This is a genomic window from Anaerosacchariphilus polymeriproducens, from assembly GCF_003363435.1.
Taxonomy (GTDB): domain Bacteria; phylum Bacillota; class Clostridia; order Lachnospirales; family Lachnospiraceae; genus Anaerosacchariphilus; species Anaerosacchariphilus polymeriproducens.
This window is the reverse complement of sequence record NZ_QRCT01000023.1, coordinates 1-51557: the sequence shown is the minus strand read 5'-3', so window position 1 is coordinate 51557 and position 51557 is coordinate 1. Positions and strand designations below refer to the sequence as shown.

46 protein-coding genes and 3 tRNA genes are annotated in these 51557 nt (G+C 29.6%); 16 read left to right on the top strand and 33 right to left on the bottom strand.

Going from position 1 to position 51557, the window contains the following annotated elements:
- The 13 genes from DWV06_RS09080 to DWV06_RS09020 form a co-directional block, all read right to left on the bottom strand.
- Positions 1-1786: hypothetical protein (locus DWV06_RS09080; RefSeq protein WP_147289846.1), on the bottom strand; the 1786-nt coding region annotated here is incomplete at its 3' end.
- Between the two features lie 156 nt (positions 1787-1942).
- Positions 1943-4045, bottom strand: a complete 2103-nt coding sequence (locus DWV06_RS09075) for an Ig-like domain-containing protein (protein WP_115481865.1) — start codon at positions 4043-4045, stop codon at positions 1943-1945.
- A 658-nt stretch (positions 4046-4703) separates the two neighbouring features.
- Positions 4704-5078 carry a GntR family transcriptional regulator gene (locus DWV06_RS09070; protein ID WP_115481864.1) on the bottom strand — a complete coding sequence of 125 codons (375 nt, stop codon included), beginning with the start codon at positions 5076-5078 and terminating at the stop codon, positions 4704-4706.
- Between the two features lie 82 nt (positions 5079-5160).
- A complete protein-coding gene (locus DWV06_RS09065; protein WP_115481863.1) occupies positions 5161-5997 on the bottom strand; it encodes a hypothetical protein in 837 nt (278 codons plus the stop codon).
- 3 nt (positions 5998-6000) lie between these two features.
- The gene (locus DWV06_RS09060; RefSeq protein WP_115481862.1) at positions 6001-6747 is read right to left on the bottom strand and encodes an ATP-binding cassette domain-containing protein; all 747 of its coding nucleotides are present in this window, start codon (positions 6745-6747) and stop codon (positions 6001-6003) included.
- Positions 6748-6843: 96 nt separating this feature from the next.
- Positions 6844-8259: an aminotransferase class I/II-fold pyridoxal phosphate-dependent enzyme gene (locus DWV06_RS09055; protein WP_115481861.1), complete on the bottom strand. Its 1416-nt coding sequence runs from the start codon at positions 8257-8259 to the stop codon at positions 6844-6846.
- Between the two features lie 290 nt (positions 8260-8549).
- On the bottom strand, positions 8550-9698 hold the full coding sequence (locus DWV06_RS09050; protein ID WP_115481860.1) for a substrate-binding domain-containing protein: 1149 nt from the start codon (positions 9696-9698) through the stop codon (positions 8550-8552).
- A gap of 18 nt (positions 9699-9716) precedes the next feature.
- Positions 9717-10709 (bottom strand): ABC transporter permease, encoded by a 993-nt coding sequence (locus DWV06_RS09045; protein WP_235828928.1) that lies wholly within the window; start codon positions 10707-10709, stop codon positions 9717-9719.
- A gap of 15 nt (positions 10710-10724) precedes the next feature.
- Positions 10725-12221, bottom strand: coding sequence for a sugar ABC transporter ATP-binding protein (locus tag DWV06_RS09040; protein ID WP_235828927.1), 1497 nt, complete (start codon positions 12219-12221; stop codon positions 10725-10727).
- A gap of 133 nt (positions 12222-12354) precedes the next feature.
- The gene (locus DWV06_RS09035; protein WP_115481859.1) at positions 12355-13704 is read right to left on the bottom strand and encodes an ABC transporter substrate-binding protein; all 1350 of its coding nucleotides are present in this window, start codon (positions 13702-13704) and stop codon (positions 12355-12357) included.
- Complete coding sequence (locus DWV06_RS09030; protein WP_115481858.1) at positions 13701-14375, bottom strand: response regulator transcription factor; 675 nt, start codon at positions 14373-14375, stop codon at positions 13701-13703. The genes DWV06_RS09035 and DWV06_RS09030 overlap by 4 nt, the downstream gene beginning before the upstream one ends.
- Complete coding sequence (locus tag DWV06_RS09025) at positions 14375-15691, bottom strand: sensor histidine kinase (RefSeq protein WP_115481857.1); 1317 nt, start codon at positions 15689-15691, stop codon at positions 14375-14377. Before DWV06_RS09025 ends, DWV06_RS09030 begins: the two co-directional genes overlap by 1 nt.
- Positions 15692-15717: 26 nt before the next feature.
- Positions 15718-16683 (bottom strand): substrate-binding domain-containing protein, encoded by a 966-nt coding sequence (locus DWV06_RS09020; protein WP_115481856.1) that lies wholly within the window; start codon positions 16681-16683, stop codon positions 15718-15720.
- A gap of 342 nt (positions 16684-17025) precedes the next feature.
- Here DWV06_RS09020 and DWV06_RS09015 point away from each other — a divergent pair, with 342 nt between their 5' ends.
- Both DWV06_RS09015 and DWV06_RS09010 read left to right on the top strand, forming a co-directional pair.
- Positions 17026-17385, top strand: coding sequence for an acylphosphatase (locus tag DWV06_RS09015; protein ID WP_235828926.1), 360 nt, complete (start codon positions 17026-17028; stop codon positions 17383-17385).
- Between the two features lie 17 nt (positions 17386-17402).
- The gene (locus DWV06_RS09010) at positions 17403-18152 is read left to right on the top strand and encodes an alpha/beta fold hydrolase (protein ID WP_115481855.1); all 750 of its coding nucleotides are present in this window, start codon (positions 17403-17405) and stop codon (positions 18150-18152) included.
- Between the two features lie 61 nt (positions 18153-18213).
- Here the strand turns inward: DWV06_RS09010 and DWV06_RS09005 are convergent.
- Positions 18214-18286 (bottom strand) — tRNA-Lys (locus DWV06_RS09005).
- 330 nt (positions 18287-18616) lie between these two features.
- The gene (trmB, locus tag DWV06_RS08995; RefSeq protein WP_115481853.1) at positions 18617-19255 is read right to left on the bottom strand and encodes a tRNA (guanosine(46)-N7)-methyltransferase TrmB; all 639 of its coding nucleotides are present in this window, start codon (positions 19253-19255) and stop codon (positions 18617-18619) included.
- 166 nt (positions 19256-19421) lie between these two features.
- Here trmB and DWV06_RS08990 point away from each other — a divergent pair, with 166 nt between their 5' ends.
- Positions 19422-20768 (top strand): D-alanyl-D-alanine carboxypeptidase family protein, encoded by a 1347-nt coding sequence (locus DWV06_RS08990; RefSeq protein WP_115481852.1) that lies wholly within the window; start codon positions 19422-19424, stop codon positions 20766-20768.
- 23 nt (positions 20769-20791) lie between these two features.
- Here the strand turns inward: DWV06_RS08990 and DWV06_RS08985 are convergent, their stop codons facing one another.
- From DWV06_RS08985 to DWV06_RS08940, 10 genes are all read right to left on the bottom strand, one after another.
- The gene (locus tag DWV06_RS08985; protein ID WP_115481851.1) at positions 20792-22036 is read right to left on the bottom strand and encodes a hypothetical protein; all 1245 of its coding nucleotides are present in this window, start codon (positions 22034-22036) and stop codon (positions 20792-20794) included.
- 172 nt (positions 22037-22208) lie between these two features.
- Positions 22209-22280, bottom strand: a tRNA-Arg gene (locus tag DWV06_RS08980).
- Positions 22281-22349: 69 nt separating this feature from the next.
- Positions 22350-23234 (bottom strand): DUF3881 family protein, encoded by an 885-nt coding sequence (locus tag DWV06_RS08975; RefSeq protein ID WP_115481850.1) that lies wholly within the window; start codon positions 23232-23234, stop codon positions 22350-22352.
- A gap of 79 nt (positions 23235-23313) precedes the next feature.
- A complete protein-coding gene (gene serS / locus DWV06_RS08970) occupies positions 23314-24591 on the bottom strand; it encodes a serine--tRNA ligase (RefSeq protein ID WP_115481849.1) in 1278 nt (425 codons plus the stop codon).
- A 98-nt stretch (positions 24592-24689) separates the two neighbouring features.
- A complete protein-coding gene (locus DWV06_RS08965) occupies positions 24690-25547 on the bottom strand; it encodes an HD-GYP domain-containing protein (protein ID WP_115481848.1) in 858 nt (285 codons plus the stop codon).
- 33 nt (positions 25548-25580) lie between these two features.
- Positions 25581-26096: a DUF4446 family protein gene (locus tag DWV06_RS08960; protein ID WP_115481847.1), complete on the bottom strand. Its 516-nt coding sequence runs from the start codon at positions 26094-26096 to the stop codon at positions 25581-25583.
- A gap of 24 nt (positions 26097-26120) precedes the next feature.
- The gene (locus DWV06_RS08955) at positions 26121-27020 is read right to left on the bottom strand and encodes a ParB/RepB/Spo0J family partition protein (RefSeq protein WP_115481846.1); all 900 of its coding nucleotides are present in this window, start codon (positions 27018-27020) and stop codon (positions 26121-26123) included.
- Positions 27021-27024: 4 nt separating this feature from the next.
- Entirely contained in the window at positions 27025-27795 is a 771-nt protein-coding gene (locus DWV06_RS08950; protein ID WP_115481845.1) for a ParA family protein, read from the bottom strand.
- Positions 27796-28033: 238 nt separating this feature from the next.
- Positions 28034-28678 carry a response regulator gene (locus DWV06_RS08945; RefSeq protein ID WP_115481844.1) on the bottom strand — a complete coding sequence of 215 codons (645 nt, stop codon included), beginning with the start codon at positions 28676-28678 and terminating at the stop codon, positions 28034-28036.
- A 12-nt stretch (positions 28679-28690) separates the two neighbouring features.
- Entirely contained in the window at positions 28691-29689 is a 999-nt protein-coding gene (locus DWV06_RS08940) for a sensor histidine kinase (protein WP_115481843.1), read from the bottom strand.
- A gap of 176 nt (positions 29690-29865) precedes the next feature.
- Here DWV06_RS08940 and DWV06_RS08935 point away from each other — a divergent pair, with 176 nt between their 5' ends.
- Complete coding sequence (locus tag DWV06_RS08935; RefSeq protein ID WP_115481842.1) at positions 29866-30813, top strand: alpha/beta hydrolase; 948 nt, start codon at positions 29866-29868, stop codon at positions 30811-30813.
- On the opposite strand, the gene rsmG is transcribed toward DWV06_RS08935, so the two are convergent.
- From rsmG to rpmH, 8 genes are all read right to left on the bottom strand, one after another.
- On the bottom strand, positions 30806-31528 hold the full coding sequence (gene rsmG / locus DWV06_RS08930; RefSeq protein ID WP_115481841.1) for a 16S rRNA (guanine(527)-N(7))-methyltransferase RsmG: 723 nt from the start codon (positions 31526-31528) through the stop codon (positions 30806-30808). The genes DWV06_RS08935 and rsmG overlap by 8 nt on opposite strands.
- On the bottom strand, positions 31515-33419 hold the full coding sequence (mnmG, locus tag DWV06_RS08925) for a tRNA uridine-5-carboxymethylaminomethyl(34) synthesis enzyme MnmG (RefSeq protein WP_115481840.1): 1905 nt from the start codon (positions 33417-33419) through the stop codon (positions 31515-31517). Before mnmG ends, rsmG begins: the two co-directional genes overlap by 14 nt.
- A 51-nt stretch (positions 33420-33470) precedes the next feature.
- A complete protein-coding gene (gene mnmE, locus DWV06_RS08920) occupies positions 33471-34847 on the bottom strand; it encodes a tRNA uridine-5-carboxymethylaminomethyl(34) synthesis GTPase MnmE (protein WP_115481839.1) in 1377 nt (458 codons plus the stop codon).
- Positions 34848-34948: 101 nt separating this feature from the next.
- Positions 34949-35572 carry an RNA-binding cell elongation regulator Jag/EloR gene (gene jag / locus DWV06_RS08915; RefSeq protein WP_115481838.1) on the bottom strand — a complete coding sequence of 208 codons (624 nt, stop codon included), beginning with the start codon at positions 35570-35572 and terminating at the stop codon, positions 34949-34951.
- A gap of 11 nt (positions 35573-35583) precedes the next feature.
- Complete coding sequence (locus tag DWV06_RS08910) at positions 35584-36843, bottom strand: YidC/Oxa1 family membrane protein insertase (RefSeq protein WP_115481837.1); 1260 nt, start codon at positions 36841-36843, stop codon at positions 35584-35586.
- Between the two features lie 14 nt (positions 36844-36857).
- Complete coding sequence (gene yidD / locus DWV06_RS08905) at positions 36858-37067, bottom strand: membrane protein insertion efficiency factor YidD (RefSeq protein WP_115481836.1); 210 nt, start codon at positions 37065-37067, stop codon at positions 36858-36860.
- 27 nt (positions 37068-37094) lie between these two features.
- Positions 37095-37430: a ribonuclease P protein component gene (gene rnpA / locus DWV06_RS08900; protein ID WP_115481835.1), complete on the bottom strand. Its 336-nt coding sequence runs from the start codon at positions 37428-37430 to the stop codon at positions 37095-37097.
- A gap of 116 nt (positions 37431-37546) precedes the next feature.
- Complete coding sequence (rpmH, locus tag DWV06_RS08895; RefSeq protein ID WP_005952426.1) at positions 37547-37681, bottom strand: 50S ribosomal protein L34; 135 nt, start codon at positions 37679-37681, stop codon at positions 37547-37549.
- A gap of 546 nt (positions 37682-38227) precedes the next feature.
- On the opposite strand from rpmH, the gene dnaA reads away from it, so the two are divergent.
- The 12 genes from dnaA (at position 38228) to DWV06_RS08835 (ending at position 51108) form a co-directional block, all read left to right on the top strand.
- Positions 38228-39586, top strand: coding sequence for a chromosomal replication initiator protein DnaA (gene dnaA, locus DWV06_RS08890; protein WP_115481834.1), 1359 nt, complete (start codon positions 38228-38230; stop codon positions 39584-39586).
- A gap of 273 nt (positions 39587-39859) precedes the next feature.
- Positions 39860-40966 (top strand): DNA polymerase III subunit beta, encoded by a 1107-nt coding sequence (dnaN, locus tag DWV06_RS08885; RefSeq protein ID WP_115481833.1) that lies wholly within the window; start codon positions 39860-39862, stop codon positions 40964-40966.
- Between the two features lie 23 nt (positions 40967-40989).
- Positions 40990-41196: an RNA-binding S4 domain-containing protein gene (locus DWV06_RS08880; RefSeq protein WP_115481832.1), complete on the top strand. Its 207-nt coding sequence runs from the start codon at positions 40990-40992 to the stop codon at positions 41194-41196.
- Positions 41193-42284: a DNA replication/repair protein RecF gene (gene recF, locus DWV06_RS08875; RefSeq protein ID WP_115481831.1), complete on the top strand. Its 1092-nt coding sequence runs from the start codon at positions 41193-41195 to the stop codon at positions 42282-42284. The genes DWV06_RS08880 and recF overlap by 4 nt, the downstream gene beginning before the upstream one ends.
- 26 nt (positions 42285-42310) lie before the next feature.
- On the top strand, positions 42311-44227 hold the full coding sequence (gene gyrB / locus DWV06_RS08870) for a DNA topoisomerase (ATP-hydrolyzing) subunit B (protein WP_115481830.1): 1917 nt from the start codon (positions 42311-42313) through the stop codon (positions 44225-44227).
- Between the two features lie 60 nt (positions 44228-44287).
- Positions 44288-46789, top strand: coding sequence for a DNA gyrase subunit A (gyrA, locus tag DWV06_RS08865; RefSeq protein ID WP_115481829.1), 2502 nt, complete (start codon positions 44288-44290; stop codon positions 46787-46789).
- Between the two features lie 107 nt (positions 46790-46896).
- On the top strand, positions 46897-47730 hold the full coding sequence (locus DWV06_RS08860) for a putative ABC transporter permease (RefSeq protein ID WP_115481828.1): 834 nt from the start codon (positions 46897-46899) through the stop codon (positions 47728-47730).
- A 12-nt stretch (positions 47731-47742) separates the two neighbouring features.
- Positions 47743-48711 carry a carbohydrate kinase family protein gene (locus DWV06_RS08855; RefSeq protein WP_115481827.1) on the top strand — a complete coding sequence of 323 codons (969 nt, stop codon included), beginning with the start codon at positions 47743-47745 and terminating at the stop codon, positions 48709-48711.
- The gene (locus DWV06_RS08850) at positions 48692-49534 is read left to right on the top strand and encodes a fumarate hydratase (RefSeq protein WP_115481826.1); all 843 of its coding nucleotides are present in this window, start codon (positions 48692-48694) and stop codon (positions 49532-49534) included. The genes DWV06_RS08855 and DWV06_RS08850 overlap by 20 nt, the downstream gene beginning before the upstream one ends.
- 70 nt (positions 49535-49604) lie before the next feature.
- Entirely contained in the window at positions 49605-50162 is a 558-nt protein-coding gene (locus tag DWV06_RS08845) for a Fe-S-containing hydro-lyase (protein ID WP_328587640.1), read from the top strand.
- A 56-nt stretch (positions 50163-50218) separates the two neighbouring features.
- Positions 50219-50929 carry a lysophospholipid acyltransferase family protein gene (locus tag DWV06_RS08840; protein ID WP_115481824.1) on the top strand — a complete coding sequence of 237 codons (711 nt, stop codon included), beginning with the start codon at positions 50219-50221 and terminating at the stop codon, positions 50927-50929.
- A 91-nt stretch (positions 50930-51020) separates the two neighbouring features.
- Positions 51021-51108 (top strand) — tRNA-Ser (locus DWV06_RS08835).
- Positions 51109-51557: the final 449 nt, after the last annotated feature.

Sequence of the window (51557 nt, the reverse complement as noted above, 5' to 3'; positions counted from 1 at the left end):
CCGTCTTGTTGTCCTTGCTCTCCTTCTCCGTCAAAATGGTCTGCTGGTTGCTGTCCTTCTTGATGGGCTGTCCATTGATCATCACCTCTACGGACTGCAGTCCCGAATCCACATCGGAAATGGAAAGGTCAAAGCTCGCTTCTCCATGATAATAAATATCTCCAGTCCCTACTTCTTTGTAGGCGCCTGTTTTCTTCTTTTCGATCTGAATCGTTGGGCTGGTCTTCTCCACCACGATCTCATCGCCCTTTTCTTCATCGATGTCACTTGGCTTGGTCACAGAAGATTCATTCCCTGCGACGTCCTTTGCTTTCGCAGAAAGGACTTTCCGATAGACCTCGCCTTCTTTTCCCGCAATGTCAAACGAGGCCTTCACGGTTCCGTTCTTTTGTTTCACGAGGCTGTCTCCGGTAGCTTCGCCGATTACAGACACGCCGCTTTGTCCTTTGTCATCTCCATAAAGGGTGATGGACTTCATCCCAGAGCTTACCACGTCATCGTTGTCCTGGTCTTCATCCGTCGCCGTTACCGTCACCTTGACCCCTTCCTTACAGAAGATCCCGCCGGTCAGCCAGCGGATGAACTTGGACGCAAGATTGTCGTGGAGGGGAGAGAACTCATACGATACGATTTCCGGAGTGTGGCTATCGATTTGGATCTTGTAGGGGATAGGGACTTTTGTAATGCAATCAATTGCATTTTCTGCCCAAATGTAATAGGTCTCATCCACACCCTCCTTACCTGCCGGTACTTCAAATGTAAACTGTCCATTAACAGGATTTTTAATTACTTGTGCCGATTTAAAATCTTCCGATTTACCATAATAAATCTTAGTTACGATATGGCTTCTATTAGAATCAATTTTAGGGTCTAAATTTGCATCAATCGTAACCGTTACCTTATCCTTACCCCAGCCTATGGTCTGTTTGCTCCCTCCATTTATCCAACTGCCTCCGACTATATCTGTGATCTTGTTGATAATGGGCGGTGTCTTATCTACGTTTATATATACTTTCTGTGCAGTTTCACACTTATTACCAGCATGATCATAAGCCCATACATAAACATATCCTTTTAAGGATTCAGACCAAACAAAAGAATAATTTCCATTTTCATCTGCGTCTATCTTATGTACCCCTTCTACTTCTGAATCAAAAACATCCTGCTCAAATGCATTTGCATCTTTGCTATATCGTACCTCTTTAACTTCAGAACCTCCTGTATCAGACACCTTTCCACTGATCGTCACATCCTTTCCCGTTGGATTATTCACATCCGTAACAGGATTACTAGTCGGTACATCAACTGTTGGTACGTTTTTGTCAACTTTCACCTTAATGGAATACAGTTCGGATTTTTCTTTTTTTCCATCATAAGCCCAGATGTAATAAGTTGACAGGGTATTATTAGTTTCCTTAATATTAATCGTTTGGTCACCCGTATCTTGCATTCTAATTTCTAAGTTACTATTATCCCCATAGTTATCATGTTCATAATAATCGTAATATTTCTTTTTATTTGTGGTGTACTTATATCGGTAGGAATTCTCTTGTGAAGAAATTCCTCCTTTTATCTTTCCTATAATGGTAACATCCTGATTGCTCCACTCGATATTCGGCATTTTGGTTAACTCCTCAATCCGGATTTTACCTTGATCCTCATCTTCTGTCTGCTCCTCATCCTTCGTCTGATCCGCGTAAACTTCCAGAGAATACATAGGGACACTTTGAAACAGCACCAGTATCACAACTGCAAACGATAGCAGTCTCTTATATAACTTTCTCATAATGACTCATATCTCCTTTGTAGGTATTTTATACTTTAAAAATAAAATATCGTTATCTTAGATTAAAAATTTATTTAAAATGTAAATATTTATAAAGATTACATTTGAAGCTAAACATTATTCATAACCTTCCACAAATATTTTCAACGCTTACAGCTATTTCACCATCTTTACCCAGCTATAAGCACCATATATCCTTTTCCCTGCGGAATCTTTTTTATATGCTCTCACGCGGATATAGTATGTGTTTCCCTGCTTATACACTTTTAAAGTTTTCGTAAGTTTTGTGGTAGAAATATTTTTAACCTGTACCGTAAATGACGCATTGGCGGCATAAGAAATTTGATAACCATCGGTGTTCTTTTGTTTCTTTAAAGTCACTTCGATTCTGTCTCCTGTGACCTTCACAACTCTTGTAACCCTCGGAGCAGCCGGTTTTCTGACCTTCCTCCACTTCGCATATAGCGTATAGTTCTTTTTGCTTCTTTTAGAAATTCCTGTTATCTTCTTCGTCATCCTCCTATTGCTATACCACCCTTTGAACAGATAGCCCCTTCTGGTCGGATTCTTTAGTGTTATCTTTTTCTTATAATAGGTCGAAGGATTGAATTTTGAGTTTCTTCCTCCATTTAATTTGTAATTAATCTTATATCCGACCGATATCCTACAAGTCGCTTTCTTTCTGCTTCCATCTTTTGACATAGCCGTAATCGTTGTTGTACCATAGCGTCTTGCTATAATCACACCTCTTTGGCTGACCGTTGCCACTTTTTGATTGGAACTTTTAAAAGTCACTCCTTTATTGTCCGCATTGCTAGGACGGATCGAAGTCCGTAAGGTAAAACACTTTCCTTTTCGAAGCGTCGCTTTTGTTTTATTCAGTTTGATTTTGGTTACCTTTACTGTATCCTTGACTTTTGCTGCCACAACGACATCATAATCCGGCATGGTAAATGTTTTTTTGGTTAAATTAATATATGATTTCTTACTTGGCTCCTTTGCTTTATAGTAATATAGAGTTGACAGCTTTTTTCCTTTCGCACAACGGACACTTACCTTGACCGTTTCGCCTTTGATTCCCGTAATGGAATCGACTGGACCACTTCCATACTTAGGAGTCAAATTCATCAACTTAATGGCGATTTTTTTTTGACTGGTACTAACCGATGCCCTCCATTTGGGTAAAATAGCAATCGCATACTTATTGCTATATCCCATACCTATCTCCTCGGTTTCCATAGATAAATGTTTCACACGAGTCAGACTATTAAAATTTTTTCCTTCAAAGTACGCCATTTGTCTACCTGGATTTAGATTACCAAAATACACAAATTTATTCTCTTCATTTTTAGCAGAACGAAAAGCCGTAGAAGCTGGTGCATACGCTCTTACTTCACCACCATTAAAATAAATTCTTCCATTTAAGGAATACAAACTTTCTTGCCAAAACCCTGTACTCTTTGCTGTCACATGGCATCCCTCATTAAAATATAAATCTCCTGTGTAGGCTTCAATGGCATGGTTAACTGAATTTACCGTTAATATCCCACCATTGGCTTCAAACCGAGAGTTTTCTCCAGCCATATATACACCCGCACTATATGCTCCTTTTCCTGTTATGGTCACGTTTCCTCCATTTTGAATAAACTGATTCACAATAACAGCGTGAAAATTATATGCTACTATATTTAAAGCACCACTATTTATGTAAGCTTTTCCTTTAGAATGAAGACCTCCTCCATCACAATGAATCGTAACATTTGCGTTTAATACTAACTTGCCACCTTGATCATTTGTATAATATTTAGTATTAAAGTCAATACCATAGAACAAAGAATGTATGGTTAATTTCCCTTTTCCTTTTATTGTTATCGTATAGATTCCATCTGCTTCATAGTAAATCCCAAAACCCGTGGAATTTGTATTATTTGTTACCACGTTATTACCAACCAATACAATATCAAAATCTCCAGGAGCGTAGCTATAATTAATCTCCTTTCCATGATAGTTATTTAAGGTCAGCGTAGCATTCTTGATCCCATTTGCCGGAGCAAAGCTCCAAGTTCCACCGGAACTTCCTTTCCCACTGGAGGAAACGTACGGATTTACACTAGTTCCATCAATAGTCAAAGTAGCTGCCTCTGCAAAGGCTGTTTTTTTTATCCCAGCCAGCATCAACATTGCAACTACCAGCATCAGTAAATTTCGTATGTATTTTTGTCGTCTTTGTCTTACTATCATTACGCTTTCTTTCTGCATTCCTATTTATCCTCTCCTTTAAACCACTTTTTTTAAGAAATTAATTTACAAACTGAAATCTTCTCAATAAAAAATGCATCCCTGTTAGGAACAGTTATGCAAGGTTTTCATCATCATTTATTTAAGCATTAAATTACTCGGAAGTTTCAATTAATTTGACACTCCCCTTGTCCCTCATTCCCTCGTTTATATTATAACAAACTTGTTATCTACTTCCAAGACAAATTATTCCAATCAAATAGCTAAATTTTTCTAATAACTTAGCCATTTCCCTATCTGTTTTCTCTTTATTTTATTCCTAAAAAAATCTAAATCCTCTTAAGGAACACATTTGCAAATGCACGCAAAACCTAGAAATTGTAGCATATTCGACCTTATAAAACATAATTAATAATATCTATTCTATTTTAAAATTATTAATAGTTCTTACAGATTATATATATTACAACATTCGCTCCAAACAAAACGAAGCCACAACCTTCCGTAAATATTCCCATAAAATATTTTGTGCAAACACTTATGCCATGGAAATGAGACTTAAAACGAATAGAAGGTTCTCCTGATATTCGTTTTGCTTAAGGCTCATTGTAATGTCCGGCATAACCGTTTGCACAAAACATTTTATGGGAATATATCCAAGAAAAAAAACGAATAAACTTCACTCATCACCAAAGACAGAATTCAAAATATCCAAAACTTCATCTTTCAGAATACCTGCCTCCTGCGCATAATTTTTTATATCCATAATCTGTTCTTTTATCAGTTTCAGATGATTTTTTTTTACAAATTCATAATCTAAATCTGCCACAAAATAACCTTTGCCCGCTTTACTTACTAAAATTCCTTCCATACTTAAATCTTCATATGCCCGTTTCGTAGTAATTACCCCGACCTTTAACTCACGTGCCAGTGCCCTTATAGAAGGAAGCTGTGATTTCGATTCTAATTTCCCAGAAAGGACTTGTTCCCTTATTTGGTTTTTTATTTGTTCATATATAGGAAGATTTGATACCACTGATATATTTATCTTCATTTTTTACCCTCTCCGCAAAATTATTAATCTATCATGAATTTCATCTTTTTCATTATTACAAAATAGAACGAAAATTAATAAATCACTTTTTATAGATAATAATTACTAAAAACAATACTAACATTATTATAACCCACTTAATAATATTTTTCTTTTTTTCTATTGCCTGTATTTCTTCCTTTGTCTTTATGCAAAATGTCCTTTTCTTTTTAGAATAGTCTACCGGCTGAATAAAATAAAAGACAGACTTCATACTTATGTATAAACAAATCAATAAGTATATCATTAAAAAAAACAATATAACTAACTTATTAGAAAATTTAATTTTGTCGAAACAATCCAATACACCAAACCATTTTTCATGAATGTTTCTTTGTTTGACAATGTATAATTTTATAAACGTATTCGGTATAAGCCACACACAAGAAGAAATAAAAAGATATATCGTCCATAAATTTTTTTTCCTAATAAAAATTAAAGGAAAATACAAAATATAGATCAAGATAATCAATAAAATATTATAAATAGTAGATAACTTACAAATATTCTTTTCAGAAAAAAATGAAGTAATATTTAAAAACTCTCCTGCTACTAGAAAAGAAGCAAATTGAAAAATTAAAATTACAAATAAATTAATTACAAAAAAACATAATAAAATAATACTATAAAATAATAATGCATAATAAACCTGTCTTTTATAATCAATACTTAGATTATGGGATAAATCTTCCTTACTATTAAAGACCCTCCCAACAATACCAAATGCTAAAAACGTAGAAACCAGACTTTGTGTAGACCCTATAATAAAGGACATTAATACACATATAAAAAAATTGATAATAAAAATTCTCAAAAAAGGAACTTTCCCAGATACACCATCAAAGAAAAATAATCTCATAAAAGCAAAATGTCTTTTCATATACTATTCTCCTTTCAAAGATTCTCTACACATTATTTCTTCAATAGATGGCAAATTGACTCCAGAAGAAAACTGTTTCTTAAGACTTTCTTTTTCATCAGAAAATAAAATCTTACCGTCCTGAATCATAGTTACATAATCTGCAATTTTATCTAGATCACTTGTAATATGAGTCGAAAATAATACCGTATGGTTTTCATCTTCCATAAATTCTTGAATCATATCTAACATCTCCACTCGAGAAACCGGGTCCACCTCACTGGTCGGCTCATCCAATATCAAGATCTCCGGTCTTCGGCTAAGAGCTAATATTAACATGAACTTTTTCAGCATACCATTGGAATATTTTCTTAATTTCATTTTATCATCAAGTTTCAATTGAAACATTTTCTCGCTAAAATACTCGTAGCTAAACCAAGGTTCAATAATATCTAATGCACATGCAATATTCTTTGGCGTAGCATTCAAATTAATATTGGGCTTACTATACACGATTGAAATTTTCTTTTTCACTAACACTTCGTGCCCATTATATACCATACCATCATAATAAATCATACCCTGTTCCCGGTCTATACTATTTCCAATCATTTTAATTAATGTAGTTTTTCCTGCACCATTCCTTCCAATAAGTCCTGTAATATAACCTTTTTTTAACTCAAAATCTAAATTTTCAATTGCAAAGTATCCATGCTGAAGACATAGTCCTTTACACAAAATAGCTGCTTCATCGATATCTTCACGATCCATTTAACTATCCTCCTACTATAAACTTTAATTAATACTGTTATTACTGTAACTATATAATAGATACAGTTAAAAAGCAACCATTTTGTAGAAATAAGATTATCTCACTACTTCAATCACCTTCAAATCCTTATCGAATGTCCCTTGAACATTTAACTCCTGCTTCTGATACTCCCGAACTTTTTTTATTAATTGTTCATCCAGAATTTCACCGGGAACAATGAAAGGGATTCCAGGTGGATATAAAAAGATATACTCTTTTATGATACATCCTGCTGCCTTATCAAAGTCCACTTTTTTACCCTCTGTCCTTAACGCATCACTGATACTCATTACCGATTTAACTGATACGTTATAAAGCGTTCTATTCAGCTTTTCAGTTCTGACTACTCTATGATCAACTTCTTTCAACGCATAAACCAATCTTCTAAAACCCTCTATTGTATCCATACAAGAAGTCATAGCTAATCCAAAATTACCTGCTGCCATTTCTAACTGCAAACCATATTCATTTCTTAAACGTTGATATAATTGATTTCCATTTATAGTTGTATCAGAAACATCAAGTACTAATTTGGAATAGTCTAACTCAAAAATATCATGTTTTCCTATGTTCTCATTACCAAACAACCTTATATTTTTTAATCTGCTAATTCTCAATCTACAATTTACCAAGTGTTCTACAAACTGCTCGAACAACTCCTGCCTATTTTCAATCATCAATTCCGTAACATAATCCATACTTCCCACTAATAAATAAGATGGACTGCTCGTTTGGTAGATTGATAAGTATTCTTTTACTTTTTTATATTCTTTTCTATCTTTATCTATATTAAAATGAAGCAATGCAGACTGTGTTAACGCAGGCATGGTTTTATGAAGACTTTGAATAACGATATCAGCCCCCAGCATAATTGCTGATTTAGGAAAGTATGGATGAAATCCAAAATGTGCACCATGTGCTTCATCTACTATCAGCAATTTTTTATACTTATGAACTACTTGAGCAATACTTTCAATGTCAGAAACAACACCCTCATAAGTTGGACTGGTTATTACAACAACACTAATTCTATCGTCTTTATTTATAAGGGTTTCCACCTTTTTCGAAGATATTCCACCTGCAATATTTATTCCGGAAATCGTTTCCGGATAGAGATATTCAACCTCTAAGTCATTTAAATAAACAGCATTATATACTGATTTATGGCAATTCCTAGCCATTAATATTTTATCACCTTTTTGCGTACAACCGCTAATTGCACTCAATAAACCTGCTGTGCTTCCGTTTACCAAAAAATGTACTTCTTTGGAACCATACAATTTTGCTGTCCTGTTTTGTGCTTCTTCTAAAATCCCTTCCGTATGATGAAGATTATCAAACCCATCTATTTCTGTTATATCCATCTGAAAAAAATTTCCGAAGTTCTTCATATTACGTTTGTGTCCTGGCATATGAAACGGATAAATATTCGATTCATGATGCTTTTTTAATTTATTAAATAAATGATCCATATCTTTTCACTCCTCGCTAATAGATTACCACATATATTTATATTTGTAATCTGAAAAAACGCTCTATTGCTAACAAAAGTTAACAACAGAACGTTCTTAATAATTTAAGGAAAAGGTTTTAATTACTTGTGGTTTATTTAAATTTATCTGTGATTGAGGAGGCAGCAGTATTTGAAATCATTAATACTCTCATATAAGTCTCCTATATAAAACTTTATCTTTATATTATTAAATATTATTACTTTTCGCTCTTGCCCAACGTAAGTAATATGAGGGGTATTTATTATCATTTAATCATATAATAAGATAGAAATACTTTCTTCTTCAATATTATCCTTATAATACCATTTTGAACCAGTATCAACGTTTTTTACTTCCTTACCGCTAGAAGCATTTACTGCCAACTGGATTGCCTGATATCCCATTTGGTAAGGATCTTGAGTTACTGAACCCAGAAATTGTTCATGGATAATTGCATCTTTCTGGGCTTTACCTGCATCAAATCCAACTACAAAAATATCTTTGTACTTTCCTGTTTTTTTATCCAAATCTGTCGCGTCATTCGTTGCACTAATCACACCATTTACAGCATCTTGATTTGCTGCAAATACACCTACAAGATGATCTGTTGAAAAAATTGTATTTGCTGCGGACTGTATATCAGCCTGGCTTGTTGAAGGAGGAACTGTAATTACAATTTTAACTTTTGCTTTATTTTTAGAAGGTATCGTCCACTTTTTTTGTCCTGTCACTTCTACACAACCTTCAAGTCCTTCTAGTTTCTCTAACTGTGCTACCATCTCTTTTATAAAACCATCTACACGATGAACTATGGAACCCGAAGTTGCATCTTGTGCCAATACACCAATAATAGTTGGTGATTCTTCTGTTCCTGATGCAATTGCTGTTTGAAAATCATCTACTGCGGCTAAATTTTCTGCAACATTTGCACCTGCTTTATTATTGTCTGTAGCTGCAGTTGCCACTACTGCACCTGTTTTATCACCGGGTACACCGGAATCAAAACCAATTACTGGTATTCCTTTTTCTTTTGCCTTAATCAATGTTTCTTCCAATGCATTTGGGTCACAGGCTGCTAATACGATAGCATCTGGTTTCTGATTAATCGCTGCTGCCACTTGCTCAACCTGTTGAGATACATTGCTTTCTGCATCCGGTCCGTTTGTAATAACTGTAACACCCAAATCTGCTGCCGCATCATCTGCTCCTTGAAAAGCAGCTTGATAAAACTGATTCTGATAACTTTTGGATATTACAATTATATTTTTGTTTCCTAATATTTTATCTTCAGATGAGTTAACAGATATATCATTTGTATATTGAGTAGAAGTTGCTGTTGTAGTTTTACTTCCACATCCCATTGTAAAAAATACTGCCGTTGCTGCATACAAAAGTGTACCCATAAATCCTTTTCTCATCAAATAATCCTCCTAAAATTATGTAAGACTAAATCTTTTTAAATTTTTCATTCGAATTACGTCCATTAATACGGCTAATATAACAACAACACCTATTAATACCTGCTGCCACTGAACCGGTAATCCCATAGATAATAATCCGGTCTTTAAAACACTAATTACAAATACACCTAGAATTGTTCCCGATAATGATCCTATACCACCAGAAAGAGAAGTCCCACCTATTACACAAGCTGCAATAGCATACATTTCTTGTCCATTACCGGTCTGTGGTGTAATTGTACTATACGTTGCTGCATAAATAATTCCAGCAAGTCCACAAAAGAAACCATTTACTATATATACTAAGATTTTCCAGTTATTAGATTTTATCCCTGTTAATTCAACTGCCTCTTCGTTACTGCCGATTGCATATGTATATCTTCCTAAAACTGTTTTATTTAAAATTACCCACGCTATGATAAAAAATAGAATCAGCCAAATAATTCCCATTGGAAATCCTTCATTTTTATATACAAATTGTTTAAACCATCCATCTTTTGATATAAGACTTGGATAAGTCTGTGTCTGAACTTTTGCAATAACGGAACAATAACCAAGTGAAATAAATTGAATACCCAATGTTGCAATGAATGGTGGAAGACCAATTTTTCCAACTAATAACCCGTTAATTGCCCCAAAAATGAGTGCCGATAACATAACAATACCTAAAGATAATGCTATCGGAAGTCCCCAAACATTATATGCTACACCACCAATCAAGGCTGAGCCTACCATTACGGTTCCAGATGATAAATCAATTCCTCCAGCTATTATTACAAAAGTTGCTCCAATGGATAAAAAGCCAATATAATAAGAAGAATCTAGTATACTAATAAAAGTATCTACAGTTAAAAAATATTTTCCAAAAAAACTAAAAAACATGTAAAGAATAATTAGTGCTAAAACAGCAATTAATTTTTGTAATCCTTCTCCTTTCATAAATTGATTTACTCTTTCACCTTTGTTCACTTTCACACCTCACTTTCATCCTTGAGTTGCAAGTGTCATAATTTTTTCTTGATTTGCTTCGGATATATCAAGTTCTCCTGTTATTTTACCTTCAGACATTACCATTACTCTGTCACTTAATCTTACTATTTCAGTTAAGTCAGATGAAATTACAATAATAGAATTTCCTTGATTAATTAATTTTTTTATCATAATATAAATTTCTTCTCTGGCACCAACATCTATTCCCCTTGTAGGTTCATCAAATATTAAAATATCCATATCTTGTAATAACCATTTTCCAATTACTACTTTTTGCTGATTTCCACCAGATAATTTTTTTACTATTTGATTTGTATCAAAAGTCTTAATCTTTAACTGTTTTATTAACCTATAAGTTTCTGACAAACACTTCTTTTTACTTACAAAACCGAACTTTGATAATTTGGTATAAGAAGGTAATACTATATTATCCATAACTGATAAACCCAACATTAATCCAAAACGCTTTCTATCTTCAGAGAGATAGCCAATACCATATTTAATTGCATCCTTAGAATGATTAATTTGGCGCTTTACTCCATTAACAAAAATTTCTCCCGATTCCTTTTTATCTACACCGTAAATCAATCGCATCACTTCTGTCCTACCTGACCCAACCAAGCCGGCGAATCCTAAAATTTCACCTTTATTTAAAATAAAGGACACGTCTTTGACTTTACTGGATTTTAAATTCGTAACCTCGAGAACTGTAGGAGCATTTTCTTTTACACCACTTCTCTGCTTTGGTTCTTCTATAATTTCACGTCCTATCATAAGGCAGATTATTTCCTCTATTTTACATTCACATACTTTTAATGTATCAATATAAGCACCATCTCTCATAACAGTCACCCTATCTGCTATTTTCATGATTTCTCCTAATCTATGTGAAATAAAAACAATTGAAATTCCTTTTTTTCTTAAGTTTTCCATCTTTTCAAACAAATCATGAGATTCCGACTCGGATAATGCAGCTGTTGGTTCATCTAAAATGAGTACTTTTGTTGATTCAAAAGACATAGCTCTTGCAATCTCTACCATTTGTGCTTTTCCAACGGACAAGTTTTTAAGTAGTTCCGTAGGTTTTACTTTAATATCAAAATCACTTATTAGCTTTTGAGCTTTTTCATTTAACTTTTTATCTGAACAGAAAAATCCTTTTGATTCTCTTCCAATAAAAATATTTTGAGCAACTGTCAAATCATTCATCATATTTAACTCTTGGTGAACAACGGATATTCCTGCCTGCTGTGCTTCTTTAATACCTTGAAAATGGACTTTATTACCACAAAACAAATACTCTCCATCATAATCCGTATAAACTCCCGTCATAATCTTGACTAAAGTTGATTTTCCAGCACCATTTTCACCGACTAACGCATGTATTTCTCCTTTTTGCAGAGTAAAACAACAATTATCTAATGCATGTGCTCCTACAAAATATTTGTTTATGTCTCTCATTTCAAGAATATTCTTCTTCTTTTGCTCCATTATTTCACCTCACTTCTTCTTGATGTAAAATAATAATATCGAATTTTAAAATTTTTTGCATCTGTAATGTGTCATATCAAATCACTTGCATTTGTCATACCTAATATGACATTTATCATCTTTATTATAGTTATTACTCTATTAATTTTCTTTCATTTACAGAATTATACCCTCCATTTTTCATATAATTCTTTATATATGCCTGTAATGTAATTAAAGATACATTTATATTCTTGTCACTATTCATTGCTGCCATAACACCCTCATTCATCATTACAAAAACTTCATCATAATTTTCAAACTTAGGTATGGTAACACCTTTTCTCATAACATCCGTCAACAATTGAATTTTAACATGGACTTGATTCTCCCTTTCTAGTAATCGATAAGTTTTTTCGGATTCAACAATATCTTTAATAGCAGAAATACCTTTTGAATATACAGAAACTTCCGTTTGTATTTCCTTATCGTAAATTAATACTTTCAAAAACTCCCATGCTAATTTCTTTTCTTGTGTCCTTGCACTTATACCAGCCAATAAAGTATTTATCTCTGATATATTATCTCCTTCCGGGCCTGCTGGCATAGAGATACAAGTCCACTCAAAATTTGTATATTTCACAACTTTTCCTGGATAAGTCTTATAAGTTCTATAATCAGACAAAAACATTGGAGAAAATGCAACATTTCCTTTTTCAAAATCTTTTTCTGATACATTATATCCATCTGTTAGAGAATTAATTTTATATACAAAGTTTACTGCATTGACAACATTACGTGCACTTACATAATTATTAGTTCCTTCTTCATTAAATAATAACGCTCCGTTGGAGTATGCTGCATCTTTCCAGGTATAGTTATAAACACCAAATTGATCGACTATACCATTTCTATCTTTATCTTTTGTTACTTTTCTGCAAATTTGGTGAAAATCTCCCCATGTCCAATCATTGTCTGGTATTTCAACACCTTCTCTTTCTAATAACGTTTTGTTAACACACATTAATAATGGAATACAGGAATAAGGAATTGCATATTGCTTTTTTTTATACTGACCTGATTCTAGTAATGAGTTATAATACGCATTCTTTTTAAACTTCCTATCTTTATTAATTAGCTTGTCAATATTTAATAAAGCACCTTTTGAAGATAAGGCATTAAAATCATCTTTACTTATAAAAAAAACATCCGGTTCTGTTCCTTTTAAAAAACATCCGGTAAGCCATTCTGAATAGTCATTCTTACAAATTCCACTCTCATACTTCACGCGAACTCCTGGGTGTTCTTTTTCAAATTTTTTAATCGCATGTTCAATTACTTTTGTTGAATTATTATCAGATGAATCCCAGCTATTGTCTATAAACATTCCAAATGTAATAACTTTTACTTGTTTCGTTTTCTTCCAACAGAATATAAAGGCTGCCATTCCTATAAAAATAATTTCAGCAAAAACTAAATTTTTCTTAATTGACCTTGCCATCATTCATTTACCAACTTCTCTTTCACGACTTCAGTTTGTACCGCCCATATAGCTAATTGAGTCCGATCTCTCAGATTTAACTTATTCAATATAATACTGATATAATTTCGGACAGTCCCCTCTGATAGACTCAATTTAGCAGAAATCTCCTTATTTGATAAACCACAACCTATTAATTGAATTACTTTCCATTCAGTTTTACCTATATCTTCGACACCCTCTTTTTTTACCTGAATTGCTAAATTACTTTGTGCCATTTGTGAAAATAAGTGAACGACTTTGGAAGCAATGTCTGAATTAATCATTGCGCTACCACTATTTACTTTATGTATTGCATCAATAAGTTCTTCCATAGAAATACCCTTTAATAAATACCCACTGGCACCATCTCTCAATGCATTAAAAACATACTCATCATCATCAAATGTAGTCAATATAATAATTTTTATATCTGGATAATTATCCTTAATTACTTTTGTACAGTGTACCCCGTCCATCTCAGGCATACGAATATCCATTAATATCACATCTGGTTTTTTTTCCCTAACAGATCTGACTACTTGACGACCGTTACTCACTGCATCTGTTACCTGAATATCTTTTTGACTTCCCAATACAATTTGAAGACTTTGACGTATTAATTCTTGATCATCCGCAATTAAAACTTTAATCATTATTTTTTCCTCCATCGAGTTGGTATTTTTGCTATAATTGTAAATCCATTATTTCCATCACATTGTAATTTCCCATTTAACATACTAATCCGCTCTGCCATATGCCTAAGACCAAATCCCTTTTGTATATCTTTACATCCAACTCCATTATCTTTAATTTTTATAATAACAATATTTAAATCACTAAATAAACTTATCTTAATTTCTGTTGCCTTTCCATGCCTTATAGAATTCGTAACACTTTCTTGAACAATTCTATATATTGCATCTTCTTCATCTTCATCAAAGTTCAATTCACCTATCTTATTTTCAAAAGTAATCTTTGCATTTGTAACAACTTGCATTTCAGATATCACTTGATTAAGTGCATCTTCTAACTTTAAACTCTCTAATGCATCCGGACGTAATGCATTAACAGACCTTCTGACATCCTTAATTCCATTACGTGCAACATTTCCAATTGTTTGAAGCTGTTCTTTTGTCTTTACAGGAGAATAATTAATTAATGTAATACAAGCATCAATTCCGGCAATAATACCTGTTAAAGCATGTCCTAATGTATCATGTATTTCTCTCGCAAGCCTATTTCTTTCCCTTGTTTCTGCCATCTTATCTGTAATTTTTGCATATATCTCTAACTGGTCATTTGCTTTTTGTAATTTTTCATTTGCTTTATCAAGTCTACTGTTCAAAAGAAGTATTCTCTCATTTTCTAAAATTTGAACTCGTATTACCCAGACCATATAAAACATAAATAACAAGTTATTAAACGAATTTAATATACTTTTTATTGTAATAATCGTTGTTCTTACATCCGAATTGTAATAAGTTAAATATGTATCTAAAGGTATTACCGATATATTATTAGAAATTAAAGTAAAATCAGTTATTACATACAACATAAATAAAATTATAAAAAATGAAATTCTTAACTTTGAATTTTTCCAACAGACTAGTAAGTCTGCTATTACCAGTAGAATAATACTATTATAATTAAAATTTAAAACATACATAATATTTAAACATAATAGAATTTCCATTGTACCATAGAAAAAGAAATAGAAATCCTTTTCAATTTTTTCTTCTTTTTTGTTCATCAGAAATAATAGAAAAAGAAATGAGAATATTGAAATGATAGGAACTTTCCAAGGTTCCATCGGAACTACTCTTATTTTGTCCCAAAACTCACTTGATACATAAGAATCTGTTATTTTATAGGTAGTAAACATAATAACTAACGATATAAGCAATATAATTAGTACATTTAAGTTCTTCATTATAGTTCTTATATATGACAAAGTTTGATTATCTGACATCTACTGTCCCCTTTTCCATTCGTAGATTATTGCCACTTATATGTATTATAGCTATCGATTGTACAATTAGTAATTAATTTTACAGGAACCAAAATCTTTTTCTCACATTTTTGTCCCATCAGTAAATGATACATTGACTCTACTGCTTTGCTTCCAATTTCAGTCGGATACTGTGCAGCTGTCGCCAGCATTTTCTCCTTTTTCACCATACTTTTACCAGCAGGACTACCATCCATTCCAATAACTTTTATATTAGATTCTACGCCAAGTTTTTCTAAAATAGCGATTGCTCCTATCGCAAAAGGATCATTAATAGCAAAGACATAATCAAATTGAATCCCTTTATTAAAAACTTCCTGTATTGATTTCATTGCATTTTTCACTTGTCCACTACATTCTTTTTCTTCCATTATCTGATATTCTTTCATATTAACAATTCCATCTTTAAAACCTTTTATCCTCTCTTGTGAAGATTGAAGACTTTCTTGCTTAATCAATACAATTTTTGCTTCTTTGACCTGACTCATTATATAATTAGCAACTTGTTTTCCTGCACCATAATTATCTGATGTCACACTACAATCTACTAATTCCTCATGAAATACAGATGAATCTACTGCAACTATAATAACACCCTTTTCTCGAGCTGATTTTAAAACAGGTTCAATTTTTTTCCAGTTTACAGGTGTTACAAAAATACCTTTTACTCCTAATTCAATTAGTTTCATTATTTGCTCGTTTTGCTTATCTGGATCCATAGATGCATCTCTTGTAATTAAAATATCCCCATGTTCTTCTATTACGGAGCTTATTTCATTATTTAATACCTCAAAATAAGAATTTTTCATATTTGTATAACAAGCCCCTATTTTTAAGTTATCTTCAATTTGACCGGCAGAAAAATCCTTATCTAACAAAAAGAAATTGATACCGCAAATTATCATTATTACATTGAACCAAATGATACAAATCCAAATTTGTTTCTTATTCATAGTTTTTATCTTTACCTCGCAAAATTTACCTTATTATAGCTTATGAAAACTGTCATATCAACTAACCAATGTCATATTACAAATGTCATTAAATCATAGAAATTGTCTTGTTTTGTTACTTTTACTCTTAAATTAATTTCTATTTACTCAAATTTGCTAAATAAAAAATACTACCATCCATATATGATTATATAGAATTATTAAAATTTGTATAGTAATAATCAGATTTATTTATTACGTTAAAAAAAAATTAAGGATTGTCTAATAGTCTTGATATTATCAGTCAATATGCCATAATATAATACATAGATAAAACCTAAAAATTATAAAGGGTGAGTTAATATGAGTATTAAAATGTTTTGGGGAAAATTTAAAGATTTTCTTTTAATAGGAAAGTCAGAAACAATTAATTTACCTATTTTTTCTGAAACTAAAATAATTAGAAAAAGTATAAGTTTTGAAGGTCAAGTTCAAAATGTAGGTTTTAGAATGGAAACTAAATTATTAGCTGAGAAACTTGGACTAACAGGAAAAGCAATAAACCTTTATGATGGAACTGTTTTTGTCGAGTTGCAAGGTACTCAGGAAAAAATTGATTTTCTGATTACATGTTTATATCAAGTCAGGCGTATTGAAATCACAAATTATACGATCAATGATCTGCCACTTGTAGAGGACGAGGTCAGTTTTATAATAAGATAAATAACTAGGAGGAAAAAATGAAATTTAAAGAATTTGGTAACAAACGTTTACCAACTATAATACTTCTTCATGGAGGCGGGTTGTCTTGGTGGTCTCTTCAAAATGTTGTTGATGAATTGGAACATGAATATCACATTGTTCTTCCCATTATTGATGGACATGGTGAAGATGGAGATAACACTTTTATAAGTATTCAAGAATCAGCAAATACATTAATTTCCTATATTGACCAAAACTATAGTGGTCAAGTATATGCAATAGGTGGATTATCACTTGGGGCACAAATTGTTACACAAATACTTTCAATCCGCAAAGATATAACGAAGTTTGCTATTATTGAAAGTGCATTGGTATATCCTATAAAAGGTACAGCAGTTATGACTGTTCCAATGTTTAAATTATTATATGGTTTAATAAAAAAGAAGTGGTTTTCAAAATTGCAGGCAAAGTCATTGTGTGTACCAGAAGAATTATTTGATCGCTATTATAAAGATAGTTTACAAATTTCCAAACAATCATTAATTAATATTACTTTAAGCAATGGAAATTATAATTTAAATAATTTAATTTCTAAAACAGAAGCTAAAGTTTTGATCATTGTCGGTTCAAAGGAATTAAATATAATGAAAAAGTCAGCAAAACTACTTCATGAAACTGTTGTAGGAAGTGAACTATACATCGCCAACTCTATGAGCCATGGTGAAATCAGTTTAGTACATTCTAGAGATTATGTTTCACTTTTAAAGAAGTTCTTTAAAAATAATTAAGTAAAGCAAAAAAAAGCACCAACACCGAAACTCCTGCGTTTTCAATGCTGATACTTTGTAATGCGCCTCCAGGGGCTCGAACCCTGCACACCCTGATTAAGAGTCAGGTGCTCTACCAAATGAGCTAGAAGCGCTTATTTAAAACCTGTAACGGATAAAATTATATAACACTTTTTTTAAAAATGCAAGCATTTTTCTACGAATTTTTCATTTTTATTTTATATTTTTTTATTTGTCAACGGATCATACTTAAATAATTAGGTCAAAAAAGAAATTGACCTAATTATCAAAATAATTTTTTAATTTCATCTATTGACTTTTTCGTCTTAACCAATCGTTTATTAAAATTTTTTTTGTCATAAGCAAAGATTGAAATTTTACGTAGAATCTTTTTCTTCTCTAAATTCATAAATTTATCCTTGTTTCTTTTTAATATAATATGATAAAAAATTAAAATAGTCCCTTTATCGATAAGCAATTAATTTATGAATGGGATTACCTTCAGAAGAAAATTTTTCTTCATATTCTGTCATAATATTTCCAAAATTCAATATTTCATCATTGTGTAAATCAAACGTATAAGCTTCTAATTTCCAACTTGATTGTTTTATCTCTTCTAACGAAAACTCAAATAAATTTCTATTATCCGTCTTAAACTCAATTTTACCACCTTTGTGCAAAACTTTATCATAGCGATCTAAAAATTCCTTTGATGTCAGTCTTCTTTTAGCATGTCTATCTTTTGGCCATGGATCAGAGAAATTTAGATAAATATTATTTATTTCCTCCATTCCAAATACATTCATAATCTCTTCTGCATCCATACAGATTAATTTTAGATTAGTAACCTCCAATTCATTCAACTTTTGAACTGCTCTTAACATAACACTTGTATATTTTTCTATCCCTATATAGTTTATTTTTGGATTCAATTCAGCCATTTTCATTAAAAATTGACCTTTACCCATCCCTATTTCAATAAAAATTGGATTCTGATTATCAAAAACTTCTTTCCAATTTCCTTTATATTGCTCAGGGTTTTGAATAACATCTTGACAATTATTTATAACTTCTTCTGCTCCAGGGATGTTTCTTAATCTCATAAAACTTCTCCTTTTCAATAAATTCCCTATTTATTTTACAACAATCATTAAAAAATGAAAAGCTTTTCTATTTCTTTATTTAAATAAATAAATGTATTGATAAATTATTACAAATAATATACTATAAATAAAGGAAACTTTACCAAAACATTAAAAGGAGATTTCGATGAAACGTATATATAGTATTACAGCTATTTTTATTTCGCTATTTTTATGCTTAAACTTAACAATAAATTGTTATGCCAGCGAAAAAAAAATTGATAACTGGCCATCAGGTCCTAATGTTAGCTCAGACTCTGCAATTATAATGGAAGCTTCTACAGGCGCTATACTTTATGAAAAAAATATTGATAAACAGCAATATCCTGCAAGTATAACCAAGATAATGACTACTCTTTTAGCTATAGAAAAGTGCTCTATGGATGAAACTGTTACTTTTTCTAAAGAAGCAGTATTTGGGATAGAACGAAATAGCAGTCATATAGCACGTGATGTAGGAGAACAGCTTACAATGGAACAATGTTTATATGCCATAATGTTAGAGTCTGCAAACGAAGTATCAGCTGCAGTAGCTGAGCATATTGGTGGTTCCAATGAAGGTTTTGCAAAAATAATGAATGCTAAAGCAAAAGAACTTGGATGTAAAAATACTCATTTTAATAATCCACATGGCCTACCAGATGAAAATCATTATACTTCTGCTTATGATATGGCATTAATTGCGAAAGCTGCTATAAGTAATAATACATTTAAAACAATTATAGGTACAAAAAGATATACATTACCACAAACAAACAAGAATGATGAATGTTATTACCTTAATAATCACCATAAAATGTTACAAGAAGCACTTCATTATGATGGTTGTGAAGGAGGTAAAACCGGTTACACTACTGTTGCCGGAGCCACTTTAGTTACTTTTGCTAAACGCGGAGATTTAGAACTTATCTGTGTAGTAATGAAAACGTCAGGTACCCAACACTACGAGGATACAAAAGCATTATTTGATTATGCATTTGAAAATTTTGAAAAATATAATATTGCAGAAAATGAAACAAATTTTACAAATAACCCACAGAATACAACTTCCAATAGTAATAGTATTTTTGGTGACTATGAAACTTTCATCTCTTTAAATGAAAATGATTGCGTAGTACTTCCTAAATCATCTAAATTTGCAGATGCAATACCGTCATTAAACTATAACAATAAAGATGCTGATGTGTTAGCTACGTTATCCTATCATTATAATAAACATTTTGTAGGAAGTACCACTGTCAAACTTGTGGAAAAGTCAAAGAAAGACAATTTTAACTTCGATTCAGATAGTAATCTTAAAAGCAATAAAACAAAAAGCAGCTCGTTAAAAATAAATATATTTAAAATATTAAAATTAGTATTTTTCTTTATTATTATTATACTTATCCTACTAATTATCATATATATCTGTAATTTACCAAAGCTAAGAAGAAGGCGTCGTAGAAAATATAATAAAAGAAGAAGACATAGATAAAAAGTAGCCTTGAAGGCTACTTTTTATCTTCCAACACTTGCAAACAATGCTGCTATTTCATCTGCACTTAACTGCTTATTTGGATCTCCACTTACTTCTATTATTGGTGTTTCCTTTATTTCTTCTTCCTTTTGTTCTTCGATTGAACTTTCTTTTGAATCTTCTTCTGATTCTTTATCAATATTTACACTAGCAAACATTGCTGCTATTTCATCTGCATTTAACATTTTATTAGGATCTGCATTTACATCTTTTGTAGTTTCCTCTATTTCGTTAACTTTAATTTCTTCATTATCATTTTCTTTTGGTTCTTCTAAATTATGAATTTTAATTTCTTCATTATCATTTTTTTTTGATTCTTCTAAATTATGAATTTCAATTTCTTCAGTTTCAATCTCTTTTGGTTCTTCTATTAATAGTTCTTCACCTAAATCAAAATTATTATCTTTAGAAACAAGTGATTCTTTTAATTCATCATCATTATATAAATTATGCTTAGACTCAACAGTACTTTTTGAGGGGACTGTTAAATTTAACTCGCCTAAAGCCTGACCTAAACCATCTATATAACCAATAATCTCTTTCTCTTGTTCCATTAACGTATCTGTCTGACTTATCATTTGCTGCTGTTTAATACTAAAATCTTTATTAAATAAAGATAATTGTGATGCGAAATCTTTATTATTTTCGTTTAATAATAATTCAATTTTAGTTACTATTGAATCTTTAACATTATTTATTACAGTTTCATAATCTTTATCATTGGTTATAAAACTATCCAATTTAGAACTAATATCTTTCATACTGTTCTGAATCTCATTTTGTAGTGTTTTTGTATTCTCTATATTTTTTGCTAATATAATTTTAGTTAATCTTTTTTGTATTTCTAAAAACTCAGTATTAGGTAATCCAACTCTTTTATCGATTTGATCAAGTTTTTCATTAAATTTTTCAAAATTTCTTCTAATTAGTAAAAATGAAGCTTTTTCTGACTTAAAAAGATCTTCATATTGCTTTATATGTTCCCTTTCTATTATTTCTTTTTCATTTAATATAGTACTTACTAAAATATACATTAAAATAACAATTATAAAAGATATTATTATAATTGGTTCATAATGTTGATTATAGTTAATAATATAGAATAATTCATAAAACATTGTTAAAATTAAAGCTATACTAGAAAATATTATTTTAATTTTTGCACTACTATTCGACCTTAATCTATATTGTTCTTTTTCATCTGTCTTTTTTTTATTTTTTTTCATAATAATCCCCCAATAATATAAAATAAGTGCTTACATAATAATATTTTATCATAAACATAAAATTGGGTAAATAGAAAAGCAAGATTTTTTAATTAAAATCTTGCTTTTTTTGCACTAATTAAAAATTATTATTCACTTAAAGTAAAAATCTGACAATTTACCAATTCAACAATGCTCCTAGTAGGAATCGAACCTACAATTTGCCCTTAGGAGGGGCATGTTATATCCATTTAACTATAGAAGCAACTCATATATTTTAACATATATATTATACTAAAATCAACGCTTGATTTTTTTTTTTATCGACTATTTTTCATAAATTATTAAAATTAATTTTTCCTTGTAACCAAATATTACCTTTAAATCTTCTTCCAATAGATGGTTCACCGAGTAAATCTTTTTTATTTATACATACATCAAACACCAATTCATTACATTCAATTGTCATCAAACAAACTTCTTCTTTTGTAAAATGATTAATAACAAATGAGAAATCCATAATTTCACCGAGTACGGAGTATTGATCGCTTTCTACTCCATATGGCATAAAATATGTATCTACAAGTGTCAAAATATCTTCATTCATTATTCTTTTTGAAATCATAGTATACGTATCAATATCTTCTAATGTTAAGTTTTCTATTGCTTCTTCGTCGCCATCGCGAGCCGCTGCAATTAACTTATTACGATAAGTAGTTATTTTCTTTTTATCCTTAATTTGCTTTTCATTCTTATTTACTGGTAGTATTATTTTACCTGAAAGAGATAAACCTGATAACGTAACTGATAACCTTTTATTTTGAACTGAAGACAATCTTAATTCTTTTAAATAATCTGCAACATTCTGTAAATAGAAAATTAAACTTACTCCAACTTTTACATCATCACAAATTCCTGCATATGACTCCTTTTCAGCATGTTTTTCAATATCTACATCTTCGTAAGTTGTAATACCTGTTCCTTCAAAATAAGGAAAATAATACTCTGTCATAAACTCATTATTTTCGTTAAATTCACCACGAATTGCAACTCCCATTAATTCTGAGAATTCTTTACTTACTTCAAAAAATGTGTGTTCATCACTAATTTCTACCATCTTTTTCTGAGTTGAATCACTTAGTACTAGTTTTATAATTTCTTCCATATCTTTTGTTTTCTTTATATTGCTAAATCCAATCGCTCTTAAATAGCTATGCATGAAGAACACCTCTTTTCTCTATAGTTTATTCTTATTACCTGTGAATATTAATAAATCACAGGTATCGAATAAATATACCCTATTTAATTTCAGTAATTCCACCCATATATGGAACTAACACATCAGGTATTTTAATTGTACCATCTTCTTGTTGATAATTCTCTAAAATCGCAGCTGTTGTACGTCCTACTGCTACACCACTTCCATTTAATGTATGAACGAATTTTGCTTTATCTTTTATATTATCTTTATATTTAATATTTGCTCTTCTTGCTTGAAATTCCTCAAAATTAGAACAACTTGAGATTTCTACATATCGGTTATAACTTGGCATCCATACTTCTATATCGTACTTCATAGCAGCAGTAAATCCTAAATCACCTACACATATTTTCACTACGCGATAAGGTAATTTTAACAACTGTAATACTTCTTCAGCATCTTTTGTAAGTTTTTCTAATTCTTCATAGGAATCTTCCGGTTTTGTAAATTTAACTAACTCAACTTTATTAAATTGATGTTGACGAATTAATCCTCTTTGATCTCTTCCTGCAGAACCTGCTTCTGCTCTAAAACACGCAGTATAGGCACAGTGTTTAATTGGTAATTGCGCTCCATCTAATATTTGTTCCCTGTACATATTAGTAACAGGTACCTCTGCTGTTGGAACGAGAAAATATTCTTTCCCATCTCCTAAAACTTTATAAGCATCCTCTTCGAATTTAGGTAATTGTCCTGTTCCTGTCATACTTTCTCTACTAACCATAAATGGTGGAAATACTTCTATATATTGATGCTTGTCTGTATGAATATCTAAAAAGAAGTTAGTAATAGCTCTTTCTAACCTAGCACCATAGCTTCGGTAAACAGTAAATCTTGAACCAGAGATTTTAGCAGCTGTTTCAGGATCTAATATACCCAGATCATTTCCTAAATCCCAATGTGGTTTTGGTTCAAAACTAAATTTAGTTGGTTCACCAAACTTTCTTATTTCCACATTATCTTCATCCGTATTACCTTTTGGTACTGTTTCATTGGGAATATTTGGAATTGTTAATAAATAATCATTTAACTCTTTTTCAACTTCATTAACTTTTCCACTTAATACTTTTACTTTTTCAGATAATACTTTCATTTCTTCCAGTATTCCAGATACATCTTTTCCTTCTTTCTTCATTAATGGAATTTTTTTAGAAACTGTGTTTTGCTCCGCCTTCAATAACTCCACTTCTGCTAACAATTCTCTTCTTTTTTCATCTAGTGATTTGAATTTATTCAAATCAAAATCCTCATTTCTTGTAGCAAGTGCTTTTTGAACTTTATCAAACTCATTTCTAAGTAATTTTATATCCAACATTTTTTATTCCTCCAAGCATTTATGCATAAGTACGTTTTTTTCTTATTTTTCATTATATAATAGTATTTTCCATTTTGCAAATACTCATTAATTTATTATTAAAATAGTTCCTTAATTAAAATTATAATATTATTGTCATATTCTTTACCTGATACACTATCTAACAAAGTCATTGTTTCCTCCTTAGATTTTCTTATACATCCCATACCGGAAATATTGCTTTCAAATGCATCACAAACAGATAATATTCTTTGACTAATATCTAAATCTTTATATTTTAAAGGAAAACCCGAACCGTCAAGTTTTTCATGATGAAACAATATTAGATTTCTGACTTCAGATTCAATTTCTTCTATCTCCTCTAAAGCTATATATCCATATATTGTATGCTTTTTATATTCAAATATATCATTAGGTGATAAGTTATCAATTATACAATTTTTGTAATTAACTGTAGTATATCTAAGGCCTATATCGTGTAGTAAACTTCCTATAGCAATATTATATATTTCTCTTTCATTTAAATCTAATTTTATTGCTATACTAACTGCAATAGCACAAACTTGAATTGTATGTTCATACAAATCAGCATTATGCTCTATTATAGTATATTTTAGTTTTTCATTTTTTATTTTATATCTTAAATAATCAATAATTTTATTAGCTACATATACTAATCTATCTAAATTCAAAGAATTCTTATACATATGCTCTTCAAGAGTATTTCTTATTTTTTCTTTCATACTTTCTTTCGTAATGATATCCAATAAATAATTCTCAACTACATCATTATCAGTACTTTCTATGTATACTTTTTCAACCCCTAATTCTTCAATACTTTTTATATATTCAATATTTAAAATCGTATTTTTAGGAATTAAGACAGTATTACCTAGAATTATATCTTCCGCTACGATTTCTCCGCCTATTAGTGATGATACTTTAACAGTTTTCATGAATCACCTCAAAACCTTTAGGTTTACATAACTTTATTCACTATAATTTTGTGGATTAATAGCTTTATCTAAAGCTACTTTTTCTTCTTCTGCCAATACAATATATGATTTACCTTCTACTATTTCTTTTATATAAGTATAACACCCACTTCTGCTATGAACTGCATTAATTAAAAAACCATTATGCTTTTTATCTAATAACGCAAGTGCAAAGCTAAGTTTTCCTCCCATTTCATTAAATGCATCATACTTCACTATTCCTAATTTTTGATAGCTGATTTCTAAATTTTCTTTAATTAATTTTATTTCTTTTCTATTTTTTTTATCAGATAAAACTAATTTTTCAATTTGTTCTAACTTTTTAATAATTATGTCTTCTAGGGATTTTGCATCTTTACCTTTCATAAACGAATTATACTTTTTATTTAATTTTCTTAATTTTACCATAGAAATTACTATTAAAAGAAACATTAGCATTACTGCTATTATAAGTCCTACTATAAAATATCCTGGATCTATTCCTATTGTATTTAATAATTCACTATTCATTTTCCTACCATCCTCATATAAAATTTAAACTAACTGTGTTGTTTTAATTAGATCAACTATTCTTTCCAAATCTTCATTAGAATAGTATTCTATCTCGATTTTCCCTTGTCCATTACTTTTTTGATTTATTGATACTTTCGTACCAACAATTGACTTAAGGCTATCTTCAAGGTTTTTATATATAAAATCGTACTTTTCTTCTTTTTCTCTTTTTTCTTCAATTTTAGGTTTCTGCATTTTTTTAACTAACTTTTCTGTCTCTCTAACACTAAGTTTTTCATCAAATATTTTAGTTGCAGTAGTATATTGAAGTTCATTATCTTGTAACGCTAACAAAGCTCTGGCGTGGCCTGTACTAATCATATCATCTATTACCATCTTTTGAACTCTATCATCTAACTTAAGTAACCTCATCGAATTTGTTACAGCAGTTCTACTCTTCGAAACTCTTTCTGCTACTTCATCCTGTTTTAACTCAAACTCAGTTAAAAGTCTTTTATAAGCTAAAGCTTCTTCGATAGGATTTAAATCTTCACGTTGTATATTTTCTATCAGAGATATTTCTACTATTTCTTGATCAGTATAATCCTTAATAATTACTGGTATTTCTTTTAAACCTGCTAATTTAGAAGCTCTCCATCTCCTTTCTCCTGCAATTATTTCATAATATCCATCTCTCTTTTGTACAAGTAAAGGTTGTAATACCCCAAATTGCTTTATTGACTCCGAAAGTTCTAATAAAGAATCTTCATCAAAATTTTTTCTGGGCTGTTCTCTATTTGGTTCTACTTTATTAATACTAACAAGAATTTCATTTTTCCTTTCACTATTCGAATCAGAATCTTCGCTTACTTTTACCTTAGGTGCACTATCTGGTATTAAAGAATCTAACCCTTTTCCTAAACCACTTCTTTTCGCCGCCATAAAATTACACCTCTTTCTTTTTTTCAATAACTTCTTTTGCTAGCATTCTATAACTTTCTGTCCCAGCAGATTTAGGATCATAAATATTTATTGGCAATCCATGACTTGGTGCCTCAGCTAATCTTATATTTCTAGGAATTATTGTTTTATACACTGTTTGTTCTAAGTTTTTCTTTACATTTTCTACTACTTGTAATGATAAGTTTGTACGTGCATCATACATTGTGAATACTACTCCTTCTATATTTAAAGATGGATTTAGTCTTTCTTTTACCAAATCAATTGTATGAATTAATTGACTTAGACCTTCTAATGCATAATATTCACATTGAATTGGAACTAATACTGTATTAGCTGTTGTCATTGCATTTACTGTTAACATATTTAATGATGGTGGGCAATCAATTAATATATAATCATAATCATCTTTAACCCAATCGACTTCATTTCTTAATATGTATTCTTTTTCATTTATACCCAATAATTCAATTTCTGCACCTGCTAAATTTACGTTAGAAGGCATAACATGCAAATTTTTAATATCTGTTTTGACAATACTTTCTTTTATTGTACATTCTTCAAGTAATAACTCATAAACTGTATTATCTAGACTATTTTTGTCTATTCCTAAACCACTAGTTGTATTTCCTTGAGGATCTACATCAATTACTAATACCTTTTTTCCGACTTCAGCTAAGCATGCGGATAAATTTATTGCAGTAGTAGTTTTACCTACCCCTCCTTTTTGATTAGCAATTGCTATTACTCTTCCCATATATATTTATCACCTTTCTATTCTTCTGTCTTTAAATATTATAACACTTTTTCACTATATAATCTACTAAAAAATGTTTCACGTGAAACATTTTTAGTGCTTTTTAAATTAACGTATATATCTAGTAAATAGAATTTTACATATATCTATATATAGTATATCCTCGTAAATAAATAATATGTTTCACGTGAAACATTCGTAATAATAAAAAGAGTTCTTGGTTCAACCAAGAACTTCTTCATATTACTTTATATAAATCATTTCTTATAGCAAATATAGCCGCTTGAGTTCTATCAGTCACTGATATTTTTTTAAATATACTAAAAATGTGATTTTTTATTGTTCTTTCACTCACATCTAACTTAATAGCAATTTGTTTATTTAATAATCCTTGTGCTAATAAAGTTAAAACCTCAATTTCTCTATCTGATAACAACTCAAGTTTAATCTTATCAATATCTCTCTGTACTAATTTTGAATTTAGTAATGGAGTTATTGAAGGTTCAAAATATTTACTACTATTATACACAGAATATATAGCTTTTTTAAGAATATTAGATCCTGAATCTTTTAAAACATAGCCATAAACTCCTAAATCCAAAGCTTTTATTAAATACTCTACTTCATTATGAATCGTTAAAAGTAACACTTTCACTTCAAATTTCTTTCTATTTAATTCTTTTAAAACTTCTAACCCATTCATACTAGGCATATTTATATCTAACAATAAAACATCAGGTATAAACTCTTTAAGCTTTTCTAAACACTCTATTCCATTGCTTACCTCAGTTACTACTTTTATATCTCCTTCTAACTCCAATAACTGCTTTATACCTTCTCGAACCATTTTATGATCATCTGCTATCATAACTTTAATTTTCATTAACTCTTCCCCCTACTGTTTTGGAATTTTTATAAAAATTGATGTGCCTTCTCCAAGTGATGATTCTATACTAATCTCGCCTGACAACAAAGATACTCTTTCTTTCATCATAACTAATCCAAAACTTTTATTACTATCACAATATGAAGTATTTCCAGTATTAAAATCAAAACCAGCTCCATCGTCATCAATTCTCATTTCAATACTATTAGCTAAATATTTAAGCAAAACATTAACGTTATTAGCATTTGCGTGTTTAACAATATTATTACACGCCTCTTGTATAATTCTAAATAATGTAATACTTACTACTGGAGAAACCTTTACTATATCACCTTCTACTTTATATTGAACATTTAAATCGGATATTTCTTTTACTCTATTTAATTCATGTCCTACTACTACATCAATTTCTAAATCATCAACTGATAGAGGATGTAAATTATAAATTACAGTTCTCATTTCATTTACAATATCCCGTACATTGCTTTCCATTTTTAACAATTCTAGTTTAGAACGTATTGGATCAATCTCTACTAATTTAGATGCTAATTCTATTTTATGTATGGTATGCGTTAAATTCTGAACTACTGTATCATGCAAATCCCTAGCAATACGTTTTCTTTCATCTTCTTGTACTTCTAATATTTTAATACGTTCCTCTTCTTTAGTTTTTATACTTTCAGATTTATGTTTTTCTTTTGTAAACTCAAAGAAACTACTTAATTCGTTCAATTTATTTTCATAAGACTTTATCTTTTCAACTTTCTTTTGTATTAAAAACTTATACCTTTTAATTTCACTTTTATAAAAATTAATTTTGTTTTCATTCTCATTAACAATTTTTCTTGGAGAAAATGCCTTATAATTTTCATCATTAACTATTTCTAATGATTTTAAATAATAAACTGATTCTTTTAATCGCAAATTTAAATCAGTTAATTCCTTAGTACTATTTTCTATTTCTAACATTAACTCTGCTTTATATTTTTCTAAAAAATCATAAACCATAAATACCCCACTATCAGAACACTTGTTCTATATTATACATAACTATATTTATATTTTATACTAATTTAATTAATAATGAAAGTAAAAAATACTTCACTATTTTACAGAAATTTATTTGTATCTTTTCATTAATTCGTCTATAATATAAAATAGAAACAAAAGGAGATGTTAAAGCTATGAAAAATAAATTTAAAACATTTTTTCTCTTATCTTCATTAACCACCCTTTCGATGTATGCTATAAATAAAATAATTACTAGTTTAGCAAATTCTAAAAATAATTTAACATTAAATGGAGGAAAATTTTTTGAATGGAGATTTGGAAATATTTATTATACGAAACAAGGAAAAGGTAAACCTATTTTATTAATACATGATTTATTCGTAGGTAGTTCCTCTTTTGAATGGGAAAAAATAATTAAATCATTATCTAAATCTAATACTGTTTACACTATAGATTTATTAGGTTGTGGACTTTCAGAAAAACCAAATATTACATATACGAATTACGTTTATGTACAACTAATAAATGATTTTATTAAAAATATTATAAATCAAAAGACAGATATTATTGTTACTGGTGAATCATCATCTTTTGTCATTATGGGTTGTCATTTAGATAAAGATTTATATAATAAAATTATGATCATAAACCCATCAAACATTGGACAACTTAAAACTGTTCCTACAAAAAAAACAAAAGCACTTAAATTACTAATTGATATCCCAATCATAGGAACTTTAATATACAATATGATATTCTCTAAAAAAAATATGAGAGACTTATTTATTTACGAATACTATTTTAAAAATCATTTAGTATCAAATAAATATGTAAATGCATATTATTCTGGTGCACATATTGGAAATGGAAAGGCAAAATATCTGTTCAGCAGTATGAAAGGGAAATATACAAATGCTAATATTATTCATGCTTTAAAAGCTATTAATCATAGTATTTTTATCATATCCAGTTTAAATAGTAATCACTCTACTTCTATTGTAGAAGAATATATTCACTATAATCCGGCAATTGAATATGCCTATATTAATCAAGCAAAATATCTTCCACAATTAGAAGTACCAAATATAATTTTAGAGTATATTAAAATGTTTTTTAACTAATTGGATCCTTGGTTGGCATACCTGCCTTCCGAGGATATTTTTTTGGTGTTATTTTGCACTTATCAATAATAATAAACGAACGATTTATGTCGGTATTTGGTAATGAAAATTTAACTTGAGAATTAAATTTACCCCCTAATATAAAAATAGCATTTTTTGATTCATTTACTTCGTTATCCACATCAACTGACTTATAAGAAATAAATTTTCCACCAACTTTTACATAAGGTAAACAATACTCAGTTAAAGATGACAAATTTGCTACTGCTCTTGACACACATAAATCAAATGATTCTCTAAAATCATAGTTATTAGCAAAATCTTCTGCTCTTCCATGTATAGCTTTAATAGAACTTATATTTAAACATTGTATGACATGGTCTAAGAATTTAATCCTTTTATTTAAAGAATCGATTAATACTACATTTAAATGAGGAAACGCAATTTTTAAAGGTAATCCAGGAAATCCTGCACCAGTACCTATATCTAGTAAACTATCTATTTTATTTAAATCAATAGCATTGACTAATGCAAGACTATCTAAAAAATGTTTTTGTATTACATCTTCGAACTCTGTTATTGCAGTTAAATTCATAACATTATTCCATTCAATTAATAAATTGTAATAATCTATAAATTGATTAACTTTTGATTCATCTAATTTAATATTTAACTGTTCTAATCCCTCTTTAAAATATTTTTTATAATGCTCCATTTAAACTCCTTCTATTTACCTTTAACTGCTCCATATAAACTAATAACACTGAAATATCAGCTGGAGATACTCCAGATATTCTAGATGCTTGTCCTATTGATACCGGTTTAAATAAATTTAGCTTTTGTTGCGCTTCTATTCTTAACCCTCTAATTTCATCATAACAAATATTTTCAGGAATTAATTTTTTTTCTAACTTTTTAAATTGATCAACCTGTTTCATTTGTCTTTTTATATAGCCATCATATTTAATATTTATATTTACTTGTTCTATAACATCTAAAGGTAACTCTTTTCTATTTTTGTCTATACTCTTTATAGTTTCATAATTTAATTCCGGTCTTCTAATTAACTCAGCTAAACTTGTACCGGTCTTTAATGTTGTGCTACTATTTTTTTCTAATAATTCTTGTACTTCCTTGTTTGCACCGATAGATTCTTTTTCTAAGCGGCTTATTTCCGCTTTAATCATCTCTTCCTTAAGACATAACCTCTTATATCTTTCTTTTGATATTAATCCGACCTTATAACCTAACTTTGTTAATCTCAAATCAGCATTATCTTGTCTTAATAATAATCTATATTCCGCTCTGGATGTCATCATTCGATACGGTTCTCTATTTTCTTTTGTAACCAAATCATCTATTAGTACGCCAATATAAGATTCTGAACGATCTAATATCAAATACTCTCTGTCTAAAATTTTCATAGCTGCATTAATCCCTGCAACCAATCCTTGAGCAGCAGCTTCTTCATAACCTGAACTTCCATTAAATTGTCCTGCACTAAATAGACCACTTATATTTTTAAATTCAAGTGTTGGGTTCAATTGTCTGGGATTGATACAATCATATTCTATAGCATAAGCATTTCTTACTATATTAGCATTCTCTAATCCAGGTACTGATCTATACATTGCATACTGAACATCTTCCGGTAAAGAACTTGACATTCCTCCAACATACATTTCATTTGTATATTTTCCTTCTGGCTCAATAAATACCTGATGTCTATCTTTATCAGAAAACTTAACTACTTTATCTTCAATAGATGGGCAATACCTTGGTCCAGTTCCTTCTATCATTCCTGAATATAGTGGAGAGCGATCTAAATTTTTTTTAATTACTTCATGCGTTTTTTCATTTGTATATGTAAGCCAACAGGATTCTTGTTTTATTTGAACACTATTTATATCTGTCTCAAATGAAAAAGGTACTACTCTATCATCACCAAACTGCTCTTGCATTTTTGAAAAATCAATCGATCTTCTGTCTATTCTGGCAGGTGTTCCTGTTTTAAAGCGGAATATTTCTACACCCAGTGACTTTAAACTTTCTGACAAGTAATTGGCTGCTTGTAAACCATTGGGTCCAGTATGATTTACAACATCACCATATAAACATCTTGCCTTTAAATACGTACCTGTACAAAGTATAACTGCTTGACAATTATATTGAGCACCAGAAAAAGTTTTTACACCTTTTATTATATTATTCTCGCAAATTAACTCAGTAACCTCTGCTTGTCTTATAGTTAAATGGTCTGTATTCTCTAATACTTCACGCATTTTGTAAGTATATTCCGCTTTATCTGCTTGCGCACGTAGTGAATGTACCGCTGGCCCTTTTGATTTATTTAACATTTTAGATTGAATAAATGTTTTATCAATATTTTTACCCATCTCACCGCCTAAAGCATCTATTTCTCTTACTAAATGTCCTTTTGATGTACCTCCTATATTAGGATTACAAGGCATTAACGCAATACTTTCAATATTAACTGTGAATAGAATCGTTTCTAATCCTAATCTTGCAGATGCCAGTGCAGCTTCACAACCTGCATGCCCTGCACCAACAATACATATATCATAATTTTCCATAATTGTAGACATTTTAATAATTCCTCTTTTCTAAATTCAAAATTTTATCTTTTTTCCGCTTTATTATTTTCCCATACAAAATTCACTAAAGATTTCATTCACTAAATCTTCACCTAATGACTCACCAATTACATTTCCCAATGACTCATATGCATTCATTAAATCAATAGAATAAAAATCTTCCGGCATCAAATCTAATATACTATTCTTAACTAGTAATAATGAATTATAAGCGTCTTTAATTGCCGCTTCATGTCTAACATTTGTAATATAAATTTGGTCATTAAAGGATATATTACCTTTATAAAACATATCCTTTATTTCACTTTCTAATAAATCAATTCCTTCATTCTCTTTTGTTGATATGGTAATAATAGTTTTATCCACAACTTTTTTTAATTTATCTTCAGTTATTAACATATTCAAATCTGATTTGTTTAAAAGTATAATAACTTTTTTATCTTGAATCATATCAATTATTTTATAATCATTTTGATCTAAATTTGTTGTCGCATCTACTACATATATTATTAAATCTGAATTTAATAAATGGTTTTTTGCTTTATTTACGCCTATTTGTTCAACCAAATCATCTGTATCTCTAATACCTGCTGTATCGACTAAATTTAAATTAACTCCATTTAAATTTATACTTTCTTCTAATGAATCTCTTGTAGTTCCAGCAATATCTGTTACAATTGCACGTTCTTCTCCTAATAATACATTTAATAAAGATGATTTACCTGCATTGGGTTTTCCAATTATAACAGTCTTTATTCCTTCTTTTATTATTTTTCCGCTTTTTGAAGATTTTAATAATAATTCCAATTCACTTATTAAATTTTCTATTTTAATCAATAGATTTTCTCCATATCCATCAATTTGAATATGTTCTGGATCATCCAACGCTGATTCAATAAACGCCACTTCATGAATTATTTCTTTTCTTATTTTTTCTATCTTTTGTGAAACAGCTCCTTTTAATTGATTAACAGAACTTTGTCTTGCATAATCATTTTTAGCATTAATTAAATCTATTACGGCTTCTGCTTGTGATAAATCAATTCTTCCATTTAAAAAAGCTCTTTTTGTAAATTCTCCTGGTTCTGCTAACCTTGCTCCGTTTTTTATAATCACTTCTAAAATTTTCTTTACTACTAATATGCCGCCATGACAATCAATCTCTACAATATCTTCTTTTGTATAACTATTTGGTGCTTTCATTATAAGAACTAAAACTTCATCAATGACTATATCTTGATCAACAATAAAACCATAATGAATCGTATGACTTTTTGCTTCAACTATATTTTTCTTATTATTTTTTGGCTGATATATTTTTCCTAATATCGTTATTGCATCTTCACCACTAATTCTAATTTTTCCAATTCCAGAATTAGCAACAGCTGTAGCTATAGCTGCAATTGTATCTATCTTCATAAACTTCACCTTTTCGATAATATTAAATTTATATTTAACTTTATTTTATATAGAAATTTAGGGAATAAAAAGGATTGGTTGAACCAATCCTTCCTTTCAAATTATCTTTTAATTGTAACAACTACATGTCTAAAAGGATCTTCTCCTTCACTATGTGTACTAACATATTTATCATTTTGCAATGCAGAATGAATCACTCTTCTCTCATAGGGATTCATAGGTTCTAAAGAAACAGAACGTTTTGTTCTTTTTACCTTATAAGCAATATTTTTAGCTAAATTTTCTAAAGTATCTTTTCTTCTTTTTCTATAATTTTCAGTATCTACCTTAACTCTTTTATAAGAAGAAGAATCCTTATTTATTACTAAACTAGTTAAGTACTGTAAAGCATCAAGAGTTTGTCCTCTTTTACCAATTAATGGGCCCATATCTTCTCCTCTTAAATCAATATCAACAGAGCCTTTTTCTTCATTTTCTTTAATCACTACATCTACTTGCATATTCATTACTTTAAAAACATTATCTAAAAATTGTTTTGCTTTATTCTCATTTGTTACTTTTTTACGTACCTTTATTATTGCTGGCTTACTTGCAAATCCGAAAAAGCCTGTACTTCCCTTTTCAATTACTTCATACTCAATATTATCACTTGTCGTTCCAAGTTTAATCAAAGCTTCAGTAATTGCATCATCTACCGTTTTCGCTTTAATTTCCATAAACTCCATACAATACCCTCCTATTTAAGATTCTTTTCATTATACTGCTTCACTAAATTTGCTTTTGATGCTAAACTTCCGGGCTTACTCGTACTATTTTCTGTTGACTTACTTACAGTATCTTTCTCACTATAAGAAGTAGTCTTTTTTGTTTCATCAATCTTTTTCGTATTTATTTTAGCATTTGTAGAAATCTTTTGAGCTGGGTTTCCTGATTTTTCATTCTTTTTTTTCACTTTTTCCTGATTTATTCTTACTAATTCATCAGTAGAAACACGATTTAAATATTTATTAATTGCAACTTGCTGAATACTTCTTACTACCGCACCAGAAATCCAATAGATACCCATACCTGCCGGTAAAGTAAAACAAAAAACAGCAGAAATAATCGGCATTGTAAAATTTAGGGATTTCATTGAAGAAGCCATAGGATTACTATCATCATCCGGAATACTTTGTGGCATTAATTTGTAATTCATTATTTGTGTTATCGCTGATAAAACTGGAATTAACAAAGCAGCAATTACCATAATATAATTTTTATTTGAAATTGCACTCATAAATATACTTGATGGTGAATTTGCTATATTAATACCCAAAAAATTATTCATATGATCAATACTACTTTGCGTATTGCTTATCATTGAACCCAAACCATTAAAACTATCTTTTAATGCATCCCATTGATCTGTCGATAACTTATATAAAGCATCAATAATTGAATTCTTTTGTATTGCTAAACTGGCTGCCTTATCTATATTAACAACTTTTATATTTTTATCTGATAAAAACTTAATAAAATTATTTATATTATCTGAAGATGATAAGGATTCTGCCAACGGCATAAATATTCCTTTCACACTACCTACATATGCAGGAATATTATTAATTACTCTATATAATGAAAAGAAAATTGGCATTTGAACCAAAAGTGGTAAACATTGACCTGATGGAGAAGATCCATACTTTTCATATACCAGTTTTGTTTCTTCATTTAATTTCTGCATAGAAGCCTGATCATTTTTACCCTTATATTTCTTTCTAATTTCTTGTAACTCAGGATTCATCTTTGCAGACATTTTTGCAAACTTCTGCTGTTTTATTGTCAATGGTAACATACACAAATAGACTACAACTGTAAAAAGAATAATACACAAACCGATATTTTGAATACCGAAATTATTTAAAAACATATATATGGCATTCATAAGCCACCCTAATAATTTAGCAATTGGACCTAAAATAAAAGTATTACTTTGAGTCAATAAAATACTAGTCAAAAAATAACCTCCCTTTATGGAACAGGATCATATCCCCCTTTTGAAAAAGGATTACATCTTAATAATCTCCAAGCCGTTAATAATGAACCTTTGATAGCACCATATTTTTCAATTGCCTCAAGTCCATACTGCGAACATGTTGGTATATAAGGACATTTTGAAGATTTTAACGGTGATAGATACCTTCTATAAATTTTTATTAAAAATAATAATATTTTTTTCAAAACAATTCCATCTTCTTTTTCTTTTTTTTATTTAATTATATTATGAAGCTTAAATAAATGCATCAAAGCACTTTCTATCTCTTTATAACTTTTATCTTTTGCACCGGTTCGTGCAACTATAACAATATCAAATCCATTTTTTAATTGATTTTCATCTAATCTATAACTTTCTTTCACTAATCTTGTAATTCGATGTCTTATAACACTATTTCCAACTTTTTTACTTACTGATATACCTAATCGATTTTTATTGGATTCATTATTCAAAACATACATTACTAAATACTTATTTGCAAACGATTTTCCTTTTTCATATACAAATTTAAAATCTCGATTCTTTTTTAATGACTCTGAAAAGTTCATATAATCAATTCCTTTTTTACTACATTATATATAGTAAGTATATTTCATGAATAATATATGATAGTGGATATAACTAACTCCACTATCATAGAAGAAAAGACCACAATCATGCGGCCCTATGCAGATAATTTTTTTCTTCCTTTTAATCTTCTAGCAGCTAATACTTTTCTTCCGCCTTTTGTACTCATTCTTGCTCTAAATCCATGAACTTTTGCTCTTGATCTCTTTTTAGGTTGAAATGTCATTTTCATTCGAATGCACCTCCTTTTATATAACCAAATATCTATAATATGGTAAAATAATTTTCTAACAACCGAAAAGGTTACTTTTCAAATTGTATAATATGTTCAAAAACACCATTTCAATTATATTCAATAAAAGCATATTAGTCAAGTAAATAGTGGACATTTTTAAATTTATTACTTACGAATAAAAACAAAGAAATACAGTTATAGATTTGTATGTGGATATTTTAATTTACATAATGTTATCCACATAATGGGGATATCTTGTGGATAACATTATAATTTCATGTTAAAAACTTTCTTTTACTAAAAACTTTTCCTTTATTTTCAATAAATTTTTTATATGGATAACTTGTATAACTTATTCACATAAAAATCATTGAAATAAAATATCCACATTAGTATAAGTCACTATTCACATCTATATCCACATACAAAATAGGCATTGATTAATTGAATATTTTAGTATAATATAGAATGTGAGAGATTCTATGTAGTAATATAATTATTAACTTATTATTTCTTATATCATATTTTTTAGGGAGCATTATAATGGAAATTATTATAGAAAAGTGGGAAGAAATACTTGAAACAGTAAGAAAAGAACATGAGTTGACACCTATTTCTTTTGAAACCTGGTTGAAGCCTTTAAAGGTTCACAGTGTCATAGGAAATGAATTAACGATATTAGTTCCTTCTGAACAAATGGGATTAGAATACATTAATAAAAAGTATAAACTTCCTATTAAAGTAGCTGTTGCTGAATTTACAGGTCTAACATATGAAATAGTTTTTATTTTACCTGAACAAGCAAAGCAAAGTGAAGTTTTTGCTTCTCCTATAAAAAATGAAGTAGTTATTAATGCCGAAAAAGGCAATCTTAATCCAAAATATACTTTTGATACTTTTGTAGTCGGCGGGAATAATCGTTTCGCACATTCTGCATCTTTAGCTGTAGCCGAATCACCGGGAGAAGCTTACAATCCACTCTTTTTATATGGAGGAGTTGGTCTTGGTAAAACACATTTAATGCATTCTATTGCACATTTTATATTATCTAAAAATCCAAATGCTAAAGTTTTATATGTGACATCAGAATTTTTCACGAATGAAGTTATTGAAGCAATTCGTAATGGAAACAATACTGCAATGTCTAAATTTAGAGAAAAATACAGAAATATTGATGTTCTTTTAATTGATGATGTTCAGTTTATTATAGGAAAAGAAAGTACACAGGAAGAATTCTTCCATACTTTTAATGACTTACATGGTGCAAAAAAGCAAATTATTCTATCCAGTGATAAACCTCCAAAAGAAATGGAAACTTTAGAGGACAGACTCCGATCAAGGTTTGAATGGGGATTGATAGCTGATATTCAGTCTCCGGATTATGAAACCAGAATGGCAATCCTACGAAAAAAGGAAGAATTAGATGGTTATAACGTTGATGATGAAGTTATTCAATACATTGCTACTAATGTAAAATCTAATATTAGAGAATTAGAAGGCGCTCTAAATAAATTAATTGCACATTCAAGACTTGAACCTGAAAATAAAGAGATTACTGTTAAAATGGCAGAAAATATATTACAGGATTTAATTTATCCGGACAAGCCTAAAGAAATTACACCTGAACTTATTATTGAAACAGTCGCTGAACACTTTGGATTTAAGGTATCAGATCTGGTTTCTCAAAAAAGAAACTCAGAAATTGTAGTTCCAAGACAAATAGCTATGTATCTCTGTCGTGATATGACAGATGCACCTTTAAAAAAAATTGGTAATTTACTTGGTAAAAGAGATCATACAACTATAATTCACGGTGCTGATAAAATATCAAAAGATATCGCTGTTAATGAAACTACAAAAAATGTAGTTGAAACAATAAAGAAAAAAATCAATCCTAATTAGGACTCATTCTATTTATTAACATATTTATGTTCATAGTGTGTGAATAAGATGTTTATATTTGTGAATATCATTTTTATTAAAATTACAATGTTAAAAACTTAATAGTTATTCTTCACTTATTTTGGTGTTTTAAACATAGTTATTCTTAGTAATTTTAATTTAATTTCCAATGGATTCATAAGTTATACACTTACTAACACCTATTACTAATAATATTACTATTATCAATTATATATTTATAAATGAAAATCCAGAAGGGAGTTATTCACAAAGATGAAAATTATATGTTCAAAATCTAAATTATTACATGGTGTTAATATTGTTTCCAAGGCAGTTCCCTCAAGAACTACAATGGCTATACTGGAATGTATTCTGATTGATGCATCAACAAATGAAATAAAATTAACAGCAAATGATATGGAATTAGGTATAGAAACCAAAATTGAAGGCGAAATTATAGAAAAAGGTATTATTGCATTAGATGCCAAAATCTTTTCCGAAATTGTAAGAAAGTTACCTGATAATGATGTTGTAATAGAAACGGATTCCAATTTTAAAACAGTCATAACTTGTGAAAAAGCGAAATTTAATATTGTAGGTAAATCAGGAGAAGATTTTTCATATTTACCATATATAGAGAAATCTGATTTTATTACTATTTCTCAATTTACACTGAAAGAAGTTATTAGACAAACAATATTTTCAATTGCTGATAATGATACTAATAAATTAATGACAGGAGAATTATTTGAAATTAATGATAATGAGTTAAAAGTAGTTTCTTTAGATGGTCATAGAATTTCTATTAGAAAAATAGAATTAAAAGAGTCATATGATAGCAAAAAAGTAGTAGTACCCGGTAAAACATTAAATGAAATAAGTAAAATTCTATCTGGTGAAGTTGATGAAGAAGTAAAAATGTTCTTTACCAAAAATCATATAGTTTTTGAATTTGATAATACTATGGTTGTTTCAAGATTGATTGAAGGAGAATATTTTAAAATTGCCCAAATGCTATCATCAGATTATGAAACAAAGATTAAAGTAAATAAAAAAGAATTATTAAGCTGTATTGACAGAGCAACACTCCTGGTTAAAGAAGGGGACAAAAAACCTATTATTATAAACATAAATGATGAAATTATGGAATTAAAAATTAATTCTTTTGTAGGTTCTATGAATGAAGATATTGATATTTCTAAAGAGGGAAAAGATATCCTGATCGGCTTTAATCCTAAATTTTTAATTGACGCATTAAGAGTTATTGAAGATGAGGAAGTTACTATATATCTTGTTAATCCTAAAGCGCCTTGTTTTATTAAAGATGAAAATGAAAAATATATTTATTTAATTCTTCCTGTAAATTTTAATGCATCATAAGTATGGATAGAAAAGAGATAAAAATGGAAATAAAATTAAGAGATGAATTTATAAAACTAGGACAGGCATTAAAAGCTGCTGGATTGGTAGAATCAGGTCTGTTTGCTAAGTTAGTTATTAAAGATGGTTTAGTAAAAGTAAATGGAACAATAGAATATCAACGAGGAAAAAAGCTTTATGATGGAGATATTGTTTCATATGATGGAGAGGAAATTAAAATTGTAAAATGATCATAGAATCCATTCAACTGAACAATTTTAGAAATTATAATAACTTAGATATTGAATTTGATTGTGGAACAAATATCTTTTATGGGGATAACGCTCAAGGAAAAACTAATATTCTTGAAAGTATTTATTTAAGTGGTACTACTAAATCCCATAAAGGAAGTAAAGATAGAGAAATGATTCAATTTCATGAGGATGAATCACATATTAGGACCAAAATTAAAAAGAATCAGGTTCTTTATCAAATTGATATTCATTTAAAAAAGAATAAACCAAAGGGAATTGCAATAAATGGTATTCCAATAAAAAAAGCAAGTGAATTATTTGGTATAATCAATATAGTTTTTTTTTCTCCGGAGGATCTAAATATTATTAAAAATGGTCCACAGGAAAGAAGACGTTTTATTGATATGGAATTATGTCAGTTAGATAAGATATATTTGTATAATTTATCTAATTATAATAAAGTTTTAAATCAAAGAAATAAATTACTAAAAGATATTTCATTCAGACCTGAATTAAAAGACACTATATCAATATGGGATAACCAATTATATAAATTTGGGTTTGAGATTATTAGTCGAAGAAGAGAATTTATTTTGAATTTAAACGAAATAATATTTAAAATACATAAGAAATTATCTGGCGAAAAGGAAGATTTAGTCTTAAAATACGAACCTAATATTGAAAAAGAATTATTTGTTGAGAGTCTGAAAAAAAATTTAGATAGAGATTTAAAACTTAAAACAACATCAATAGGACCTCATAGAGATGATTTATTATTTTTAATTAAAGGAATTGATATTAGAAAATATGGATCTCAAGGACAACAGAGGACATCAGCACTTTCTTTAAAATTAGCAGAGATTGAGCTTGTAAAAAAAGTAATCAGCGATATGCCTGTTTTATTATTAGACGATGTTTTATCTGAGCTTGATAGTAAGAGACAAAATTATTTATTAAAAAATATTGATAATATTCAAACATTAATAACATGTACTGGATTGGATGAATTTGTAAAGAATAGATTTCAAATTAATAAAGTTTTTCAGGTAGTAGAAGGAAAAGTTTTTCATAAAGAAACAGAATAATTGTGGAAAACAGTAGGAGGATTCATATGAGTACAGAGTACGGTGCAGATCAAATACAGATATTAGAAGGATTAGAAGCAGTTAGAAAAAGACCAGGTATGTATATTGGAAGTACATCATCAAAAGGATTACATCATTTGGTATATGAAATTGTGGATAATGCAGTAGATGAAGCTTTAGCAGGATATTGTGATACTATTAATGTAATCATTAATAAAGATAATTCTGTAACAGTAATCGATAATGGCCGTGGTATTCCAATTGGAATTAATCAAAAAGCCGGTATTCCGGCAGTAGAAGTTGTATTTACGATACTTCATGCAGGAGGAAAATTTGGAGGCGGAGGTTATAAAGTATCAGGTGGTCTCCATGGTGTAGGTGCGTCTGTAGTAAATGCATTGTCAAATTGGCTTGAAGTAAGGATTTATAAAGATGGAAAAATATATAAACAAAGATATGAAAGAGGACATGTAATGCATCCATTGGAAATCGTTGGTGATTGTGATGCTGAAAAGACTGGGACAGAAGTAACTTTTTGTCCTGATGGCAGTATCTTTGAAGATACAATTTATGATTATGATATACTAAAACAACGACTTAGAGAAATGGCATTTCTTACTAAAAATTTAAAAATTATTCTCCAAGATCATAGAAAAGAACCTATTATAAAAAAAGAGTTTCATTATGCAGGCGGGATAAAGGAATTTGTTGAGTATTTAAATAATAGCAAAAAAGAATTATACAATGATGTTATTTATTGTGAAGGAACAAAAGATAATGTTTATGTAGAAGTTGCAATGCAGCATAATGATTCATATACAGAAAGTACGTATAGTTTTGTTAATAATATTACGACTCCCGAAGGTGGAACTCATTTGTCAGGATTTCGTAATGCATTGACAAAAACATTTAATGATTATGCTAGAACAAATAAATTATTAAAAGAAAATGAGTCTAATTTATCTGGTGAAGATATTCGTGAAGGTCTGACCGCAATTATAAGTGTTAAAATTGAAGAACCACAATTTGAGGGGCAGACAAAACAGAAATTAGGAAATAGCGAAGCACGTGGTGCTGTTGACAATATTGTAAGTGAACAATTAACATATTATCTGGAACAGAATCCTCAGATTGCAAAGAATATTTGTGAAAAATCAATTATGGCGCAAAGAGCGAGAGATGCAGCTAGAAAAGCGAGAGATTTAACTAGAAGAAAAAGTGCATTAGAAGGTATGTCACTTCCTGGAAAACTGGCAGATTGTTCTGATAAGAATCCAGAAAATTGTGAAATTTATATTGTTGAAGGGGATTCTGCAGGCGGTTCAGCAAAAACAGCCAGAAGCAGAAATACGCAAGCTATCTTACCCTTAAGAGGTAAAATTTTAAATGTAGAAAAGGCAAGACTTGATAAAATCTATGCAAATGCTGAAATTAAAGCTATGATAACTGCTTTTGGTACCGGAATACATGATGATTTTGATATCTCAAAACTTAGATATCATAAGATTATTATTATGACTGATGCCGATGTTGATGGTGCTCATATCAGTACATTATTATTAACTTTTTTATATCGTTTTATGCCGGATTTAATAAAAGAGGGTTATGTATATCTAGCACAGCCGCCTCTTTATAAAGTGGAAAAAAGTAAAAAAGTTTGGTATGCATATAGCGATGAAGAGTTAAATGAAATTCTTACAGAAGTTGGAAGAGATGGAAATAATAAAATTCAACGTTATAAAGGTCTTGGTGAAATGGACGCAGAACAACTATGGGAAACTACAATGGATCCTGAAAGCAGAGTATTACTTCGTGTAACTATGAATGAAGAAGCATCTTCAGAAGTAGATGTGACATTTACTACATTAATGGGGGACAAAGTAGAACCTAGAAGAGAGTTCATTGAAGCAAATGCAAAATATGTTAAGAATTTAGACGTATAATTCATAATAGCAATAGATTAGTCGGTTGACTTAAATTGCGAATGGAGGAAATTAGTTATAATGGATGACAAAATATTTGATAAAGTACATGACATAGATCTTATAAAAACAATGGAGACATCTTATATAGATTATGCTATGAGTGTCATTGCTTCTCGTGCACTTCCGGATGTAAGAGATGGATTAAAACCTGTTCAGCGTAGAGTTCTCTTTTCTATGATAGAATTAAATAATGGACCGGATAAACCACATCGTAAATGTGCTCGTATCGTTGGTGATACAATGGGTAAATATCATCCACACGGAGATAGTTCAATCTATGGTGCATTAGTTAATATGGCACAACAATGGTCGACAAGATATCCATTGATTGATGGACATGGAAACTTTGGTTCTGTTGATGGTGATGGAGCAGCGGCAATGCGTTATACAGAAGCACGTTTAAGTAAAATTTCTATGGAAATGCTTGCTGATATAAATAAAGATACTGTTGATTTTGTACCAAACTTTGATGAAACAGAAAAAGAGCCTTCTGTACTGCCATCAAGATTTCCAAATCTATTAGTTAATGGTACAACTGGTATTGCAGTAGGAATGGCAACGAATATTCCTCCGCATAATTTAAAAGAAATAATTGCAGCTGTAGTTAAAATTATTGATAATCAAATTTATGAGAATAGAGATACTGAAATTGATGAATTATTAGATATTATAAAAGGACCTGATTTTCCTACCGGAGCAACGATATTAGGAACTCATGGTATTGAACAGGCTTATCGTACAGGTAGAGGAAAAATTAGAGTTCGTGCAGTAACAGATATTGAACCAATGCAAAATGGGAAAAACAGAATTGTTGTTACTGAGTTACCATATATGGTAAATAAAGCAAGATTAATAGAAAAGATTGCAGAATTAGTCAGAGACAAAAAAATTGAGGGTATTACTGATTTAAGAGATGAATCAGATAGACAAGGTATGCGTATTTGTATTGAGCTTCGTAAAGATGTCAGTGCAAATGTATTATTAAATCAATTATTTAAACATACACAATTGCAAGATACGTTTGGGGTAATTATGATTGCACTTGTTGATAATCAACCAAAAGTACTTAATTTATATCAGATGTTAAATTACTATTTATTACATCAAAAAGATGTAGTAACTAGACGAACTAAATATGAATTAAATAAAGCAGAAGAAAGAGATCATATTTTACAAGGTTTATTGATCGCTTTAGATAATATTGATGAAGTTATTAAAATCATGAGGTCTTCCAGGACTACACAAGATGCAAAGAACCGTTTGATTGAAAGATTTGGTTTAACGGATGTTCAAGCTCAAGCTATTGCAGATATGAGGTTAAGAGCATTGACAGGATTAGAAAGAGAAAAACTTGAAAGCGAACATCTTGAGTTAATGGAAAAAATAGCTGAGTTAAAGTCTATTCTGGCAGATGAAAACAAACTTTTAGGTGTGATAAGAGAAGAAATTATGATAATATCAGAAAAGTTTGGTGATGATAGAAGGACATCCATAGGTTTTGATGAATATGATTTATCAATGGAAGATTTAATACCGAAAGAAAATACAGTTATTGCCATGACGAAATTAGGTTATATAAAAAGAATGACTGTGGATAATTTTAAAAGTCAGCATAGAGGTGGTAAAGGTATTAAAGGAATGCAGACAATAGATGAGGATTACATTGAAGATTTGTTAATGACAACAACTCATCATTATATTATGTTCTTTACAAGTACAGGTAAAGTATATAGATTAAAGGCATATGAAATACCTGAAGCAAGTCGTACAGCCAGAGGTACAGCTATTATTAATCTTCTTCAATTAACACCGGGAGAAAAGATAACTGCTATAATACCAATTAGGGAATATAAAGAAGGCAGATATCTATTTATGGCTACGAAAAAAGGATTGGTTAAAAAGACAGCAATTACTGAATATGCAAATGTTAGAAAAACAGGTTTAGCTGCAATTAGTCTTCGTGAAGAGGATGAATTAATAGAAGTTAAGTCTACAAATAATGAAAAAGATATAATATTGGTTACAAAATATGGACAATGTATTAGATTTAATGAACAAGATGTAAGGCCTACGGGAAGGACATCAATGGGTGTACGTGGAATGAATCTTTCTGATAATGATGAAGTTGTCGGTATGCAGATGCATACTCAAGGAGAATCATTATTGATTATTTCAGAAAAAGGTCTAGGTAAACGTACCATGATGGATGAGTTTACATCTCAAAACCGTGGCGGTAAAGGTGTAAAATGTTATAAAATTACTGAAAAAACTGGTAATGTAGTAGGCGTAAAAGCTGTTAATCCGGATCATGAAATTATGATCATTACAATTGAAGGCATTATAATTCGATTAATGATTAAAGATATTTCAATTCTTGGTAGAATTACATCAGGTGTTAAATTAATTAATATGGAAAATGATATTACGGTTGCAAGTATTGCTAAAGTTAGAGATAGTGCGCCGGATTTAACAGAAGAAGTTTTAAAAAAGCTTGAAGAAGAATTAAATCAAGAAAATTAAAATAATCAATAAAATATTTTATAAAGTAGAGAAAACAATCTAAAGATATGATAAAATATTTTTAGATTGTTTTTTGTTCTATAAATATATAACAAGGAGATGTACTTATGATAAATACTATATATCAAATACTTTGGTTGTTTTATATTTATTCATTTATAGGCTGGTGTATTGAAGTAGTTTATGCAACACTTAATACAGGAAAATTTGTAAACAGGGGTTTTTTAAATGGACCTTTTTGTCCTATTTATGGATTTGGAGTACTCGTTGTAATTATATTATTAGAACCGATAAAAGAGAATTTAGTTATATTATTTCTTGGATCTTTAGTTTTAACCTCAATTATAGAATTTATAACAGGATTTGTATTAAAAAAAGTTTTTAATAACAGTTGGTGGGATTATACAGATTTGCCATTTAATTTATGTGGATATATCTGTTTGAAGTTTTCTATAATGTGGGGAATTGCTTGTGTTACTATAATACAAATCATACATCCTGCTGTTACTTATTTTGTAAAATTAATTCCATATAATATTGGCATTATCATAATTTCATTAATCATAATTTCATTTTGTTTTGATATAATTGTGACCATTAATGCTATTCTAGAATTAAATAAAAGACTTTCTCTAATGAATGAAATTTCTAAAAAGTTAAAATATATCTCAGATGAGCTGGGAGAAAATATATCTAATGGAGTTGTAGATATAATGGAAATTAGTGATGAATGGAAAAATAATATTGGAAATATAAAAGTAAATTTAGATGAAAAAAAGCAAGAGATTTATCAATTGAAAGAAAGCTACCGGAAATTGTTTGAGAAAAAATATATAATACATAAACGATTAATGAAAGCTTTCCCAAGAATGAAATCAAAAAATTATCAAGAAGTATTAGATAACTTAAAATCGTATTATAAAAATAAAAAGTTAAGATAAGTGGTGATAAATATGGAACAATTAAGTGTATTATGTATAGGAATTGCGTGTGTAGATACTATAATAAAAGGTTTTGATTTTGAAAAATTTGCAAACTCTGAAGAAACATATAGAGTTGAAAAAATTGAAAAATCAATAGGTGGTGATGCTGCGAATCAAGCAATAAATTTAAAAAAATTATCAAATAATGTTCGATTAGTATGTGGAGTTGGTAATGATTATAATGGTAATTATGTCAAAAGTGTATTAAAAGATCAAGATATATCTCTCGAATCGATTCTAACATTTGATTGTCAAACATCACAAGCAATTGTGTTAGTAGATAATAATGGTCAAAGAAGATTTATTTCACCAAAATCAAATCAAAATATTCCATATAATATTAATAATGAAATGATTCCATCTGCAAAAATAATATCATTAGCAAGTATTGGTTCCTTACCATTTCGCAATTTAGATAATATTCAAAAAGTTGTTGAAACTGCTAATAAAGATAATGCTACTATTTGTGCTGATGTAATTTGTTCAGGTTGGCTTAAAGAATTACAACAGATTGAAAGTGTTTTGAAAAAAATAGATTATATATTTCCTAATAGGGAAGAAGCATATAAATTAACAAAAAAAAATAATATAGTAGATATGGCAGAAAAGTTTTTGGATTCTGGTGTTAATAATGTAATCATTAAATTAGGAGAAAAGGGTTGCTTTTTTAAAAATGAAAAAGAAGAATTTATAATCCCAGGAGTAAAAAATGTTCGTGTTGTGGACACGACGGGAGCAGGTGACAGTTTTGCCGCAGGTTTTATAACTGCTTTAATTAAACAAAAAAGTAATAAAGAATGTTGTAGATACGCCAACGCGATAGCAGCTATAAATGTGCAATATACAGGAACAACTTCAGTTTCTTATAATAAAGAAAAAATAAATGAATATATCAATTATATTAGAAATGAGGAAAAGAATGAGAAAAGTAAATGTTAATTTGATAGTAGATACAATAGAAGAAATGTGTATTGAAGCTGCGCATTTTTTATCTACTGATATGGATCATGCAATGAAAAATGCTATGAATTCTGAAGAATCACCTCTTGGAAAACAGATTTTAAATCAATTGCAGAAAAATTTAAAAATAGCGAAAGAAGAGATGATACCCATATGCCAAGATACCGGAATGGTCGTTATTTTTATGGAAATAGGTCAGGAAGTTTATATTGAAGGGGGAATATTAGAGGAAGCCATCAATGAAGGTGTTAGAAGAGGATATATAAATGGATATCTAAGAAAATCTGTTGTAGAAGATCCTATATATAGGAAAAATACAAAGGATAATACTCCGGCAGTAATACATTATAATATTGTTCCTGGCAATAAGGTAGAAATTACAGTTGCTCCAAAAGGTTTTGGAAGTGAAAATATGAGTCGGATTTTCATGTTAAAACCATCTGATGGGATTGAAGGAGTTAAAAATGCTATTTTAACTGCAGTGAAAGATGCAGGTCCAAATGCATGTCCTCCTATGGTAGTAGGGGTTGGAGTAGGTGGTACTTTTGAAAAGTGTGCAATTTTGGCTAAAAAAGCTTTAACAAGACAGGTAGGAGATCATTCAGAAATTGAATATATAAAAGAATTAGAACTAGAAATGCTGGAAAAAGTGAATAAATTAGGAATTGGTCCAGGTGGTCTTGGTGGTTCAACTACAGCACTTGCTGTAAATATAGATACATATCCTACACATATAGCAGGATTACCTGTTGCAATTAATATATGTTGTCATGTAAATAGACATATTAAGAAAGAAATATAATTTAGAGTATGTTATCCACAAAAGTTAGATAAATTGTGGATAATAATGATAATCTATTAATGAAAAGAGGATAACTATGGATAAGTATTTAAGTGTGCCTATTAAAAGTGAAGAATTAAAAAAATTAAAAGCAGGAGATTATGTATATATTACGGGTATAATTTATACTGCAAGAGATGCTGCACATAAAAGAATGATTGAAACTTTAAAAGAAGGAAAAGATATTCCTTTTAATGTAGAAAATAATATAATTTATTATATGGGACCAACTCCGGCTAGAGAAGGTATGCCTATTGGTTCTGCAGGACCTACAACTGCAAGTCGTATGGATAAATATACGCCGGTCTTATTAGACAGAGGTTTAAAAGGAATGATAGGAAAAGGTAAAAGATCGGATGAAGTAAAAGATTCAATCATTAATAATGGTGCTGTTTATTTTGCTGCAGTTGGCGGTGCAGGAGCTTTATTATCAAAATGTATAAAAAAATCAACTATTATAGCATATGATGATTTAGGTACAGAAGCAATTAGAAAATTAGAAGTAGAAAATTTTCCTGTAATAGTCGTTATTGATACAGAAGGACAAAATTTATACGATACAGCATCTATTAAATATGAGAAAGAGTAAATAATTAATTAAGTGGTTATAATAATTAGTGATAGTTTACATTAGAGGAATTTATTATGAATAGAATTATCTTAATGGTTTTAAAAAATTTATTTTTTGCACCATTTTGGTTCATAAAATTATGTTTTTATTGCAGAGCCAAAAAATATACAGAGCAACAACGTTTTGATTTATTAAAAAAGGGAACAAAAAAAGCAAATAAAGGCGGGCGTGTTATAATAGAAGCAATAGGTTTGGATAATATACCAAAAGAAAATGGTTATATTATGTTTCCAAATCATCAAGGGCTTTATGATGTGTTAGCTTTTTTGGATGTACATCCACATCCTTTTTCTGTTATTATGAAGAAAGAGGTAGAAGATATTCCATTTTTAAAACAGATATTTATTTGTATGAGAGCATATGCAATTGATAGAGAAGATGTTAGAAAATCAATGAAAATAATTATGCAGGTCACAAAAGAAGTGAAAGAAGGTAGGAATTTTATTATATTTGCAGAAGGTACCAGATCTAAAGGAAATTTTACAAGGGAATTTAAAGGAGGCAGCTTTAAAAGTGCAATGAATGCTAAATGCCCAATTGTACCTGTTGCACTAATAAATGCTTTCCAACCATTTGATAGTAATAAGATTGATAAGGTTATAGTTAAGATACAATACTTAAAACCACTTTATTATGATGATTATAAAAATATGAAGTCTGTTGAAATTGCAAACTATGTTAAAAGAGTGATTGATCAGGCTTTGAAAGAAAATGAAGAAATTTGAGAAAAAACAGATTGACAAACAGTATACGTTTTAGTATAATAATTTTTGCGTTACGATATAGATAATATCATAATGGAAAATATTTTATTCAGGAGAAATACTCAAGTGGCTGAAGAGGTGCCCCTGCTAAGGGTATAGGTCGTTTGCGCGGCGCGAGGGTTCAAATCCCTCTTTCTCCGTTCTTTATTTTCTAACTTTTATATTCTATATAATATAAGTATAGATTATTTTTTTGTCAAAAAGCTAAAAAAAGTATTTGACAATTATTAAGTAAAATGGTATTATAGAAATCTACTCGCGAAAAACATAGAAATATGTAAAACGAGCAAAAGAAAAAAAAGTGTTGACAACAGCTTGAAGATGTGATAATCTATTATAGCTGTCGCAATAAAAGACAGAAAAGAACATTGATAATTAAACAGTGAAAACAACCTTGAAAGATTCAAAAGAGATTTCAAAGAGAACAAGTGTTACAGTTAAAAAATAACTATAACGCGACCTAAAAAACAGTAAAGACTGGAAACAGTCGACGGAAGAATTAGCCAAGCTAAATTCTGAAGGAAAAAACTTTATTTGAGAGTTTGATCCTGGCTCAGGATGAACGCTGGCGGCTGTCTCATATACACAT

Excerpts from the sequence above, each read along its gene's own strand:
- DWV06_RS09065 (WP_115481863.1), bottom strand. The coding sequence starts at position 5,997 with ATGAAAAGACATTTTGCTTTTATGAGATTATTTTTCTTTGATGGTGTA.
- DWV06_RS09070 (WP_115481864.1), bottom strand. The coding sequence starts at position 5,078 with ATGAAGATAAATATATCAGTGGTATCAAATCTTCCTATATATGAACAA.
- DWV06_RS08880 (WP_115481832.1), top strand. The coding sequence starts at position 40,990 with ATGGAAATAAAATTAAGAGATGAATTTATAAAACTAGGACAGGCATTA.
- mnmE (WP_115481839.1), bottom strand. The coding sequence starts at position 34,847 with ATGAAGATAGATACAATTGCAGCTATAGCTACAGCTGTTGCTAATTCT.
- DWV06_RS09020 (WP_115481856.1), bottom strand. The coding sequence starts at position 16,683 with ATGAATAAGAAACAAATTTGGATTTGTATCATTTGGTTCAATGTAATA.
- DWV06_RS08950 (WP_115481845.1), bottom strand. The coding sequence starts at position 27,795 with ATGGGAAGAGTAATAGCAATTGCTAATCAAAAAGGAGGGGTAGGTAAA.
- DWV06_RS09075 (WP_115481865.1), bottom strand. The coding sequence starts at position 4,045 with ATGCAGAAAGAAAGCGTAATGATAGTAAGACAAAGACGACAAAAATAC.
- DWV06_RS08985 (WP_115481851.1), bottom strand. The coding sequence starts at position 22,036 with ATGAAAAAAAATAAAAAAAAGACAGATGAAAAAGAACAATATAGATTA.
- DWV06_RS08850 (WP_115481826.1), top strand. The coding sequence starts at position 48,692 with ATGAGAAAAGTAAATGTTAATTTGATAGTAGATACAATAGAAGAAATG.
- DWV06_RS08960 (WP_115481847.1), bottom strand. The coding sequence starts at position 26,096 with ATGAATAGTGAATTATTAAATACAATAGGAATAGATCCAGGATATTTT.
- DWV06_RS08860 (WP_115481828.1), top strand. The coding sequence starts at position 46,897 with ATGATAAATACTATATATCAAATACTTTGGTTGTTTTATATTTATTCA.
- DWV06_RS09060 (WP_115481862.1), bottom strand. The coding sequence starts at position 6,747 with ATGGATCGTGAAGATATCGATGAAGCAGCTATTTTGTGTAAAGGACTA.
- DWV06_RS09030 (WP_115481858.1), bottom strand. The coding sequence starts at position 14,375 with ATGATTAAAGTTTTAATTGCGGATGATCAAGAATTAATACGTCAAAGT.
- dnaA (WP_115481834.1), top strand. The coding sequence starts at position 38,228 with ATGGAAATTATTATAGAAAAGTGGGAAGAAATACTTGAAACAGTAAGA.
- DWV06_RS09015 (WP_235828926.1), top strand. The coding sequence starts at position 17,026 with ATGAGTATTAAAATGTTTTGGGGAAAATTTAAAGATTTTCTTTTAATA.
- DWV06_RS09025 (WP_115481857.1), bottom strand. The coding sequence starts at position 15,691 with ATGTCAGATAATCAAACTTTGTCATATATAAGAACTATAATGAAGAAC.
- recF (WP_115481831.1), top strand. The coding sequence starts at position 41,193 with ATGATCATAGAATCCATTCAACTGAACAATTTTAGAAATTATAATAAC.
- DWV06_RS08840 (WP_115481824.1), top strand. The coding sequence starts at position 50,219 with ATGAATAGAATTATCTTAATGGTTTTAAAAAATTTATTTTTTGCACCA.
- DWV06_RS09035 (WP_115481859.1), bottom strand. The coding sequence starts at position 13,704 with ATGATGGCAAGGTCAATTAAGAAAAATTTAGTTTTTGCTGAAATTATT.
- DWV06_RS08990 (WP_115481852.1), top strand. The coding sequence starts at position 19,422 with ATGAAACGTATATATAGTATTACAGCTATTTTTATTTCGCTATTTTTA.
- DWV06_RS09010 (WP_115481855.1), top strand. The coding sequence starts at position 17,403 with ATGAAATTTAAAGAATTTGGTAACAAACGTTTACCAACTATAATACTT.
- serS (WP_115481849.1), bottom strand. The coding sequence starts at position 24,591 with ATGTTGGATATAAAATTACTTAGAAATGAGTTTGATAAAGTTCAAAAA.
- mnmG (WP_115481840.1), bottom strand. The coding sequence starts at position 33,419 with ATGTCTACAATTATGGAAAATTATGATATATGTATTGTTGGTGCAGGG.
- DWV06_RS09040 (WP_235828927.1), bottom strand. The coding sequence starts at position 12,221 with ATGGAGCAAAAGAAGAAGAATATTCTTGAAATGAGAGACATAAACAAA.
- DWV06_RS09050 (WP_115481860.1), bottom strand. The coding sequence starts at position 9,698 with ATGAGAAAAGGATTTATGGGTACACTTTTGTATGCAGCAACGGCAGTA.
- DWV06_RS08975 (WP_115481850.1), bottom strand. The coding sequence starts at position 23,234 with ATGCATAGCTATTTAAGAGCGATTGGATTTAGCAATATAAAGAAAACA.
- DWV06_RS08965 (WP_115481848.1), bottom strand. The coding sequence starts at position 25,547 with ATGAAAACTGTTAAAGTATCATCACTAATAGGCGGAGAAATCGTAGCG.
- DWV06_RS08945 (WP_115481844.1), bottom strand. The coding sequence starts at position 28,678 with ATGAAAATTAAAGTTATGATAGCAGATGATCATAAAATGGTTCGAGAA.
- DWV06_RS08955 (WP_115481846.1), bottom strand. The coding sequence starts at position 27,020 with ATGGCGGCGAAAAGAAGTGGTTTAGGAAAAGGGTTAGATTCTTTAATA.
- rpmH (WP_005952426.1), bottom strand. The coding sequence starts at position 37,681 with ATGAAAATGACATTTCAACCTAAAAAGAGATCAAGAGCAAAAGTTCAT.
- gyrA (WP_115481829.1), top strand. The coding sequence starts at position 44,288 with ATGGATGACAAAATATTTGATAAAGTACATGACATAGATCTTATAAAA.
- rnpA (WP_115481835.1), bottom strand. The coding sequence starts at position 37,430 with ATGAACTTTTCAGAGTCATTAAAAAAGAATCGAGATTTTAAATTTGTA.
- DWV06_RS09055 (WP_115481861.1), bottom strand. The coding sequence starts at position 8,259 with ATGGATCATTTATTTAATAAATTAAAAAAGCATCATGAATCGAATATT.
- DWV06_RS08935 (WP_115481842.1), top strand. The coding sequence starts at position 29,866 with ATGAAAAATAAATTTAAAACATTTTTTCTCTTATCTTCATTAACCACC.
- DWV06_RS08855 (WP_115481827.1), top strand. The coding sequence starts at position 47,743 with ATGGAACAATTAAGTGTATTATGTATAGGAATTGCGTGTGTAGATACT.
- trmB (WP_115481853.1), bottom strand. The coding sequence starts at position 19,255 with ATGAGATTAAGAAACATCCCTGGAGCAGAAGAAGTTATAAATAATTGT.
- dnaN (WP_115481833.1), top strand. The coding sequence starts at position 39,860 with ATGAAAATTATATGTTCAAAATCTAAATTATTACATGGTGTTAATATT.
- DWV06_RS08940 (WP_115481843.1), bottom strand. The coding sequence starts at position 29,689 with ATGGTTTATGATTTTTTAGAAAAATATAAAGCAGAGTTAATGTTAGAA.
- gyrB (WP_115481830.1), top strand. The coding sequence starts at position 42,311 with ATGAGTACAGAGTACGGTGCAGATCAAATACAGATATTAGAAGGATTA.
- rsmG (WP_115481841.1), bottom strand. The coding sequence starts at position 31,528 with ATGGAGCATTATAAAAAATATTTTAAAGAGGGATTAGAACAGTTAAAT.
- jag (WP_115481838.1), bottom strand. The coding sequence starts at position 35,572 with ATGGAGTTTATGGAAATTAAAGCGAAAACGGTAGATGATGCAATTACT.